Source organism: Alphaproteobacteria bacterium, assembly GCA_005883305.1.
Classification (GTDB): Bacteria; Pseudomonadota; Alphaproteobacteria; order Sphingomonadales; family Sphingomonadaceae; genus Allosphingosinicella.
In genome coordinates this window covers 55754-112161 of record VBAC01000001.1, presented here as the reverse complement: position 1 = coordinate 112161, position 56408 = coordinate 55754, and the positions used below count along the sequence as shown (strand labels likewise).

General features: G+C 67.2%; 49 protein-coding genes, 2 tRNA genes and 1 pseudogene (1 of these 52 cut by a window edge). 33 read left to right on the top strand and 19 right to left on the bottom strand.

All coding sequences use genetic code 11. From position 1 onward, the window contains the following. On the bottom strand, window positions 1–542 hold the 5' portion of the coding sequence (locus E6G92_00520; GenBank protein ID TMJ18377.1) for an FMN-dependent NADH-azoreductase. The gene continues 85 nt to the left of window position 1, outside the view; only the first 542 of its 627 coding nucleotides appear in the window; the start codon lies at window positions 540–542; its stop codon lies off the left edge, out of view. Between the two features lie 92 nt (window positions 543–634). On the opposite strand from E6G92_00520, the gene E6G92_00515 reads away from it, so the two are divergent. The 4 genes from E6G92_00515 to E6G92_00500 all read left to right on the top strand — a co-directional run bounded on the left by E6G92_00515 (window position 635) and on the right by E6G92_00500 (window position 6190). After that, entirely contained in the window at window positions 635–1570 is a 936-nt protein-coding gene (locus E6G92_00515; GenBank protein ID TMJ18376.1) for a LysR family transcriptional regulator, read from the top strand. Window positions 1571–1601: 31 nt separating this feature from the next. Continuing rightward, the gene (locus E6G92_00510; GenBank protein ID TMJ18375.1) at window positions 1602–1862 is read left to right on the top strand and encodes a DUF3297 family protein; all 261 of its coding nucleotides are present in this window, start codon (window positions 1602–1604) and stop codon (window positions 1860–1862) included. A 117-nt stretch (window positions 1863–1979) separates the two neighbouring features. Next, window positions 1980–3845, top strand: a complete 1866-nt coding sequence (locus tag E6G92_00505; GenBank protein ID TMJ18374.1) for a hypothetical protein — start codon at window positions 1980–1982, stop codon at window positions 3843–3845. Continuing rightward, window positions 3842–6190, top strand: coding sequence for a GMC family oxidoreductase (locus tag E6G92_00500; GenBank protein TMJ18373.1), 2349 nt, complete (start codon window positions 3842–3844; stop codon window positions 6188–6190). The genes E6G92_00505 and E6G92_00500 overlap by 4 nt, the downstream gene beginning before the upstream one ends. Window positions 6191–6400: 210 nt before the next feature. Here E6G92_00500 and E6G92_00495 read toward each other — a convergent pair. Further along, window positions 6401–7477 (bottom strand): annotated as a pseudogene (locus E6G92_00495) (alpha/beta hydrolase). A 173-nt stretch (window positions 7478–7650) separates the two neighbouring features. Here E6G92_00495 and xth point away from each other — a divergent pair. Both xth and E6G92_00485 read left to right on the top strand, forming a co-directional pair. Continuing rightward, window positions 7651–8427, top strand: coding sequence for an exodeoxyribonuclease III (xth, locus tag E6G92_00490; protein TMJ18372.1), 777 nt, complete (start codon window positions 7651–7653; stop codon window positions 8425–8427). Between the two features lie 21 nt (window positions 8428–8448). Then, complete coding sequence (locus E6G92_00485; GenBank protein ID TMJ18371.1) at window positions 8449–9930, top strand: hypothetical protein; 1482 nt, start codon at window positions 8449–8451, stop codon at window positions 9928–9930. Here E6G92_00485 and E6G92_00480 read toward each other — a convergent pair. Further along, a complete protein-coding gene (locus tag E6G92_00480) occupies window positions 9921–11492 on the bottom strand; it encodes a tetratricopeptide repeat protein (protein TMJ18370.1) in 1572 nt (523 codons plus the stop codon). The two genes, E6G92_00485 and E6G92_00480, sit on opposite strands and share 10 nt — an antisense overlap. 65 nt (window positions 11493–11557) lie before the next feature. Next, entirely contained in the window at window positions 11558–12142 is a 585-nt protein-coding gene (locus tag E6G92_00475; GenBank protein TMJ18369.1) for a peptidase S14, read from the bottom strand. A 46-nt stretch (window positions 12143–12188) separates the two neighbouring features. Here E6G92_00475 and E6G92_00470 point away from each other — a divergent pair, with 46 nt between their 5' ends. Further along, window positions 12189–12536, top strand: a complete 348-nt coding sequence (locus tag E6G92_00470; GenBank protein TMJ18368.1) for a hypothetical protein — start codon at window positions 12189–12191, stop codon at window positions 12534–12536. Window positions 12537–12703: 167 nt separating this feature from the next. On the opposite strand, the gene E6G92_00465 is transcribed toward E6G92_00470, so the two are convergent. Continuing rightward, a tRNA-Leu gene (locus E6G92_00465) sits at window positions 12704–12790 on the bottom strand. A gap of 114 nt (window positions 12791–12904) precedes the next feature. On the opposite strand from E6G92_00465, the gene E6G92_00460 reads away from it, so the two are divergent. From E6G92_00460 to E6G92_00445, 4 genes are all read left to right on the top strand, one after another. Then, window positions 12905–13846, top strand: coding sequence for a complex I NDUFA9 subunit family protein (locus E6G92_00460; GenBank protein ID TMJ18367.1), 942 nt, complete (start codon window positions 12905–12907; stop codon window positions 13844–13846). After that, window positions 13792–14670, top strand: a complete 879-nt coding sequence (locus tag E6G92_00455; protein ID TMJ18366.1) for an undecaprenyl-diphosphate phosphatase — start codon at window positions 13792–13794, stop codon at window positions 14668–14670. The genes E6G92_00460 and E6G92_00455 overlap by 55 nt, the downstream gene beginning before the upstream one ends. Window positions 14671–14740: 70 nt before the next feature. Further along, the gene (locus E6G92_00450; protein TMJ18365.1) at window positions 14741–15223 is read left to right on the top strand and encodes a hypothetical protein; all 483 of its coding nucleotides are present in this window, start codon (window positions 14741–14743) and stop codon (window positions 15221–15223) included. A 61-nt stretch (window positions 15224–15284) separates the two neighbouring features. Next, a complete protein-coding gene (locus E6G92_00445; protein TMJ18364.1) occupies window positions 15285–15956 on the top strand; it encodes a glutathione S-transferase family protein in 672 nt (223 codons plus the stop codon). On the opposite strand, the gene E6G92_00440 is transcribed toward E6G92_00445, so the two are convergent. After that, the gene (locus E6G92_00440; protein ID TMJ18363.1) at window positions 15953–16900 is read right to left on the bottom strand and encodes a TonB family protein; all 948 of its coding nucleotides are present in this window, start codon (window positions 16898–16900) and stop codon (window positions 15953–15955) included. The two genes, E6G92_00445 and E6G92_00440, sit on opposite strands and share 4 nt — an antisense overlap. A 3-nt stretch (window positions 16901–16903) precedes the next feature. Between E6G92_00440 and E6G92_00435 the strand changes: the two genes are divergently transcribed. From E6G92_00435 to miaB, 7 genes are all read left to right on the top strand, one after another. Continuing rightward, window positions 16904–17476, top strand: coding sequence for a NifU family protein (locus tag E6G92_00435; GenBank protein TMJ18362.1), 573 nt, complete (start codon window positions 16904–16906; stop codon window positions 17474–17476). Between the two features lie 112 nt (window positions 17477–17588). Beyond that, entirely contained in the window at window positions 17589–18191 is a 603-nt protein-coding gene (gene tsaB / locus E6G92_00430) for a tRNA (adenosine(37)-N6)-threonylcarbamoyltransferase complex dimerization subunit type 1 TsaB (GenBank protein TMJ18361.1), read from the top strand. Beyond that, the gene (rimI, locus tag E6G92_00425) at window positions 18188–18661 is read left to right on the top strand and encodes a ribosomal-protein-alanine N-acetyltransferase (protein ID TMJ18360.1); all 474 of its coding nucleotides are present in this window, start codon (window positions 18188–18190) and stop codon (window positions 18659–18661) included. Before tsaB ends, rimI begins: the two co-directional genes overlap by 4 nt. 106 nt (window positions 18662–18767) lie before the next feature. Beyond that, entirely contained in the window at window positions 18768–19187 is a 420-nt protein-coding gene (locus E6G92_00420; protein ID TMJ18359.1) for a transcriptional regulator, read from the top strand. A gap of 136 nt (window positions 19188–19323) precedes the next feature. Beyond that, window positions 19324–19746 carry a transcriptional repressor gene (locus E6G92_00415; GenBank protein TMJ18358.1) on the top strand — a complete coding sequence of 141 codons (423 nt, stop codon included), beginning with the start codon at window positions 19324–19326 and terminating at the stop codon, window positions 19744–19746. 16 nt (window positions 19747–19762) lie between these two features. Next, window positions 19763–20500, top strand: a complete 738-nt coding sequence (locus E6G92_00410; GenBank protein ID TMJ20633.1) for a 1-acyl-sn-glycerol-3-phosphate acyltransferase — start codon at window positions 19763–19765, stop codon at window positions 20498–20500. Window positions 20501–20508: 8 nt separating this feature from the next. Beyond that, on the top strand, window positions 20509–21825 hold the full coding sequence (gene miaB / locus E6G92_00405) for a tRNA (N6-isopentenyl adenosine(37)-C2)-methylthiotransferase MiaB (protein ID TMJ18357.1): 1317 nt from the start codon (window positions 20509–20511) through the stop codon (window positions 21823–21825). Between the two features lies 1 nt (window position 21826). On the opposite strand, the gene E6G92_00400 is transcribed toward miaB, so the two are convergent. Then, the gene (locus tag E6G92_00400) at window positions 21827–22009 is read right to left on the bottom strand and encodes a hypothetical protein (protein ID TMJ18356.1); all 183 of its coding nucleotides are present in this window, start codon (window positions 22007–22009) and stop codon (window positions 21827–21829) included. Between E6G92_00400 and E6G92_00395 the strand changes: the two genes are divergently transcribed. Genes E6G92_00395 through E6G92_00385 form a run of 3 tightly spaced genes read left to right on the top strand, consistent with a single transcriptional unit; the run spans window position 21935 to window position 24468 of the window. Beyond that, complete coding sequence (locus E6G92_00395) at window positions 21935–22933, top strand: PhoH family protein (protein TMJ18355.1); 999 nt, start codon at window positions 21935–21937, stop codon at window positions 22931–22933. The two genes, E6G92_00400 and E6G92_00395, sit on opposite strands and share 75 nt — an antisense overlap. Continuing rightward, window positions 22914–23573: an rRNA maturation RNase YbeY gene (ybeY, locus tag E6G92_00390; protein ID TMJ18354.1), complete on the top strand. Its 660-nt coding sequence runs from the start codon at window positions 22914–22916 to the stop codon at window positions 23571–23573. Before E6G92_00395 ends, ybeY begins: the two co-directional genes overlap by 20 nt. A 4-nt stretch (window positions 23574–23577) precedes the next feature. Continuing rightward, on the top strand, window positions 23578–24468 hold the full coding sequence (locus E6G92_00385) for an HlyC/CorC family transporter (GenBank protein TMJ18353.1): 891 nt from the start codon (window positions 23578–23580) through the stop codon (window positions 24466–24468). 70 nt (window positions 24469–24538) lie between these two features. Here E6G92_00385 and E6G92_00380 read toward each other — a convergent pair whose 3' ends face one another. Continuing rightward, window positions 24539–25618: a hypothetical protein gene (locus tag E6G92_00380; GenBank protein ID TMJ18352.1), complete on the bottom strand. Its 1080-nt coding sequence runs from the start codon at window positions 25616–25618 to the stop codon at window positions 24539–24541. A gap of 141 nt (window positions 25619–25759) precedes the next feature. On the opposite strand from E6G92_00380, the gene E6G92_00375 reads away from it, so the two are divergent. From E6G92_00375 to E6G92_00340, 8 genes are all read left to right on the top strand, one after another. After that, entirely contained in the window at window positions 25760–26539 is a 780-nt protein-coding gene (locus tag E6G92_00375; protein TMJ18351.1) for a 2-(1,2-epoxy-1,2-dihydrophenyl)acetyl-CoA isomerase, read from the top strand. A gap of 159 nt (window positions 26540–26698) precedes the next feature. After that, a complete protein-coding gene (locus E6G92_00370; GenBank protein TMJ18350.1) occupies window positions 26699–28225 on the top strand; it encodes an acyl-CoA carboxylase subunit beta in 1527 nt (508 codons plus the stop codon). Beyond that, window positions 28206–28454 (top strand): hypothetical protein, encoded by a 249-nt coding sequence (locus E6G92_00365; protein TMJ18349.1) that lies wholly within the window; start codon window positions 28206–28208, stop codon window positions 28452–28454. The genes E6G92_00370 and E6G92_00365 overlap by 20 nt, the downstream gene beginning before the upstream one ends. Beyond that, complete coding sequence (mce, locus tag E6G92_00360) at window positions 28451–28873, top strand: methylmalonyl-CoA epimerase (protein ID TMJ18348.1); 423 nt, start codon at window positions 28451–28453, stop codon at window positions 28871–28873. The genes E6G92_00365 and mce overlap by 4 nt, the downstream gene beginning before the upstream one ends. Before the next feature lie 98 nt (window positions 28874–28971). Beyond that, window positions 28972–31116, top strand: a complete 2145-nt coding sequence (scpA, locus tag E6G92_00355; protein ID TMJ18347.1) for a methylmalonyl-CoA mutase — start codon at window positions 28972–28974, stop codon at window positions 31114–31116. After that, window positions 31113–31505: a DUF1311 domain-containing protein gene (locus E6G92_00350; GenBank protein ID TMJ18346.1), complete on the top strand. Its 393-nt coding sequence runs from the start codon at window positions 31113–31115 to the stop codon at window positions 31503–31505. Before scpA ends, E6G92_00350 begins: the two co-directional genes overlap by 4 nt. A 5-nt stretch (window positions 31506–31510) precedes the next feature. Continuing rightward, window positions 31511–33661, top strand: a complete 2151-nt coding sequence (locus tag E6G92_00345; GenBank protein ID TMJ18345.1) for an acetyl/propionyl/methylcrotonyl-CoA carboxylase subunit alpha — start codon at window positions 31511–31513, stop codon at window positions 33659–33661. Between the two features lie 57 nt (window positions 33662–33718). Further along, complete coding sequence (locus E6G92_00340; GenBank protein TMJ18344.1) at window positions 33719–34522, top strand: MipA/OmpV family protein; 804 nt, start codon at window positions 33719–33721, stop codon at window positions 34520–34522. Here the strand turns inward: E6G92_00340 and E6G92_00335 are convergent. The 4 genes from E6G92_00335 to E6G92_00320 are packed head-to-tail and all read right to left on the bottom strand — an operon-like array spanning window position 34519 to window position 37163. Then, a complete protein-coding gene (locus E6G92_00335) occupies window positions 34519–35676 on the bottom strand; it encodes a metalloendopeptidase (protein TMJ18343.1) in 1158 nt (385 codons plus the stop codon). The two genes, E6G92_00340 and E6G92_00335, sit on opposite strands and share 4 nt — an antisense overlap. Before the next feature lie 2 nt (window positions 35677–35678). Next, the gene (locus tag E6G92_00330; GenBank protein ID TMJ18342.1) at window positions 35679–36104 is read right to left on the bottom strand and encodes a 23S rRNA (pseudouridine(1915)-N(3))-methyltransferase RlmH; all 426 of its coding nucleotides are present in this window, start codon (window positions 36102–36104) and stop codon (window positions 35679–35681) included. After that, a complete protein-coding gene (gene rsfS, locus E6G92_00325) occupies window positions 36105–36512 on the bottom strand; it encodes a ribosome silencing factor (protein TMJ18341.1) in 408 nt (135 codons plus the stop codon). Between the two features lie 9 nt (window positions 36513–36521). After that, window positions 36522–37163, bottom strand: coding sequence for a nicotinate-nucleotide adenylyltransferase (locus E6G92_00320; protein TMJ18340.1), 642 nt, complete (start codon window positions 37161–37163; stop codon window positions 36522–36524). Window positions 37164–37234: 71 nt separating this feature from the next. Here E6G92_00320 and E6G92_00315 point away from each other — a divergent pair, with 71 nt between their 5' ends. Beyond that, window positions 37235–38341, top strand: a complete 1107-nt coding sequence (locus tag E6G92_00315) for a DUF3667 domain-containing protein (GenBank protein ID TMJ18339.1) — start codon at window positions 37235–37237, stop codon at window positions 38339–38341. Here E6G92_00315 and E6G92_00310 read toward each other — a convergent pair. Both E6G92_00310 and E6G92_00305 read right to left on the bottom strand, forming a co-directional pair. Beyond that, window positions 38338–40293, bottom strand: coding sequence for an ATP-dependent metallopeptidase FtsH/Yme1/Tma family protein (locus tag E6G92_00310; protein TMJ18338.1), 1956 nt, complete (start codon window positions 40291–40293; stop codon window positions 38338–38340). The genes E6G92_00315 and E6G92_00310 overlap by 4 nt on opposite strands. Window positions 40294–40367: 74 nt before the next feature. Then, window positions 40368–40934, bottom strand: coding sequence for a hypothetical protein (locus E6G92_00305; GenBank protein ID TMJ18337.1), 567 nt, complete (start codon window positions 40932–40934; stop codon window positions 40368–40370). A gap of 36 nt (window positions 40935–40970) precedes the next feature. Between E6G92_00305 and E6G92_00300 the strand changes: the two genes are divergently transcribed. Further along, window positions 40971–41468 carry a DUF4255 domain-containing protein gene (locus E6G92_00300; protein ID TMJ18336.1) on the top strand — a complete coding sequence of 166 codons (498 nt, stop codon included), beginning with the start codon at window positions 40971–40973 and terminating at the stop codon, window positions 41466–41468. A 6-nt stretch (window positions 41469–41474) separates the two neighbouring features. On the opposite strand, the gene E6G92_00295 is transcribed toward E6G92_00300, so the two are convergent. Further along, window positions 41475–41726: a hypothetical protein gene (locus E6G92_00295; GenBank protein TMJ18335.1), complete on the bottom strand. Its 252-nt coding sequence runs from the start codon at window positions 41724–41726 to the stop codon at window positions 41475–41477. A gap of 135 nt (window positions 41727–41861) precedes the next feature. On the opposite strand from E6G92_00295, the gene E6G92_00290 reads away from it, so the two are divergent. Both E6G92_00290 and E6G92_00285 read left to right on the top strand, forming a co-directional pair. After that, window positions 41862–42116, top strand: coding sequence for a hypothetical protein (locus tag E6G92_00290; protein TMJ18334.1), 255 nt, complete (start codon window positions 41862–41864; stop codon window positions 42114–42116). Between the two features lie 97 nt (window positions 42117–42213). Further along, window positions 42214–42289 (top strand) — tRNA-Ala (locus E6G92_00285). Between the two features lie 134 nt (window positions 42290–42423). On the opposite strand, the gene E6G92_00280 is transcribed toward E6G92_00285, so the two are convergent. The 4 genes from E6G92_00280 to E6G92_00265 all read right to left on the bottom strand — a co-directional run bounded on the left by E6G92_00280 (window position 42424) and on the right by E6G92_00265 (window position 56290). Then, the gene (locus E6G92_00280) at window positions 42424–45564 is read right to left on the bottom strand and encodes a calcium-binding protein (protein TMJ18333.1); all 3141 of its coding nucleotides are present in this window, start codon (window positions 45562–45564) and stop codon (window positions 42424–42426) included. A gap of 203 nt (window positions 45565–45767) precedes the next feature. Further along, window positions 45768–52160 (bottom strand): hypothetical protein, encoded by a 6393-nt coding sequence (locus tag E6G92_00275; GenBank protein TMJ18332.1) that lies wholly within the window; start codon window positions 52158–52160, stop codon window positions 45768–45770. A gap of 204 nt (window positions 52161–52364) precedes the next feature. After that, window positions 52365–55283 (bottom strand): hypothetical protein, encoded by a 2919-nt coding sequence (locus E6G92_00270; protein ID TMJ18331.1) that lies wholly within the window; start codon window positions 55281–55283, stop codon window positions 52365–52367. A 248-nt stretch (window positions 55284–55531) separates the two neighbouring features. After that, on the bottom strand, window positions 55532–56290 hold the full coding sequence (locus tag E6G92_00265) for an arginyltransferase (GenBank protein TMJ18330.1): 759 nt from the start codon (window positions 56288–56290) through the stop codon (window positions 55532–55534). Window positions 56291–56408 lie beyond the last annotated feature (118 nt).

Genomic DNA, 56408 nt, shown 5'->3' with positions numbered 1-56408 from the left:
CCAAAGGCGAGCTTCTCGGCGCGGATGACGGTCACGTCGTCGATACCGATGAAGCCGAGCAGGTTGCGGATGTGCGGCTCCTGGCCGTCCATCGCCGCCCCGGGTCCCTCGCTGTAAAAGCCCGCGCGGCTCTCGATCAGCACCGCCTTCTTGCCCGTCATCAGCCCTTCCGGGCCCTCGGCGGTGTAGCGAAAGGTGACTCCGGCGCGAAGGACGTGGTCGAACCAGGCTTTGAGCGTCGAGCTCATGCCGAAATTGTACATCGGCGAGGCGATGACCAGGATGTCGGCCGCCGCCAGCTCCTCGACCAGCGAATCCGAAAGCGCCCGAGCGGCAAGCTCCGCCTCCGTCGCCGGCTCGCTTTTGATCGCGGCGACCGTGTCGGCGGTCAGGTGGGGCAGCGGATCGGAGCCGACGTCTCGCAGCAGGATGTGCGCGGACGGATCGGCTTCGCGAAGCCGCTCGGCGAGAGTCGCGGCGAGGCGGCTGGAGACCGAGGCTTCGCCGTTGGCGCTGCTGGTGACGATCAGGGCGGTGGTCATCTCATTTCCTTTCGGAGGAATTGCAGAGCCCGATCTAGGTGCCTATGTGCGTTGCCGATAGGCCGGTATCCGGTATTGCAGCGTTGCGAAATATGGAACACTCCTCGCCCGATCTGATCGACGTCCTCGCCTTCGTGCGGGTGGTCGAGACCGGCTCCTTCGCCCGCGCCGCCGAGCGGATGGGGCTTTCCAAGCCGGTCCTGTCGCGCCGGGTCGCGCGGCTGGAGGAGCGGCTCGGCGCCCGTCTGCTGACGAGGACCGCGCGCGGCGCGCAGCCGACCGATATCGGCCAGGCCTATTACGCCCGCGCCTCGGCCATCCTCGGCGACCTGGAAGCGGCCCAGGAGGTGGTGGCCGAGGCGGTGACCCAGATCGCAGGTCCGATCCGGCTCACCGCGCCGCTGTCGTTCGGAACCGTGCATCTCGCGCCCGCTCTGGCCGCGTTCGCGAACTCGCACCCGAAGGTCGAGCTCGACATCGAATTCGAGGACCGGACGGTCGACCTCGCCGGCGGCGGCTACGATCTGGCGGTGCGCATCGGCCGGCTGGCCGATTCGGCGCTGGTCGCGCGGCGGATCGCTCCGGTGCGCAAGTGCGTCGTCGCCAGCCCGGCCTATCTCGCGGCGCACGGGCGTCCGGGCCGTCCGGCCGACCTCGCCGACCACGTCATCCTCGCCTACGGCAACGAGCAGTGGCGCTTCGAGAGCGGCGGCCGCTGGGAGACGGTGCGGATCAGGCCGAGGATCCGAACCAACAATGGCGAGATGCTGCTCGCCGCCGCGCGCGCCGGAGTCGGCATCTGCATCCTGCCGAGCTTCATCGCCGCCCCGGCGATCGAGGACAAAGGAGTCGAGGTGATCCTTCGCGATTTCGCGCTCGAGGAAGGCGCGCTCCACGCGGTGATGCCGCCGGGCCGGGCGGTTACCGCCCGGGTGCGGGCTTTGGTCGATTTCCTGGTCCAGCGATTCGGACCCGAGCCGGGCTGGGATCCGTGCTGGATGGCTGGACGCGAGGATGTGACGCGCTAAGGAGCGCCAGGACCAATTCGAAGGATCGCCCATGGCCGACGATACGCCGCCCCCCGACCGCCTCTCCAACAACCCGAAGAGCCAGCATTTCGACATGGAGGCGCTGCGGCGCGGAGTCGGAATCCGGTTCAAGGGACGGGAGCGGGAAGACGTCGAGGAATATTGTGCGTCGGAAGGGTGGATCCGAGTGGCCGCGGGAAAGGCGGTCGACCGCCACGGAATGCCGGTGACCGTGAAGCTGAATGGCGATGTCGAGACCTGGTGGAGGGACGAAAGCGAAAGCGGCGAATAGAAAAGCGCCAGTGACGCCCTCGAATTCCCAGAGAAATGAATTCTATCCTTTTCGGCGCAATATCCTCGCACGACTCGAAGACTTGAGTTAGCCTTCTCCTTCAGTCGGGAGGGGAAGATGGCGAGCAACGCACGAGACCCGCAACCACCGGTGAAGATGGCGATGGCGGGATGGTATGATCCTCGCCTGCTGGCCAAGACCGGCGTCCGAGCGGCGATTTCCACATTGTTCGGCCATTTCGCGGACAAGCGCGAAGCGATCGCTGCGGCCAATGCGATCCAGGCCACGCCGAAGGACGGCGAATTCGACTATTCCGGGGCGCGCGACCCGCAGACGGGCGCGTTCTGGTTCGATTTCCTGGCGGATAGCGGAGACGGCTGGAAATCGACCTTCGCCATGGCCCGGCTCGCCGCCGAGCCGGCGCTGGTGGGCCACACGCTGCCGCGCGGCCGGCTGCTCATCCTGGGCGGCGACCAGGTCTACCCGACCGCCTCGCGCGAGGATTATCGGGACCGCTTCATCGGCCCGTTCGACGAAGCCTACGCGCCGGGCGGGAAACCCAAGTGGGAGGAGAGCGAGCAGCCGCACCTTTATGCCATTCCGGGCAATCACGATTGGTACGACGGGCTCAACTCCTTCTTCGGCCTGTTCTGCCGGCGCCGGCTGGCGCGGCCCGGGATCGACCTCGGCATCAGCCGCCAGGGCAAGGTGATCGGCGGCCGCCGGACCCAGCAGACGCGCAGCTACTTCGCGATCGAGCTTCCCGGCGACTGGTGGGTGTGGGGCACCGACAGCCAGCTGGAAGGCTATATCGACCAGCCCCAGATCGACTATTTCCAGCACGCCGCGGCCTATTGGATGAACCCGGGATCGAAGCTGATCCTGTGCGTCGCCGATCCGGCCTGGGCCTATGTCGACCCGAAAGATCCCGACAAGAAGTTCGAGAGCTTTTCCTATCTCGAGCGGCTCGCCGGCCTGGCGCAGATGCCCGAGGCGCGCGAAAACCGCGAGGCGGGCTGGCCCGAAAACGGGGCGCCGATGGGGCACAAGCTCAAGGTCGTGCTGACCGGCGACAGCCATCATTATTGCCGCTACGTCGAACATGACGACGATCCGGAACGCCCCGCCCGCCACTATATCGTGTGCGGCGGCGGCGGGGCTTTCCTCCATCCGACCCATCACCTGAAGGACAAGCTGTTCCGCTACCGCTTTCCCAAGCCGGGGGTGGAGCCGAGCGCCGGGGCGCAGGATCGCGCCTTCAGGATCGCGAACGACGGCAAGGCGGTTTTCCCCAGCGTCGCGGATTCTCGTGCCCTCGCCTGGGGCAACCTCAAATTCCCACTGCTCAACAAGCTGTTCGTGGCGACCTACATGGCGCTCTACGGAATCTTCAACTGGGTGCTCGATTTTCACGCCCGGGCCGCCGAGGCCGATTCGATGAGCGCGATTCTGCGCAAGGGCGATTTCCTCCATTCGATCCAGGCCTATTGGGAGCTGATCGGCTCATCGCCATGGTCGGCCCTGCTCGTGCTGGTGGCGTGGCTCGGCTACGTGAAGTTCGCGGAATCGCCTTATTCGCGGGGGCTTCAGGTCGCGATGGGCACCGCGCACGCGCTGGCGCAGGCGGCGGCGGTGACTCTGACGGTCTGCGCCATCGTCCATTACAGCGAAGGCCTGTTCCCCGGCGATTGGGCGCGCGGCGACAATATCGCGACCCTCGTCGTGGCGACGATCGTCTCCGCGATCGTCTCCGGCTTCGTCTTCGGCGCCTATCTGCTCGTCTGCCTGAACCTGCTCGGCCGCCACCCGAACGAAGGCTTTTCGTCGATGCGGATCGAGAACTTCAAGAGCTTCCTGCGGCTGCGCATCGACAAAGACGGCGGTCTCTCCATTTTTCCGATCGGCCTCAGATCCGTGCCCGACACGGACGACGGCACGCTCGCGGAAACGCTCATCGAACCCCCGATCGAGGTTGCGCCATGAAAAGGATTTCCAGGCCGCTCTCCGAAATGGAGACGCGCTACGACGCGATCGTCGTCGGCTCCGGCTACGGCGGCGGCGCGGCGGCGTCGCGGCTGGCGCGGATGGGCTACAAGGTGGCGCTGCTCGAGCGGGGCGAGGAGAGGCTGCCCGGCGAGTTTCCCGATACGCCGGCCGAGGCGACCCGGGAATCGCAGGTCAACGGCGCGAAGGGCCATCTCGGCCGAGCGACCGGCCTGTTCGACCTCCATGCCGGCAAGGACATCAACGTGCTGGTCGGCTGCGGGCTGGGCGGGACCTCGCTGATCAACGCCAACGTCTCGCTCAAGGCCGATCCCAGGCTGTTCGACGACCCGGCCTGGCCCGCCGGCGTCGGCGACGCCGATCTCGCGACCGGCTACGAGCGGGCGCTGACCATGCTGAAGCCGCGTGCCTATCCGGATGGCGGCGCCGACTATCCGAAGCTCAACAAGCTCGAGGCGATGAAGGCGGCGGCCGCCGCCTTCGGAGTGCCGCTCAGCCTTCCGCCGATCAACGTCAGCTTTTCCGCCGGCTACAACCCGGCCGGAATCTGGCAGCCCGCCTGCAATTTGTGCGGCGATTGCTGCTCGGGCTGCAACACCGGCGCGAAGAGCACCACCCAGATGAACTATTTGCCCGACGCGGCCGCGTTCGGCGCCGAGATCTTCTGCGGCGTCAAGGTCCGCTCGGTCAGCGCCCGCGAGGGCGGCGGCTGGTGCGTCCATTATGCGCCGCTGTCGCTCGGCCGCGAAGGCTTCGAGGCGGAGGAGCCGACCGTCTGTGCCGACATCGTCGTTCTCGCCGGCGGCACCCTGGGCTCCACCGAAATCCTGTTCCGCTCGCGCGAGCGCGGCCTGCCGATCTCGGACCGGATCGGCCAGGGCTTCAGCGGCAATGGCGACGTGCTCGCCTTCGGCTACAACAACGATCGGCCGATCGACGGCATCGGCTTCGGCCAGGATTCGCCGAGCTACGATTACCGCACCGACGGCCGCCGCCCGGTCGGCCCCTGCATCTCCGGCCTGATCGACCTTCGCGCCGCAAGGGACGGCGCCGACGACGTCGAACGGGGGATGGTGATCGAGGAGGGCTCGATTCCCGGCGGCATCGGCCCCTTCCTGCCCGGAGTGATGGCCGCCTGCGCGTCGGCGCTCGGCACCGACACCGACACGGGCGATTATTTCACCGAGAAAGCGCGCGAGATCGAGAGCCTGGTGCGCGGCCCCTATCACGGCGCCGTCAATCACACCCAGACCTTCCTCGTCATGTCGCACGACGGCGCCGGCGGGGTGATGGAGTTCGCCGACGATCGGCTTGGAGTCGTCTGGCCGGGGGTCGGCGAGATGGACGGCTTCAAGCGCGTCGCCGCCAATCTCGAGAAAGCGGTGGCCGCGACCGGGGGCACCTATGTGCCCAACCCGATCTGGACCGACCTGCTCGATCACAATCTGGTCACCGTCCACCCGCTTGGAGGCTGCCGGATGGCGGACGACGCGGCCGAGGGCGTCGTCGACGGCCGCTGCCGGGTCTTTTCCGGGGCGAGCGGCGCGGCCGTGCACGAGGGCCTCTACGTCTGCGACGGCTCGATCATGCCGCGCTCGCTGGGCGTCAATCCGCTGCTCACCATCACCGCCTTCACCGAGCGGGCGATGATGAAGCTCGCCGCGGACAGAGGCCGGACGATCGACATGACGCCCGCCGCCCAGCAGGCGCCGGACGAGGGGGCGGCGACGGTCGGCATCCGCTTCACGGAGAAGATGGCCGGAACCGTCGTGCCCGCGGGCGGCGGAGTCCCATCCGACTGCCATTTCGTGGTGACGGTGATCGCCGAGGATGCCGACCGGCTGCTGCGCGAGGCCGCGCACGAGGCGGACCTGATCGGGACTCTCCATCTGCCCGCCGTCTCGCCCGACCCGCTGACCATCGAGAAGGGCCGGTTCAACCTCTTCACCGAGGCGCCCGACAAGGCGGCGACCCGGCTGATGGAATATCGAATGCCGCTCGCCACGGCGGAGGGAACGGCCTTCTACTTCTACGGCCGCAAGCTGATCCACGACGATCGCGGCCTGGACCTGTGGGGCGACACGACGACTCTCTTCGTCAAGATCTACTGCGGCAGGGACGACCAGTCGCCGCTGGCTTTCGAAGGCACGCTCAAGATCGATCCGATGGATTTCGCCCACCAGCTGACGACGATGACCGTGACCAACGCGCCGAGCCTGCTTTCCCGGCTCAACACGATCCGCAAGTTCAGCATGTTCTTCGCCGGCCAGCTGTTCGACACCTACAAGGGGATGGCGCCGAAGCCCTCGCACGACGGGACGTGAGGCTGTGCCGACCCGCTACTCCAGCTCGTCATTGCGAGCGTAGCGAAGCAATCCAGTTCTGATTCGGAGGCCCGCTGGATTGCTTCGTCGCTGCGCTCCTTGCAATGACGATGCGAAAGGAAGCCCTCAGCTCCCCTCGATCGGAGTCGCGATCAGCTGGGGCATGGCGGCGGGGCCGGTACCCAGCGCGCTCCCGCCGGCGTGCTTCTCGATGAACTGGAGCATCCGGGGGAAGACCTCCTTCGCCGCGTCCTTGCCCATGAACACGTCCTGGTGGCCGTAGCCGTCGAAGACGGCCAGCTCGTGAAGGCCGGGAGCGATCTTCTCGAGCCGGCCGTGGCAGTGGATGTTGGAATCGGTGAACACCTTGTTGTCGATGCCGGTGGTGAAGAGGACCGGAGTGGTCACCTCGCCCGCGCGCTCGAAATAGTCGTCCGGGAGCGGAGCGAGCGCCGGATCCTTCGGGTACATCTTCACCGCCCCTCCGGCCTTCACCATCATGTTGACGTGGCGGTGATAGTTGACCGCGGTCGCGCCATAGAGGTCGCCGCCGCGCCGGTGGGTGACCGGGAGGAGATTGTCGTGGCTGTAGAGGGCCGGAAAGCCGGTGCCCCACATGAAGCTCAGCATGTGGCAGGCGCTCTCGTCGCATTCGCGGTGGGCGAGACCGAGCGCCTTGGCGACGACCTTGCCGGTGGTGAGGCCGGGCTCGGACCCCCAATTGGGCGAGACGTAAGGCTGCTGAAGCACATATTCGACGAGGAACGGGGCGAGCGCGAGCTTCACCCGCGACCAGCCCGGGACCCGCGGTGTGAGCGCGACGCTGTTGGCGATCAGGCTCTGCACCTTCACCACCCCTGCGAACAGGCTCATCGTGAACGAGGCCGAGCCGAGGCAATGGGCGATGACGTGGATTCGCACGTCGCCTCCGGCCGCGGCGCGGATCGCCTCCAGCGCCGGAGGGAAATCGAACAACGCGACATGATCCATCGAATAGCGGTGGCGCAGCAGATTGTAGGGATGGCGGTTGCTCATCCGGTAATCGAGGGTCCAGACGTCGGTGAGGCCGTGGGCATGGAGGAAACGCACCAGATTCTCGTGCTCGGGCATGATGAACATGTCGCACGAGGTGGTGAGGCCGTGGCAGATCATTACGACGTCGCGGCACGGCGCCTTGTTGAAGCGAAGCAGCGAGAGGCCCAGGCCGTCGCCGGTGGAGAACGGGTGAGTGCTGGTCTCGCAATCCGGGACGCCGGCCAGAGTGTAGAGGGGAATTTCCCGAGCCATTTCGTGCCTCCTCGCCGCGCGGAGCTTGCGCGCAACCTTTGGACCGGCTGAGTCGCCGCTGCCCCGCCTGTTGAAATCTATCGCACTTTTCGGCCTCCCGCATCCGCTATTTCGGCGAATCCGGCGCGCGACGGCGGGGGAACGATCGGGCGCCCTTCGTGCGTTGGAGGCCGATGCGGATCGCGACCTTCAACGTCAACGGGATCAACGCGCGTCTGGGCGGACTGCTCGAGTGGCTCGCGGAGGATTCGCCCGACGTCGCCTGCCTGCAGGAATTGAAGGCGCCCGACGAGCGCTTTCCGGAGGCGGCGATCGAAAAGGCGGGCTACGGCGCGATCTGGCACGGCCAGAAGAGCTGGAACGGCGTCGCCATCCTCGCCAAAGGCTGCGAGCCGGTGGAGACGCGCCGCGGCCTGCCGGGCGATCCGGACGACCTCCACTCGCGCTACATCGAGGCAGCCGTGGGCGGCGTGCTGATCGGCTGCCTCTATCTGCCGAACGGCAATCCGGTCGGCACCGAAAAGTTCGCCTACAAGCTCAGGTGGATGGAGCGTTTCATGGCCCGCGCGGCCGAGCTCAAGGGGCTCGATTGCCCGGTGGTGCTCGCGGGGGATTATAACGTCATCCCGACCGACGCCGACGTCTACAAGCCCGAGCGCTGGCAGGACGACGCCTTGTTCCAGCCGGAGCCGCGCGCGCAATATGCGCGACTTCTGAAACAGGGCTGGACCGACGCCCTGAGGCACCTTCACCCGAAGGAGCGGATTTTCACCTTCTGGGATTATTGGCGCAACGCCTTCGCGCGCGACGCGGGCATTCGCATCGATCATCTGCTGCTGAACAAGCAGGCCAAGAAGCGGCTCAGCGCCGCGGGCGTCGATCGCCATGTCCGCGCGAGAGAGAAAGCGAGCGATCACGCGCCGGTCTGGATCGCGCTTGATCCCGACTGAGGGGCGGATAGAAGAAGAAGGGTGACCGCCTCCGCAGCGCAGCGCCTGATCCTCAGAGGAGGCCGCTCCGCCGCGCTCGGCTTCCTGATCCGCTTCGGCGCGCGATTGTTCTTCATCTTCGTCGCGGGCCGACTGTTCGGCGCCACCCTGTTCGGCGCCTTCGCCGTCGCGGTGGCGGTGGTCGAGCTTGCGGTGACGATCGGCGGCGCCGGCCTCAAGCGCCAGATCTTCAAGCTGCTCGACGAAGGGAGCGCCGAGCGGCCGCCGCCGCACATCCTGCTCGATTCCGTCGTCCTCGTCATCCTCGCCGGCCTCGCCTGCGCGGCGCCGATCATGCTCGTAATCACCCTTTTCCCCGGCTTGGCCGCCGCCAACACCGAAACGGCCCTCTTCCTGCTCGCGCCGATGATCGTCGGGCAGGCGCTGCTCGATCTGCTGCTCGCCGCGACGCGCTGGACTCACCGGATGCGGTGGCAGGTCTGGGGCCGGTCGGTGATCGAGCCCTATGTCGGGGTCGTCGCAGCAGCCGCCGCCTGGGCGTTCGGCTGGCGCGAGACCGGGCTGATCGTCGGCTATTGGGCCGGCACGCTTGCCGCCCTCCTCTTCGCGCTTGTCGGCGCCCGACGCTGCCTCGGGCCATTCCGGCTCGGAGCCTGGCGACTCAAGCCAAAGCGGCTGCTCGACATCTCCCGTCACACCGCTTGGCCGACTCTCAGCGACTTCGTCGGAGCGCTTGCCGGCCGGCTCGACCTCTATCTCGTCGGCCTTCTGCTCGGCGAGGCGCCGGCCGGCATTTACGGAATGGCGCAGCAGATGCGCACTCCGATCCGCCAGGTGCGCCAGAGCTTCGACGGCCTGCTGACCCCGATCGTCTCGCGCACCCTGGTCCATGGCGGCGCGGCGCGGACGGGCCGGGCGACCGCCTCGGCCTCGCGGCTGATCCTCGCCATCCAGCTTCCGGCCCTGGCGGCGCTGGCGATCGTCGGCGCGCCGCTGCTCGCCCTGATCGGCGCCGAGTTCGTCGCCGGCTATTGGGCGATGCTTCTGCTCGCCGCGGCCGAGACGGTGCAAGGCGCGTTCGGAGTCAGCGACCTCATCCTGCTCTTCCGCCGCGCCCAGCGGGTGATCCTCGTCACGCTGACCAGCGTCGCCGTCACGCTGGCCTGCGGGCCTTTGCTGATCGGCTGGCTCGGCCTCGCCGGCGGAGCGCTCGCGGCGCTGCTGGCGACGACGGGCGCGGCGATCGTGCGCCGGGCGATCCTTCGCCGCGAGTTCGGGGTCGAGGTGCCGTTGTTCTACGCCGCGGTCGCCCTGCCGGCCGCCGCCGCCGATCTCGGTGTGGCGATGATCGTGATGGGGCTGCCGATCGAGAGCCTGGCGCTGCGCGTGGCGATCGCCGCCTCGTCAGGCCTCGCCGCCTATCTGGTCCTGCTCAAGCTCATCCTGCGCTCGCGGCGCGAGAGCCTCTCGCTGACCCATTTCGTGGTCGAGCCTCAGACGTAGCGATCGAGGATCGGAAGCACGCCCGCCATCTCCCCGGCATAGTCCCGCCACTTGCCGATCTCGAGAGCGCCCGCCGGACCGGCTGTTTCCGCCTGCGGCAGATCGAGCATTGCCCAGACCGCGCGCATCTCGCCCTTCGGATCCGCGGCGAGCTTCTGGATCGAACAGGCCTGAAGGAACAGGCCGAACGCCTTTTCGGTCGCCTCCACCATCTCCATCGTCGCCGCGTAGAGCGCAGCGGCGCCTTCCAGCGTCAGCAGCTGATAGGCGGGCGCGCTCATCTCGAAACGATGGCGGAACGCGCCGAGCACCGCGTCGCGCGGATCGCGGCGCGCGACCAGCACGTGCGCCTCGGGGAACAGCCGGGCGATCAGGGGCAGCTTGAAGACGTTCAGCTCGTGCGCGTCGACGAACGCCCGGCCGACGGGATCGGCGCCCGCCTCCGCGACTCGGCGCCAGTAAGCCGCCCTCCATGGGTCGAGTGCGCTATCCTCGGCCTCGCAGAGCCGCGCGATGTCGTCCGCGTCGCCGAGGAACTGGCGCGCGGAATCGATCAGGGCGTCGCGCTCGCCGGTGGTTACGACCCCGCTCTGGCCGGCAAGAATATCCGCTATCAGGCTCGCGCCGGATCCGGGAAATCCGACGAGGAAGACGTGGCGCCGGGCCGGCCCGCCATGATCGCGCCCCCATGAGGCGGCTACTCGCCTGCCGGCGATGGCGCCGGTCAGTTCCCGGACCAGATCGAGCGCGCCTCGGCCCTCGCGATAATGCATGGCGTAATGATCGCGAAGGATGCCATTGCCTTCATCCCAGGCCTGGAACGCCCCGGTGAAGCGCTGCTGCGCGTCGAGCGCATCGCCGAGCAGGCCGAGCGCGAGGGCTCGCTCGGGCGGCTGCAACCTCTGGTCGCGGAGCAGGAGGCGAAGCCTCGCCTCCCCCTTGCCTGCCTCGCCCTCGATAATATCGGCGCCCGCGAGAGTCGCCAGGGCCTCCGGATATTCGACCTGGCGCGCGATGACCTGCTTCGCCAGCCGCCGCGCTTCGGCGCCGTCGCCGCGGCGCAGCGCCAGCGCGGCGAGGCCGTTGAGAGCGATGAGGTTCGCGGGATCGCGCGCAAGCGCCGCCTCGAAGCTGGCTCGCGCTTCGAGCGGGCGGGCGAGCGCCACGAGGGCGGTACCACGATTGGCCAGCGCCGGCGCGAAATCCGGATCGGCGGCCAAAGCCGCCCCGAACTCCGCGATCGCCTCCTCGTGCCGGCCGAGCCACATCAGGTTGAGGCCGATCGCGTTCATTATGCCGGCCGCCTCCGGGGCGGACGCTTTGGCGCGCACAAGCAGCTCGAGCGCGTCCGCGAACCGGCCTTCCACCTCGCGCCGTCCGGCGACGAAGCTCAGCACCATCGGATGATCGATGCCGTCGGCGAGCGCGTCCTCGGCCATCTTTCCGGCCGCCTCGATGTCGCCGGCCGTCAGCGCGGCGTGGATCGCCCGCAGCCGCGCCTTGTCCGTTTCGGGATCGCGGACCGTGGCGGCGGCGCCGTTGCCGCCATTGTCTGAACTCATCCGGGGAGGCCTTCCGCTCCAGGAGAAAGCGGCGCCCTAGGTGTGAAATCCGGCCGAGTTCAACCCTAATTGCGATAGATGCCGGCGATCAGCCCGCGCGACAGCGCTTCGTCGGCCTCCAAATACCAATTGTAGAGGGCCTTCTCCCAAATCTCGTCCTCGCTGACGTCGCTGCCCTCGATCAGCCGGCGGAACGGTTCCTCCTCGCTTGCGATCCCGACCTGGAGCTGGGCGAGCAGGGCTTCGACCAGCGGCACGCTCGAGCGGATCGGCCCGGAGAGCTCGACGGTCTTTTCCAGCTTGCGGCAATGAATCATCACCTTCGCATCGGGAGCGAGCCAGCGATCCTTCTTTGGAAAGGCCGACATGATCGTGGCTCCGGCGGAGTAGACCACCGTCTTGCCGAGAAAGACGAAGCGTCCGGGAATTCGCGCCCGGGCGCGATCGATCTCGAGCACGATCCTGCGCGCCATCTCCGGATCGCCGCCGAGGGTGGTGATTTCCAGGGCGACGTCGCCGCCGGCCTGCTCGGCCTTGCGCAGCTGGTCGAGGAAGCGCCCGACCGTGACCTCGCCGATGTCGCCGATCAACGAGATCTGGGGGTTGGCCAGGACCGGGGGGGCTATGGTTTCGGCGTCGGAGCGGGCCATGATCTTCTCCTCATGGAAGCGGCCGCCCCCGCGAGAGAGCGGCCGCATGTATCAGGTGGGAAGCGGACTATTCGCGCTCGCGCTCCCTTTCGCGCTCACGCTCGCGCTCGCGCTCGTCCTGCTGCTGCTGCTGGCCGCCACCCTGGCTGCCGCCGCCCATCTGGCCGCCGCCCTGGCCGCCCTGCTGCTGACCGCCCTGACCGCCGCCGCTCTGGCCGCCCTGCTGGCCGCCGCCCATCTGGCCGCCGCCGGACTGGCCGCCCTGATCCTGCTGGCCCTGGCCGCCACCGAGACCGCCTTGCTGACCCTGATTGTTGTTCTCGGCCATCTTGCCTTCTCCTTGCTTAATTCGGGTCGCCCCGATGGGCGCTCCGCCAAGATGAACGTCACCTGACAGGTGGCGTTCCCCGATAAGCCGTTGATTTAACCCACATCAGCCTGTTTGTTGGGCGCCGCGTGCGGAGGCCCCGGCAATGCTCCGGGCAAGCCGCAGCGCGCGCGCCGCTAAGAGCCCGAGTCAACGGGGTCTTCAAAATCCGGGCTCCAGCCAATGGGGGTAAATGGTGCCCAGAAGAGGACTCGAACCTCCACGCCCTTGCGAGCGCCAGCACCTGAAGCTGGTGCGTCTACCAATTCCGCCATCTGGGCACGGGGTAGGCGGGGCGAGGTAGGGGCCGGCCCCTGCCCTGTCAAGCAAGCGCCCGCTTGCCAAGCGCGGGACGCGCGGGCAAGGAAGCGCCGCGCTGCGAAAAGGCCCCTCGAATGACGGTAAAGACCGACCGGCTCATCACCCTGTTCGGCGGCGGCGGGTTTGTCGGCCGCTATGTCGCCCAGGCCCTGTTCAAGGCCGGCGCCCGGGTGCGGATCGCCGAGCGCGAGCCGCGCCGGGCCTATTTCCTTAAGCCCCTGTGCGGCCTTGGCCAGATCCAGTTCGTCCGCGCCGACATCGCCAAGCCGGCCGAGGCGGAAGCGGCTGCGCACGGTGCGGACGCGGTGGTCAACCTCGTCGGCGTGCTCGGCGGACATTTGGAGGCCGTCCACGTCGCCGGCGCGCGCAACGTCGCGCAAGCGGCCGCGCGCCAAAACGTGCCGGCCCTGATCCACGTCTCGGCGATCGGCGCGGATCCGGAGAGCGCGAGCGATTATGGCCGCTCCAAGGGCGAGGGCGAAGCGGCAGTGCGCGCGGCATTTCCCGACGCGACCGTCATTCGCCCCTCGATCGTATTCGGCCGCGAAGACGATTTCGTAAACCGCCTTGCCCGGCTGGGGCAGCTGATGCCCGTGCTCCCGGTCATTCGCGGCGACTGGAAGATTCAGCCCGTCTATGCAGCCGATCTCGGCAAGGCGATCGCGGTCGCCGCGCTCGATCCCGCGCCTTATGCCGGCAAGACGTTCGAGCTCGGCGGGCCGCAGGTGCTGACGATGCGCGAGCTGGGCGAGTGGGTCTGCCGCACGACCGGGCGCAATCGCCCGATCGCGCAGATACCGGATGCGATCGGCAGGCTCATGGCCCGGCTGACCGGCTGGCTGCCGGGCGCTCCGGTCAGCTGGGACCAATGGCTGATGATGAGCCGCGACAATGTCGCAAACGGTCCCGGCTTCGAGGCGTTCGGAATCCGCCCGACGCCGCTCGCCGCGGTCGCCGAGGAATGGCTGACCCTCTACCGCCGCCACGGCCGCTTCGCGAAACCCTCGCCTTACTGATCGACAGACCCCACGTGGACCCCATCCTGACCGCCATCCTCCTCGGCATCGTCGAGGGCCTCACCGAATTCCTTCCGGTGTCCTCGACCGGGCATTTGATCCTCGCCTCGGAGCTGCTGGGCTACGACGCCGAGACCTGGGCGGTCTTCAACGTCGTCATCCAGCTCGGCGCGATCCTCGCCGTCGTCGTTCTTTACTGGCGGACTTTCTGGGTCGTCCTGACCGGAATGTTCAGGCGGGATGCGATGGCGTGGCGCTTTGCCCGAAACGTCCTCGCCGGCTTCCTTCCCTCGGCGGCGCTCGGCCTCCTGCTCATCGACCAGATCGAGTCCCTTTTGGAGAACGCGCAGGTGGTCGCCGTCGCGCTCATTCTCGGCGGGATCGCGATCCTCGCCGTCGAGCGCCTGGTAAAACCTGCCGACACGGAACCGGGAGTCGCCTCGCTTCCGCTCGGGACGGCGCTCGGCATCGGCCTCATCCAGTGCATCTCGATGATCCCCGGAGTCAGCCGGTCGGGAGCGACGATCATGGGCGCCCTCACGCTTGGCGTGGAGCGGCGGACGGCGGCCGAATTCAGCTTCTTCCTCGCCGTGCCGACGATGGTGGGAGCGAGCGGATTGTCGATCCTCAAGCACCGCCACGAGCTGGCTTCGGGCGCCGTCGATTGGCAGCTCGTCGCGATCGGCTTCGTCGTCTCGTTCCTCGTCGCCCTGTTCGTGATCCGCTGGTTCATCGGCCTCGTCTCGCGCCGCGGCTTCGCTCCATTCGCCTGGTATCGCATTATTGCCGGATCCTTGGCCCTCGCATGGCTGTTATATCGTTGATATATTCAGCTTTCGCTCATCCTGCCTTGGGCAGGAGAGCGCGACTCGCATGATCGGGAGGAGTGTTCTCATGCGCCTGATGCTGCTGCTCGCCGCGGCCGGGGCCGCGTTGCTCGCCGGACCGGCGGCCGCGCAGAATCGCCATGCCGCCGAGGCCGCCGAGGCCATCGACCGCACCGCGCCGGCGATCGACCGGACCACCCAGGCCCTGCTCAACCTGGACATCGGCCCGATCCTCGACGCCGCCGATCCCACCCGTCCGCACCACCACCGCACCGTGCGCGACATGGCGCGGCGCGACGATCCCGATTTCGAGCGCCACATGCGCGCGTCGATCTACGGCAACGCCGCGCGTCTGCGCCAGATGAGCGCGGCCATCGCGGCGACCGAGCCCGCGCTGCGCCAGACGCTCGCGCAGTTCCAGGCAAGCATCGCCGCGGCGATCGAAGGGCCCGGGATGGAGGCGCCGCCGCCGCCTCCGGGGGATGTCGACGACGATTGGGACCGCGACCAGGACGACGATCCGCCCCCGCCCGAGCCCTACGAGGAATAAGCCGAGCCGCCGCGAATTCGGCGGTGGACTGGCCCAGCCCTGCCGTTAAGAAACGGCGGGCATGTGGCAGCTTCATCAATTCCCGCTTTGTCCCTTTTCGCGCAAGGTGCGCCTCGCGCTCGCCGAGAAGGCGATCCCGCTCGAGCTCGTCCGAGTCTCCCCCTGGCTCCAGGAAGACGAGTTCATGGACCTCAACCCCGCGGGCCAGACTCCGGTGCTGGTCGAGCCGGACAAGAATATCGTGCTGATCGATTCCGGGGCGATTTGCGAATATTTCGAAGAGACCGTCGACCGAACCCCGCTGATCCCGGGCACCGCGGCCAACCGCGCGGAGATCCGCCGCCTCGTGACCTGGTTCGACGAAAAGCTCTACCGCGACGTCGTCTCCCCTTTGATGGACGAGCGGATGACCAAGCGGCTGGTCAGCCGCGATCCGCCCGATACGGGCACGCTCAGGCGGGCGATGACCTCGGCCAACGCCCATCTCGACTATATCGATTATCTGCTCGATCACCGGCGCTGGCTGGCGGGGCCGGTGCTGACCATGGCCGATCTTGCCGCCGCCGCCCATCTTTCGGTCGCCGACTATCTCGGCGGGATCGACTGGCGCGGCCATAAGCAGACGGTCGATTGGTACGCGGTGATGAAATCCCGCCCGAGCTTCCGATCCCTGCTGACAGAGCGGATGGAGGTGATCATGCCTCCCGCCCACTACGACAAGCCGGATTTTTAGGGGATTCCGCGCAGATAAATTCTGATGGCGACCTCGGCACCGCGCGGCGCGGTGCCCGGCGCGGCTTTGAAGCGAGCCGCCTGGGCCGGGCAGGGGGACGGCAGGCTTAGAACTCCCGGCAGGACCCGGATCGTGCGCGGACCCGCGCCCCGGCACCCCGCGACCGTTCCGTCGGGCGTCACGACGAGATGTGCAGAATCCTCGTAGATGAGCTCGCCGTCCGGTTGGCCGGCGCTCGCCACCGGGGTTGCGCCCTCGGGCGTCAGCACATAGTCAGCGACCAACGCTCCCGGCGTGCCGAAGCGGCGCAAAGCGTCGGCGGCGCCGGACCCCGAAAGGAACCCGCACTCCTCTCCGGCGCGGAGGATCGAATCGCCGCCGTTGATGCGGATCGAGCAGCCGATATTGCCCGCAACGTCGCGGACGACCGCAGTCGTCACGCGTATCGCCGCGAAGGGCATCGTCTCGTCCGTGGCTGGGAGGACCCAGCGTATCCGGTCGGAGACGGAGCCGGCCACAGCCCGCCCACGCCCGTCGTGCGCCGGCTCGAAACGGGCCCGCTCCATGAAAATGTCGCAGGTTCGCTGGTCGAGCTCCCGATCGGCCCGGCCGGTGACGGTGCAGCGCGTCGGAACGCCGGCGGCGTCGATGTCGAGGGTGAAGGCGACGGTCCCGGACGCACCCCGCCGGATCGCTCCGGCCGGATAATCCGCATCGGATACCCAAGCGGCCAGCGGATGAAGCGGTCGCGGATCGCGCGGCGCTTCCGGCGCTGCCGCCGCGACAAGCGCCAAGATGATCATAGCCGTCACTGCCTTCGCTTCCCCCGCACCCGTCGGCGCACATCGGATAATTGCGTATCGGCTTGCAGGAAATTCGCCGGCTGGCAAGACGGCGCGCAGGGCCGCGCCCTTGATCGCGCCCGGCCAATGGCCCACATCCATCCCATGCTGATCCAGACCGAAACCACGCCCAATCCGGCGACTCTGAAGTTCCTGCCCGGCCGCAAGGTGATGGAGGCGGGGACGCGGGATTTCGCGACCCCCGAGGATTCCGAAGCCTCGCCGCTCGCCGAGGCGATCTTCTCGACCGGCGAGGTCCAGGGCGTGTTCTTCGGCCGCGATTTCGTCTCGGTCACCGCTGCGCCCGGAGTCGAATGGCCGCGGCTGAAGCCTCAGGTGCTCGAAATATTGCTCGACCATTTCGCGAGCGACGCGCCGTTGTTCCGCGCCGCCACCGCCGGCGGCATCCATGTCGCGCCCGACGCGGAGATCGACGACGATCCGGCGGACGCGGAGGTGATCGCCCAGATCCGCGAGCTGATCGAGACCCGGGTGCGCCCGGCGGTCGCGCAGGACGGCGGCGACATCGTCTATCGCGGCTTCAGCGGTGGGACGGTCTATCTCGCCCTCCACGGCGCCTGCTCGGGCTGCCCCTCCTCGACGATGACCCTCAAGAACGGGATCGAGGGCCTGCTCAAACATTATGTGCCCGAGGTCGAAGCGGTCGAAGCGGTTTGACCCACAACCGTCATTCCCGCGCATGCCGGCATCCAGCCTTTTCCCGTTCGCCTGCGTCTGAAGCTGGACTCCCGCTTTCGCGGGAGTGACGATAACGGAAGGGCTCTTCCTCATGCTCTTGGTAATCGACAGCGCGACCGCGGCTTGCTCGGCGGCTCTGATCGGCGCGGACGGCGCTCTCGTCGACGAGCGGCACGAACTGGTCGGCCGCGGCCATGCAGAGCGGCTCGTGCCGATGATCGAGGAGCTGTTGGCCGGCCGCGTTCCTCGCGCCATCTCGGTCGATTGCGGGCCGGGCAGCTTCACCGGTGTCCGCGTTGGCCTCGCCGCCGCGCACGGCCTCGCGATCGGATGGAAGATCCCCGTTTCTGGCTATTCCTCGATGGCCGCTCTGGCGGCAACCTGCGGCGAATCCGAGGTTGGGGTCGCGCTGGTGGGGGGACATGGCGAACTTTTCGTGCAAAACTGGCGCCATGATCCGCTCGAACCGCTCGACGATCTCAGCTCGCTGGCGCCCGAACGGGCGGCTGCGGCGGTCCGCGCGGAGCTGGTCGTCGGTTCCGGAGCGCAAGCGTTGATCGCCGCGCGCGGCCATGGTCGGGCGCTGGACATCCTGCCCAGAGCCGCGCACATTCGCTTTTTGCCCGCGCAACTTAAGAGCCTGCCGGCGCGACCGATCTATGGCCGCGCGCCGGACGCGAGACCGATGGCATGAGCGAAGCCGAGGTCGAAATTTGCGAGGGCAGCGTTGCCGATCTCGATGCGGTGATGAGGGTCATGGACGACAGCTTCGATCCACGCTTCGGCGAAGCGTGGACCGCTTCTCAATGTGCGGGGCTGCTTCCCCTGCCCGGCGTGTGGCTGACTTTGGCGCGCGACGCCGTGGGCGTTGCCGGCTTCGCCCTGGCCCGAACGGTCGCCGACGAAGCGGAGCTGCTGCTTCTCGCCGTAAGGCGGCAGAGTCAGGGGCGGGGCGTAGGCAAGACGTTGCTCGATCATTTCATCGAACAGGCCCGACAACGCGGTGCGGCGCGAGTGCATCTCGAAGTCCGGGAAGGAAATCAGGCCCTTAGCTTGTACCGCCAGGCAAGCTTCACTTTGGTCGGCCGGCGGCGTAACTACTATAGCGGTCAGACCGGACAGACCTATGACGCACTGACTTTGGCGAAGAGTGTGCATCGTTAGTCACCGAAAATTCGTTTCGGTCTTGTCAGGGCCGCCAAAACGGATCATCCCGCACTTGGCGACAGTCAGGCCAATGACTGTCCCATCCTCTGAACGAAGGTTAGACATGGACACACAGGATAATTTCGGTGAGACTTTGATCACGCTCACCGCCGACATCGTTTCGGCACATGTAAGCAACAACAGCGTGGCGGTTTCCGACCTGCCGCTGCTCATCAGCAACGTGCATAACGCGCTTGCCGGGCTCGGTAACACACCGGAAGCGCCGGCGCCACGGCCGGAACCAGCGGTTTCGATCCGTTCTTCGATCAAGCCCGATTACGTGGTCTGTCTGGAGGATGGGAAGAAGTTGAAGATGTTGAAGAGGCATCTGATGACCCATTACAACCTCACTCCCGACCAGTACCGGCAGAAGTGGGGTCTCGGCGCCGACTATCCCATGGTCGCGCCGAACTATGCGGAGCAGCGCCGGACGCTGGCCAAGAAGATCGGCCTGGGGACGACCCGCAAGCGCACCAAGAAGTAAGCCGCCACGCGGAACGACTCGCAAGCGCACCCAAGAATCGGGGCGCGACGCAGCAAAATGAGAAAGCGCCATCCCCGCGCGGGGGTGGCGCTTTCCTTTTGCCCCGGCGCCGCCTTCTGATCTAAGACCGAGGGGCATGACCCGTAGCATCGATATCGAGGCGCTGTGCGCCGAGAAGGGCCTCAGGATCACCGAGCAACGCAAGGTCATTGCGCGCGTGCTCGGCGACTCCGAGGATCACCCCGACGTCGAGGCGCTCCACGCCCGGGCGTCCGCGGTCGATCCGGGAATCTCGATCGCAACCGTCTACCGCACCGTCCGCCTGTTCGAGGAAGCGGGGATCCTCGAGCGCCACGATTTCGGCGACGGCCGCGCTCGCTACGAAGCGGCGGCGGAGACCCACCACGACCATCTGATCGACGTGGAGACCGGCAAGGTCATCGAGTTCGTCGACGAGGAGCTGGAGCAGCTCCAGCGCCGAATCGCCGAGAAGCTCGGCTTCCGCCTGGTCGACCACCGAATGGAGCTTTACGGCGTCGCACTCGGCCGGGAACGATAGGGCCTTGCGCTTCTGGCTGCGCCTGGCGGCGATCGCCGCGGGCCTGATATTCTGCGTGCCCTTCCATTTCCTGTGGAAGCTTTTCGGAGCCCGCTCGATCTGGCCGCAAATCTTCCTCGCTTATGCCGGCCGCTGCACCGGAATGCGCGTGCGAATCGATGGGGCGCCGCTGCGCTCGCACGTCCTGTTCGCCGCGAATCACGTGTCCTGGCTCGACATCCTCGCGCTCGGGGGCGCTGCGCCCGCGGCGTTCGTCGCGCGCCACGACGTCGAGGAATGGCCGCTGGTCGGCTGGATCGCGGGGCTCAACGACACAATCTACGTCGCCCGCCACGCCCGAAGCGAGGTCCAGGAGCAGGCCGACCAGCTTCGCCGCGCCCTCGCCGCGGGCCGCGCGCTGGTCCTGTTCGCCGAGGGGACGACCAATGGCGGCCCCGAGTTGCTCCCCTTCCGGCCCAGCCTGTTCGCCTCACTCTATCCACCGCTTGAGGGCGTGCGCGTTCAGCCGGTGGCGATCGATTACGGGCCGCTCGCGAAAGGCATCGCCTGGGCCGGCGAGGAGGGAATCGGTGCGAACGCGCGCAAGGTGATGTCGCGCAAGGGCTCGTTCGTCGCCACCTTGCGCTTCCTCGACCCGATCGACCCCGCCGAGCCGGGCGACCGCAAGCGGCTCGCCGGGCGGGCGCGCGAAGCGGTCGGCGCGGCGCTCGGCCGCCGGGACTCCGCTTTCGCGGCGCCCGGCGATCCCCTATAGGCCGGTCGATGAAGTCCCCCGATCCGCGTACTTTCGAGGTCAAGTCCTTCGGCTGCCAGATGAACGTCTATGACGGCGAGCGCATGGCCGAGCTGCTCGAGGCCGAGGGCTTCAGCGCGGCTGCCGCCGGCGAGCAGGCGGACCTCGTCGTTCTCAACACCTGCCACATCCGCGAGAAAGCGGCGGAGAAGGTCTATTCCGACATCGGCCGGCTGATGAAGCGCGAACAAGCCCCGATGATCGCCGTCGCCGGCTGCGTCGCCCAGGCGGAAGGAGCGGAGATTCCGCGCCGCGCGCCGGGCGTCGACATCGTCGTCGGCCCGCAGGCGTATCACAATCTGCCCGCGCTGGTGCGCCAGGCGGCGCGCGGCGAACGCGCGCTCGACACGGAAATGCCGCCGCTGTCCAAGTTCGGCGCCCTCCCCGCCCGCCGCAGGCAGGGGCCGAGCGCCTTCCTCACCGTCCAGGAGGGCTGCGACAAGTTCTGCACCTATTGCGTCGTGCCCTATACGCGCGGCGCGGAGGTCTCGCGGCCGTTCGCGGCGGTGATCGACGAAGCGCGGGCGCTGGTCGATGCGGGGGCCCGCGAGATCATTCTGCTCGGCCAGAACGTCAACGCCTGGCGGGACGAGGACGGGCGCGGGCTCGACGCCCTGATCCGGGCGCTCGATTCGCTGCCGGGCCTCGCGCGAATTCGCTACACGACCAGCCATCCGAACGACATGACCGAAGGCCTGATCCGCGCCCATGCCGAGGTGGAAAAGCTGATGCCCTATCTGCACCTGCCGGTGCAATCGGGCAGCGACCGCGTGCTCAAGGCCATGAACCGCAGCCACAGCGCCGAGTCTTACCTGCGAATCCTCGATCGAGTCCGCGCCGCGCGGCCGGACATCGCTCTTTCGGGCGATTTCATCGTCGGCTTTCCGGGCGAGACCGAAGCGGAGTTCGAGGAGACTTTGAAGCTGGTCGACGCCGTTGGGTACGCCCAGGCGTTCTCGTTCAAATATTCCCCGCGGCCGGGCACGCCCGCCGCCACGATGGAGGACCGAATCGCTAGCGAAGTGATGGACGAGCGCCTGCAACGGCTCCAGGCCTCGCTCGGGCGGCATCAGCTGGCCTTCAACCAGGCGGGCGTCGGCAAGCGCACCGAGGTGCTGCTCGAACGGCCCGGGCGCAAGCCCGGCCAGCTGATCGGCAAGTCGCCCTGGCTGCAATCGGTGCATCTGGAGACGGACGCCGCGATTGGCGATCTGGTCGAGGTCGAGCTCCTGTCTGCCGGGCCGAACAGCCTCGCGGGCGCACAATTGATGAAGGTCGCGGCATGATTCACTCCTTTTTCGTCATCCCCGCGAAAGCGGGGATCCAGCTGCCTTTTGCCAGCGCCGAAGGAAGAAGCTGGATTCCCGCTTTCGCGGGAATGACGAGGGAAGGCTGATGGCACAGAACAAGAAAACCGACGCCGCAGCCGGCCCCCGCGCTCGGGTGGAGATCGAGTTCGAGCAGCCGCATCTGCTCGGGCCTCTGTTCGGCGAGTTCGATCGAAACCTGGTGGCGATCGAGGACCGGCTCGGCGTCTATATCGCCGCGCGCGGCGCCAAGGTTCAGATCGAGGGCGATCCCGAGGCCGCGACTCGCGCCCGCGAGGTGCTGCTCGGGCTCTACAACCGGCTCGACGAGGGTCACGACATCGACGCCGAGCTGGTCAACGCGATCATCGCCATGTCGGGGCAGCCGACGTTCGACGGGATCATCGCCCCGGAAGTGGTCGAGCCGCCCAAGGTGATGATCCGCACGCGCAAGAAGACGATCGTCCCGCGCTCCAAGCAGCAGGCCGTCTACATGGAGGCGCTGAACCGGGACGACATGATCTTCGCGCTCGGCCCGGCGGGCACGGGAAAGACCTATCTCGCCGTCGCCCAGGCGGTTCAGCAATTGATCGGCGGAAGCGTCGACCGGCTGATCCTGTCGCGCCCCGCGGTCGAGGCCGGCGAGCGGCTCGGCTTCCTTCCCGGCGACATGAAGGAGAAGGTCGATCCCTATCTCCGGCCGCTCTACGATGCGCTCTACGACATGCTCCCGACCGAGCAGGTCGAGCGGCGGATCGCGTCCGGCGAGATCGAGATCGCGCCGATCGCCTTCATGCGCGGCCGAACGCTGAGCGATGCCTTCATCATCCTCGACGAGGCGCAGAACACCACGCCGCAGCAGATGAAGATGTTCCTGACCCGATTCGGAATGCGCAGCCGGATGGTGATCTGCGGCGATCCCAACCAGACCGACCTTCCCAATGGGGTGACGTCGGGCCTCAACGATGCGGTGGGCAAGCTGGAGGGGATCGAGAAGATCGCGATGGTCCGCTTCGGGGCCGGCGACGTGGTGCGGCATCCGCTCGTCGGGAGGATCGTCGAGGCCTATGAGGGGCCCGGGGGATGAGCTGCGGTTTCTCCGGTCGCGCACAGAACCCCTCCCCCTTGTGGGGAGGGGCAGCGGTGGGGGTGCGCAGCGAAGCTGCGCGCCGTCCTTCGGACGGCACCCCCCACCCTACCCTCCCCCACAAGGGGGGAGGGAAAGCGCCTCTGCTGTGATCGGCGTGGAAACCGACGTCTCGGACGAATGGGACGGCCGCACCGACTGGGCCGCCCTCGCCCGCCGCGCGGTCCATGCCGCGGTTGCCAACAGCCGACATCCGGGCCTTTCCGACAGCGAGGTCTCGATCCTGTTCACCTCCGACGAGGAGGTACGGACGCTCAATTCCGCCTGGCGCGGCAAGGATAAGGCGACCAACGTCCTTTCCTTCCCAATGGCTGATGAAGGCGGCCTGGCCAGCGCCCAGTTGCTCGGCGACATCGCGCTTGCTTACGGCGTCTGCGCCCGCGAGGCCGCGGAGAAGGACGTGCCGATCGAGACCCATGCCGCGCATCTGGTGGTGCACGGCACGCTTCATCTGCTAGGTTACGACCATGAAACGAGCGAGGCGGACGCCGAGGCGATGGAAGAGGTCGAGCGCCGGGCGCTCGCTTCCATCGGCATCGCCGATCCCTATCCAGTCAGCGAGAGCGAGGTAAATTCCTAACCCCATGGAAGACGACAGTCCCGGCGCGCAGAACGGCCGGACATTCTGGAGCGGGCTTCGCGCCCTGATCTTCGGCGACAATGGCGAAGCCACCTTGCGCGACCAGATCGAGGAGGCGATCGAGAGCCGCGAGGGCGAGGTTCCGAGCGTCGGCGATCTCAGCCACGTCGAGCGGCAGATGCTGCTCAACATCCTCCACTTCGGCGAGAAGACCGCCGGCGACGTCGCCGTGCCGCGCGGCGACATCTACGCGGTGCCCGCCTCGACCGGATTCGAGGCGCTGATCGCCGCTTTCTCCGATGCCGGCCACAGCCGAATGCCGGTGTTCGAGGAGAGCCTCGATACCGTGATCGGCATGATCCACGTCAAGGACGTGTTCGCGGTGCAGACCGGCGGCGCCCCGGCGCCCGACGACATCCGAACGCTGATGCGCACCCCGCTCTACGTGCCCGAATCGATGGGCGTCCTCGACCTGCTCGCGCGGATGCGCGCCGAGCGGGTCCACCTCGCCATCGTCGTCGACGAATTCGGCGGAACCGAGGGGCTAATCACCATCGAGGACGTGGTCGAGGAGATCGTCGGCGACATCGAGGACGAGCATGACGACGAGGTGACCGACCTTCTGGTCCCGACCGGCGGCGGCCTGTGGGACGCGGACGCGCGGGCCGAGCTGGAGGACGTCGCCAAGGCGATCGACGCCCGGCTCGGGACGGTCGAGGAGGATGTCGACACGCTCGGCGGGCTGGCCTTCGTGCTCGCGGGCTGCGTTCCGAAGACCGGCGAGATGCTTGAACATCCCAGCGGCTGGCGACTGGAGGTGGTCGACAGCGACACCCGCCGCGTACGCCGCCTCCGCCTGCACCCGCCCGAGGAGGAGCGCGAGGCGGCCGACTGAGGGTCAAGAGGCTGTTGCGGACCGCGCTCCTTGCCTCGCTGTGTTGCAGGCGACCCGGGCGGGCAGCCTGCTAGCCGCCAAACTTCAGAAACTCGCTGAACAGCCCGACGATCGCCGGCGCGAAGATCGTGAGAGCGACCTTGAGGGGAGCAAAAGGGTCCGGTGCTGTCCCCTTGTCACTGGCGGTCGGAACGGGCCGCGCGGATTCCGCCGACTCCGTCTCATCCGGACGGATCGCCGCCAGCCATGTGGCTACGGGTAGATAATAAGCCGCGATGATCAACGAGTTCGTGATTCCGCCGTGCATCGCGATGCTGCTGATATAGTTGCGGAAGGGGCCGATATCATCCGGATGGACCGAGTAGATCACCCAGTTCAGCCTCGCATTCGTGAACAGCAACCCACTGATCATGAAGACGGCAGCGAGATAGAGAAAGTTGGACAGCCTGCGAGTTTGGCGCGTCCAGGCGCGGAACCGATCGTCGGGGGAATCCTTCTCCGGCATGGCAAGGCAGGAGATGGCGCCGAAGATGACCGCCGGCATGGCAAAGAGCAAAAGGACGCCTACGATCTGAATCATCGCCTGCTGCAAATAGAATTGGGGCGCGGTGCAGCCGGGGGCCCATCCCACGTCGGGTTCCCGGAAGCGTGCCGAAGAGGCCTCGTTGGGCGTCGGATTGCCGCTCGATTCTAGCCCTGCATATGCCGGTCGGGCAGAGTCCGGTGCAACCGGAGCGGTCGGTGCCCGCTCGAGACGGCTGAAGGAAGCGCAGGCGAAAGTTTGATCCAGATAGGCCGCCCCTTTGAAAGCGCCGCTCACAAGAACCATCGCTGTGCCGGCCGCGACCGTCAGGAAATAAGCGATCAGTATTCGCTTCCGCGCGACCAAGCTCAGCAATCGCAGTGAACTCGCCGACGCGACGAGAACGACGATTTCCAGACTCGCACACAACAAGAATGCCGCAACCGTCTTTGACCGCCCCGCCGCTTCGGCAACAGCGTTCTGCAGCGACGGCTGGGCGAAATAACCGGCGGGCGTCCGGAGCCACATATCGGCGACGCCGTTCAACATGAAAACAAGCAGCGGGATCGCGATGAGGAGGGTCGATCCTCGGGGCATCGCCCAATCCCGACGCTCGACAGTAAACATGGGCCCCTCGCAAGTTTATTTCGCCTACTCAGGCTGTATCGACGGACTGTCGTGGTCAAGGGCTTCCCGAGACGATCGATAGATTCGGAACAGCGATTCCCTCGCGCTAGCCAGGCCGTGCCGGGCGCGTTACGAATGCCCATGGCGTTCGAAACCATCCGCTACGCTCTGACCCCGGCCACGGTCGGCGTGATCACGCTCGATCGCCCCGAGACCCTCAACGCGCTCAACGCCCCGATGGTCGACGAGCTTCGCGCGGCGGTCGAGGCCGCGCCCGGATCGGGCGCGCGCTGCCTGCTGCTGGCCGGGGAAGGACGGGGCTTCTCCAGCGGGGCGGACCTCGCCTCGGGCGGGGGGCTTCCCTCGGACGCGGGCATGGCGCTGGAGAAGCATTTCAATCCTTTGGTCGAAGCGCTCTTCGCGCTGCCGATCCCGGTGGTCGCTGCGGTGAACGGCCCCTGCGCGGGTGCGGGCTGCAGCCTGGCGCTCGCCGCCGACATCGTGATCGCCGGCCAATCGGCCTATTTCCTCCAGGCCTTCGTCAATATCGGCCTCATCCCGGACGCCGGAGCGACCTGGCTGCTGCCGCGCCTCGTCGGGCGGGCGCGGGCGATGGAGATGATGATGCTCGGCGAGCGGATCCCCGCGGCGCAGGCGGCGGAATGGGGGATGATCGCCCGGGTGGTCGAGGACGAGGCGCTGGCCTCCGAGGCGCTCGCCCTCGCGGCGCGCCTCGCGCAGGGACCGACGATCGCCTACGGCCTGATCCGACGGCTGGCGCGCGAGTCCGGCCAATGCTCCCTCGGCGAGGCGCTCGCCGCCGAGCGCGTCGCGCAGCGCGAGGCGGGGGAGACGGAGGATTTCAAGGCGGCGGTCGTCGCCTTCCTCCAGAAGCGCCAGCCAAGCTTCGTGGGGCGCTAATTCCTCCCCGGAACGGGGAGGGGGACCGCGGCGCGAAGCGTCGTGGTGGTGGGGCCGTTACGGAGTCCGTCGACCCTCCACCATGCTTCGCATGGTCCCCCTCCCCGTTCCGGGGAGGATTTGTTGCCTCCCCGCTTTCCGGCGCATAAGACCCGCCCCATGGGCACGACGATCGAAGAGCTGGAGCGGCGCCGCGAGCAGGCGCGCCTTGGGGGCGGCGAGAAGAGGATCGCGGCTCAGCACGCCAAGGGCCGCCTGACCGCGCGCGAGCGGCTGACCGTGCTGCTCGATCCTGGAAGCCTCGAAGAATATGACATGTACGTCGAGCATAATTGCGTCGACTTCGGCATGGAGAAGCAGAAGATCCCGGGCGACGGCGTGGTCACGGGGTCGGGCACGATAAACGGCCGGCTGGTGTTCGTCTTCGCCCAGGATTTTACCGTGTTCGGCGGCTCCCTGAGCGAGCGCCACGCGCAGAAGATATGCAAGGTCATGGACATGGCGATGAAGGTCGGCGCTCCGGTGATCGGCCTCAACGACAGCGGCGGCGCGCGAATCCAGGAGGGCGTCGCCAGCCTCGCCGGCTATGCCGAGGTGTTCCAGCGCAATGTGCTGGCTTCCGGCGTGATCCCGCAGATCAGCCTGATCATGGGCCCCTGCGCCGGTGGCGCGGTCTATTCGCCCGCGATGACCGACTTCATCTTCATGGTGAAGGATTCGAGCTATATGTTCGTCACCGGCCCGGACGTGGTGAAGACCGTCACCAACGAGGTGGTGACGCAGGAGGAGTTGGGCGGCGCGGTCACCCACACGACCAAGTCGGGCGTGGCCGACGTGGCGTTCGAGAACGACATCGACGCATTGCTCGCGACCCGCGACTTCTTCGATTTCCTGCCGCTCTCAAACCGCCACGATCTGCCCGAGCGGCCCTGCCACGACCCCTGGGACCGGACCGACGACAGCCTCGACACCTTGATCCCGGACAGCGCCGCCAAGCCCTACGACATGCACGAGCTGATCCGCAAAACCGTCGACGACGGCGACTTCTTCGAGATCCAGCCGGCGCACGCCGCGAACATCATCACCGGCTTCGCCCGCGTGGAGGGGCGAACGATCGGAATCGTCGCCAACCAGCCGGTGGTGCTCGCCGGGGTGCTCGACATCAAATCGTCGAAGAAGGCCGCGCGCTTCGTGCGCTTCTGCGACGCGTTCGACATTCCGATCATCACCTTCGTCGACGTGCCCGGCTTCCTTCCGGGCGTCGCGCAGGAGCATGAAGGGATCATCAAGAACGGCGCCAAATTGCTGTTCGCCTATGCCGAGGCGACCGTGCCGAAGATCACCGTGATCACGCGCAAGGCCTATGGCGGCGCCTACGACGTGATGGCGAGCAAGCATTTGCGCGGCGACTTGAACTACGCCTGGCCGACGGCGGAAATCGCGGTGATGGGCGCCAAGGGCGCGGTGGAGATCATCTTCCGCGGAAAGACGCCCGAGGAGATCGCCGAGCGCACCGCCGAATATGAAGCCCGCTTCGCCAATCCGTTCGTCGCGGCGAGCAAGGGCTTCATCGACGAGGTGATCATGCCGCACTCCACGCGGCGGAGGATCGCGCTGGGCCTCAGGAAACTGCGCGACAAGCGGCTCGAGAACCCGTGGAAGAAGCATGACAATATCCCCCTATGACGATCTGCTCGTCGGTCTCGTCGCGCTTGCTTTGGTGCCGCTGATCGGCTGGCGGGTCCTGCGCGGTTTCAGAGAGGGACGGCTGCCGCTGTACCGTACCTATCTCAACCGCGCGGACAACGGATCGCGGTTCGGAGTGCTGATGGCCCTGCACATGCTCAGCCTGATCGCCGTCGGTCTTGTCGCGGCCGACTTGCTCTTCAACCTTGGACTTCGGGATTCGATATGAAGCTCGGCCGCCTCAACCATGTCGGGGTCGCCACCCCCTCGATCGTCGCCTCGATCGCCTTCTATCGCGACGTGATGGGGGCGGAGGTGATCCGCGAGCCGTTCGACCTGCCCGCGCAGGGCGTGAAAGTCTGCTTCGTCGATACGCCCAACAGCCAGATCGAGCTGATCGAGCCGCTTGGGCCGGACTCGCCGATCCACGGCTTCCTTGCCAAGAACCCGGCGGGCGGGCAGCATCACATCTGCTACGAGGTGCCCGACATCCACGAGGCCAAGGCGTGGTTCGAAAGCAAGGGCGCCAAGGTTCTCGGCGAGCCGCGCATCGGCGCGCATGGGACTCCGATCTTCTTCCTCCACCCCAGGGACATGGGCGGCGTTCTGACCGAGATCATGGAGAGTCCGAAGGGTGAGGGCCATTGACCTTTCTCAGTTCCCCGGCGAAGGCCGGGGCCCAGGCGGCGCTCCCGCGCCGTTCTCTGTTTAGGACTGGACCCCGGCCTTCGCCGGGGAACGAGTGAATGACCGACCGTAAACCCAGCAAGGCCGATTGGGACGCCGCCGCCCGCAAGGAGGTGAAGGGCAAGGACCTCATCACCCCCACGCCCGAGGGGATCGACGTGCGCCCCGTCTACACCGCCGAGGACGTCGAGGGGCTGGACCCGGGCCTCCCCGGCTTCGCGCCGTTCACGCGCGGGCCCTATGCCTCGATGTATACCGGCCGCCCGTGGACGATCCGCCAATATGCCGGCTTCTCGACCGCTGAAGACAGCAACGCCTTCTACCGCCGCAACCTCGCCGCCGGGCAGAAGGGCCTCTCGGTCGCCTTCGATCTCGCCACCCATCGCGGCTATGACAGCGACCATCCGCGCGTTGTCGGCGACGTCGGCAAGGCGGGGGTGGCGATCGACACGCTCGAGGACATGAAGATTCTGTTCGACGGCATCCCGCTCGGCGAGATGAGCGTGTCGATGACGATGAACGGCGCGGTGCTTCCGGTGATGGCCTTCTACATCGTCGCCGCGGAGGAGCAGGGCGTGGCGCGAGGCCAGCTCACCGGCACGATCCAGAACGACATCCTCAAGGAGTTCGCGGTCCGCAACACCTATATCTATCCGCCCGGGCCATCGATGCGGATCGTCGCGGACATCATCCAATATTGCTCGGCCGAGATGCCGAAGTTCAACTCGATCTCGATCAGCGGCTATCACATGCACGAGGCCGGGGCGACGGCGGTGCAGGAGCTGGCCTTCACGCTGGCCGACGGCATGGATTATGTCCGCGCCGCGCGGGCCAAGGGGCTCGACGTCGACGCCTTCGCGCCGCGGCTGAGCTTCTTTTTCGGCATCGGCATGAACTTCTTCATGGAGGTGGCGAAGCTGCGCGCGGCGCGGCTTCTGTGGCACCGGATCATGGACGGGTTCGGGGCAAGGAACGACAAATCGAAGATGCTTCGCACCCATTGCCAGACGTCGGGTGTGTCGCTGACCGAGCAGGACCCGTACAACAATGTCATCCGCACCACGCTGGAGGCACTGGCGGCGGTGCTTGGGGGCACTCAGAGCCTTCACACCAACAGCCTCGACGAGGCGGTGGCGCTGCCGACCGATTTCTCCGCCCGCATCGCCCGCAATACGCAATTGGTGATTGCCGAGGAAAGCGGCATCCCCAACGTCGCCGATCCCTTGGGCGGCTCTTATTATGTCGAAGCGCTCACCGCCGAGCTCGCCGGCAAGGCCTGGGCGCTGATCGAGGAGGTCGAGGCGCTGGGCGGAATGACCCATGCGGTCGCGCAAGGAATGCCCAAGCGCCGGATCGAGGAGGCGGCGGCGGCGCGCGCCGCTCGGGCCGATCGCGGCGAGACGGTGATCGTCGGAGTCAACCGCTACCGCAAGGACGAGGAGGATCATCTCGACATCCTCGACATCGACAACGACAAGGTCCGCGCCGGCCAGATCGCCCGGATCGAGAAGACCCGCGCCGGCCGCGATGCGCAGGCCGCCCAGGCCGCGCTCGATGCGTTGCGCGAAGCCGCGAAGGGCGATGGCAATTTGCTCGCGCTATCGGTCGAAGCCGCCCGCGCGCGCTGCACGCTGGGCGAAATCTCCGCCGCGCTCGAAGACGTGTTCGGCCGCTACGGCACGGTGCCGACTCCGGTCGAGGGTATTTACGGCGCCGCCTGGGCCGACGATCCCGCCTGGGAGCGCGCGGAAGAGGGTGTCGGCGCGGTCCGCACCAGGCTCGGGCGCAAGCCGAGAATGCTGGTCGCCAAGATGGGCCAGGACGGCCACGACCGCGGCGCCAACCTCGTCTCCTCGGCCTTCGCCGACCTGGGCTTCGAGATCGTCCCCGGCCCGCTGTTCCAGACGCCCGAGGAGAGCGCGCGCCTCGCGGTAGAGAAGCAGGTTGACGTGGTCGGCGCCTCCAGCCTCGCCGCCGGGCACAAGACTCTCGTCCCCGAGCTGATCGGCCACCTCAGGGACTTGGGGCGGCCGGACATCAAGGTCGTCGTCGGCGGAGTCATCCCGCCGCAGGATTACGACATGCTGCGCGAGGCCGGAGTCCAGGCGATCTTCGGCCCCGGCACCAACCTGGTCGAGGCCGCGGGCGAGGTGCTTCGGCTGCTGGGCCACAACATGCCGCCGCTCGAGGAGGCGGCGGAATGATCGTGCTCGCGCTCGCGCTGGTCGCGCAGCCGCTGACCGCCGAGGATTGCCGCGACCCGCAAACGCAGGTGGAGATGAACGCCTGCGCCGCGCGCGATTTCGAGATTGCGGACCGCGAACTCAACATCGCCTATCGCGAGGCGATCGCCGGAGCCCGCGCCGACGACGCCGAGCTCGACCGCCAGGCCGATACCCGCCCGACCAGCGAGGCGGTGCTGCGCGAAGCCCAGCGCGCCTGGGTGACCTTCCGCGACGCCCATTGCACGCTCCAGGGCTATCAGGAGGCTCGCGGCGGAAGCATGGAGCCCATGTCCTACAATAGCTGCCGCGCCGGGCTCACGCGGGCGCGCACGGCGCAGTTGCGCGGCGACGCGTCAGCGGCTCAATAGGGCGCATGTTCAAGAAAATCCTGATCGCGAACCGGGGCGAGATCGCCTGCCGGGTCATCAAGACGGCGAAGCGGATGGGGATCGCCACTGTCGCGGTCTATTCCGACGCCGACGCGCGCGCCCCGCACGTGAAGATGGCCGACGAGAGCGTCCGGCTCGGCCCGCCGCCGGCGTCCGAATCCTACTTGAACGCCGAGCTGATCATCGACGCCTGCAAGACGACCGGCGCGGAGGCGGTCCATCCGGGCTACGGCTTCCTTTCGGAGCGGGCCAGCTTCGTCGAGGCGCTCGAGGCGGCCGGGATCGCCTTCATCGGCCCGCCGGCGAACGCGATCGCCGCTATGGGCGACAAGATCGAATCCAAGAAGCTGGCCAAACAGGCCGGCGTCAACGTCGTCCCCGGCTATCTCGGCGAGATCGCCGATACCGACGAGGCGGTTCGGATCGCCGGCGAGATCGGCTATCCGGTAATGATGAAGGCCTCGGCCGGCGGCGGCGGCAAGGGCATGCGCCTCGCTTATTCCGAGAAGGATGTGCGCGAAGGCTTCGAGGCGACGAAGCGCGAGGGCCTGGCAAGCTTCGGCGACGACCGCGTGTTCATCGAGAAGTTCATCGAAGAGCCGCGCCACATCGAGATCCAGGTACTCGGCGACCAGCACGGCAACATCGTCTATCTGGGCGAGCGCGAATGCTCGGTCCAGCGCCGCCACCAGAAGGTGGTCGAGGAGGCGCCCTCCCCCTTCGTCACGCCGAAGATGCGCGAACGCATGGGCGAGCAGGCGGTCGCCCTGGCGCGGGCCGTCGGCTATTTCAGCGCCGGCACGGTCGAGCTGATCGTCTCCGGCGCCGACGAGACCGGAGAGGGCTTCTACTTCCTCGAGATGAACACCCGGCTCCAGGTCGAGCATCCGGTGACCGAGGAGGTGGCCGGGCTGGACCTTGTCGAGCAGATGATCCGGGTGGCGGCCGGCGAGAAGCTCTCCTTCGCCCAGAAGGACGTGAAGCTGGACGGCTGGTCGGTCGAGACGCGGGTCTATGCCGAGGACCCCTATCGCGGATTCCTTCCGAGCACCGGGCGGCTGGTGCGCTACCAAGCGCCCGCGGAGAGTGAGGACGTTCGCGCCCGTTACTCCGTTCGTGTCGAGCGAAGTCGAGACACCCAGTCGAGCGAAGCCGAGACCTTAAGGGAAGAAGCCTCGGCTTCGCTCGGCAGCCCCCCTCGACTTCGCTCGGGGCGAACGGGTGAAGAGGCTGCGAATAGCCCCCTCACCCGCGTCGACGACGGGGTCTATGAGGGCGGCGAGGTCAGCATGTTCTACGACCCGATGATCGCCAAGCTCGTCACCTGGGCACCGAGCCGGGAGGAGGCGATCGACCGGCAAATAGAGGCGCTCGACGCGTTCCAGATCGAGGGCATCGGTCACAATGTCGATTTTCTCTCCGCGCTGATGCAGCACCCGCGCTTCCGCTCAGGCCAGCTCACCACCGGCTTCATCGCCGAGGAATATCCCAAAGGCTTCCACGGCGCGCCCGCCGACGACGCGCTTCTGGAGGACCTGGCGGTGGTCGCCGCCCTGATCGCGACGGAGAGAGATTTTCAGTCCTGCGCGACGAGCGGCCAGTTGAGCGGCACTGCCATGCCGCCCGAAGTTCGCATCGTCAGTCTAGGCGGGCGAGACTTTCCGATCCGGTTCGACGGCTTCGAGGGCGGGCTTATCGCCTATGTCGGGGACGGCGAGGGGCGCGAGCTAATCGGCCACTGGAGGCCTGGGCAGCACCTCTTCAAGGGCACGATCGACGGGCGGGCGCGCACGGTCCAGATCGCACGCAAGGGGCGCCAGTGGCGGCTGACGACGCGCGGCGCCGCGCACCTCGCCGACGTCCTTCCTGAGCATGTCGCCTTGCTCTCGCGGCACATGATCGAGAAGGTGCCGCCCGACCTTTCCAGATATCTGATCTGCCCAATGCCGGGCCTGCTCACCGCGCTCAATGTCGGCGAGGGCGACCGGGTCGAAGCCGGCCAGCCGCTCGCCGTGGTCGAGGCGATGAAGATGGAGAACATCCTTCGCGCGGAGAAAGCAGGAACGGTGAAATCGGTCAACGCGAAGCCCGGAGACAGCCTTGCGGTCGATGCGGTAATCCTTGAATTCGCCTAGAAAATCGTTTTTTGTGCTGGAGGCGCAACGAAATCGACAGCAGGGGGTTCTCCGGTCATGAACGCTGCACTCATCCCTTTCCGCGGGGCCGCGCTGCTCGGCGCGGCTGCTCTCTCCCTCCTCCCCGCTCCCGCCGCCGCGCAGGATAGCGGCCGCGGCACGACGGTCATGGCCGGCGTCGGCGCGCAGGCCTATCCCAAGTTCGTCGGCGCCGACGATTACGGCATCTTCCCCTATTTCATCGGCAGCTTTCGCCGCGAAGGATCGCCGCTGAACTTCTCGGCGCCGGGCGACGGCCTGGGCATCACCCTGCTTTCGCGCGACAACGCGTTCAACTTCGGCCCCTCCGTCGAGTTCGTGGCCGAGCGCGAGGAAGACGATGTCGGCGCGCCGGTGGGCAATGTCGGCTTCACCGTCGAAGCCGGCGGCTTCGTCGAGCTGTTCCCGACGCAGAATTTCCGCCTCAGGGCCGAGGTTCGCAAAGGTATCGGCGGCCACGAAGGTTTGGTGAGCGACCTCAGCGCCGATTTCGTCGTGCGCGACCGGGATACCTATGTCTTTTCGATCGGCCCGCGGGCGCGGTGGGCGGACGACAATTATCACGACGCCTATTTCGGCGTGACTCCCGCGGTGGCGGTCGCCTCGGGCCTGCCCGCCTACAATCCGAGCAGCGGCTTCTACTCCGTCGGCGCCGCGGCGGGGCTCACCTACAAGCTCGGTCGCAATTGGGGCATGCAGGGCTATCTCGGTTACGACCGGCTGGTCGGCGACGCCGCCGATTCGCCGATCGTGCGCAACCTGGGCTCGCGCGACCAATTCTCAGGCGGCGCGGGTCTCTTCTTCGAATTCACCATCCGCTAGCCGCCGATCATCTGCGCGAAGGGGATCGGGCGCCCGTCATGGCGCAGCTCGACCGTGACCCGCGGGGTTCCCGGCCCGGCGCGGCCGATCGGGGCGCCGCGAGCGACGACCTGGCCCCTGCGAACGCCGGTACTGCCGAGATCGGTGAGCACGGTCATCCAGCCGCGGCCATGATCGATGATGACGACCTTGCCGTAGCGCCGGAAAGGCGCGGCATAGACGATGCGCCCGGCCGCCGGGGCGATCACCTCCGCCTCCGCCCGAGTCTGCAATGTGACGCCGCGGGAATGGACTCCGCCGTCGGAAATCTCTCCCACCCCCGTGACCACCCGCCCCTCGACAGGCAGCGAATAAGGCAGCCGCTCCGCCTCGGCCCCCGCCTCCGGCGGCCCGGGGCGGGCGATCGGACCGCGCAGGGCGCCCAGGCTCGCCGCGAGCGCCGCCTCGCGCTCGCCCGAGCCGATGCTGTGCTGCAGCGCCTGCGCCTCCTCGCCGTAGACGAGCGCACGGTCCTCCTGGCTCAGCGCCAAGCCGCTGAGCCGGCGCGAGCGGACCCGCTCGGCGGATTCGAAGGCGGCCAGCGCCGCCCGCCTCTGCCCGAGCGCGGCCCGGCTGGCGTCGAGCTCGCTTCGGGCCAGCTCCGAACGGCGGCGCAGAAGCGCGCTGTCGTGGACCTCGCTGCGCAGGGCGGCGGTTCGGCGCCGGATTTCCGGCAGGGCGGCCCCGAGCAGCGAGCGGACATGGACCGCGTCGCGGATCGAGCCGGGCTGGACCAGAGCGAGCGCGGCGGGGCGGCGCGTCATCGTCTGCAGCGCGGCGGTCAACCTTACGATCGGCCCCTGCCGCTCCGCGAGCCGGGCGCGCTGCACCGCCTGCTGCGCGTCGATCAGGGCGATTCGGCGCTCGGCGGCGGTGAGATCGGCCTCGGCCGCCTCGATCCGCGCGGCGAGCGCTTCGCCGGCGGCCCGGGCGCGCTCGGCCTCGCTGGTCGCGCGCCGCGCCTGCGCATCGAGCGCCTGGAAACGCTGCGTGGCTTCGGCGGCCTCCTGCCGGGCCTGCTCGAGCGCCTTGCGATCCGCCTCGCCCTGGCCCCGCGCGGCGCCGGCCGCCGCCACGAGCACTGCGATGACGGCCAGGGATACATGCGCGCGCATGCCTAACCTTCGCGATGATAGGGATGGTTGGCAAGGATGCTCGTCGCCCGGAACAATTGCTCGGCGAGCATCGCCCGGGCGAGGAGGTGCGGCCAGGTCGCCTTGCCGAACGACAGCAATAGATCCGCTTCGGCCCGCTCCGCCTCGCCGAAGCCGTCTGCGCCGCCGATCAGGAAGCGGGCCTCGCGCCGCCCCTCGTCGCGCCAGCGCTCCAGCCTGCGGGCGAAGTCGGTCGATCCGAGAGCCTCGCCTTTTTCATCGAGCAGGATGGTGACCGTGCCCGGTCCGGGCGGGGGCGGCGCCTTGCCGCCGCTTTCGGGCAGCTCGGTGACCTTCACCGGCCAAGTGATGCGCCCCAGATAGCGCTCGACCAGCTCGGCCTCCGCCCCGCGGCCGATCTTCCCCCGGGCGATCAGGTGGAGCAGCAATCAGCTGCCGGCGGTCGCCGCCGCCCGTTCTTCCGGGGCGCGCTCCTCGAACGCCCACATCCGCTCGAGATTGTAGAAGCTCCTGACCTCGGGCCGGAACAGGTGGACGATTACGTCGTCGGCGTCGATCAGCACCCAGTCGGCGACCGGCAGGCCCTCCACGCGCACGCTTCGGCCGAGCTCGCGCTTGATCCGCTCGGAGAGCTTCTGCGCCATCGACGCCACCTGTCGGGTCGAGCGCCCGCTGGCGATGACCATGTAATCGGCGATGTTCGATTTGCCGTTCAAGGGAATGGAGACGACTTCCACGGCCTTGTCGTCGTCGAGCGAACGAAGAACGAGGTCATGAAGCGCCTCGGACCGTTCATTGGCTCCGTCGCTGACCGGAGCGGGGGCTGTTTGGGGCAAAATACCTCCTTACGTAATCGGCCTGCGCGTTACGCCGTCGCGCATGGGCCTGGGGTGAAACGATTTCCTTGCGGTTTCGTGCCAATCGGGATCGGCGGCGCGGATGGCGGTAGCGGATGTCGGATCGGGCGGCAGATCAAGCAGCACGAGCGCCGGCGGTCTCCACGTCGTCCAGTTCCGCGCCATGGCGGCGGGCCGGACGAAGCGCCGCAACCAGCCCCAGGCCGGTGCCTTTAGGGCGGTCGCATCATAGCCCGGACGGCCCGCAACCGCAATCGGCACGAGCGAGGCGATTTTCCGCCAGTCGCGCCAGAGGTGGAACTGGGCGAGATTGTCGGCGCCCATCAGCCAGACGAAGCGCCGCCCGGGGTAGCGGCGGACCAGCGCCGCCAGCGTGTCCGCCGTGTAGACGGTGCCCAGCTCGCGCTCGATCGCGGTGACCCGGATCGGCGCGCCGCGCGCTTGCCGCCGCGCCGACGACAGCCGCGCCGGCAAGGGCGCCATGCCCGCTTTTGGCTTCAGTGGGTTGCCGGGCGAGACCAGCCACCACACCTCGTCCAGCCCCAGCGCTTCGATCGCGCCGAGGCTGATGTGACGGTGCCCGCCATGCGCGGGGTTGAAGGAGCCGCCGAGAAGGCCGGTGAGGATCATGGGCACGCGTTAGCACGGTATCTCGACGCTGGGCCACGCTTGCGCCATGATGAGCTGGAGAAGGGGGGCGCATGGTCTCGGGCATCGAAGGGGTCGGCGAGGCGATTACCGGCGGAGTCATCGCCCGCGCGGTCGAGCCGCAGGCGGGAGAGGCGACGCACGACGAGGGTGGGAACTGCCTGAATTGCGGCGCCGAGCTTGCCGGACCTTATTGCCATCGGTGCGGGCAACAGGGCCACGTCCACCGTACGCTCGGCGCCTTCTTCCACGATTTGCTTCACGGCGTGCTCCATTTCGAAGGCAAGATCTGGCGCACCCTGCCCCTGCTCGCCTGGCGCCCCGGCGAGCTCACCCGCCGCTACATTCACGGCGAGCGCGCCCGCTTCGTCTCGCCGATCGCCCTGTTCCTGTTCTCGGTCTTTCTGATGTTCGCGGTCTTCTCGGTTCTCGGCGGGCCGTTCGGAGCGCCCTCCCGGCCCGAGGCGAGCCCCGAGGCCGCGGCGGAAATCGCCCGCGAGACACGGCAGCTGGACCAGAGCATCGCGAGCCTTCAGCAGCGGCGCGAGACCCTCGCGGCCCGCCACCAATCGACCGTGGCGATCGACGCCCAGCTGCGAGTGCTGCGCCAGCAGCGGCAGGCGATTGGAGCGGCCGAATCCTTCGTGCTCGTGCCCTCGGCGGCTCCGGAGCGCACCAGCCGGACGATCGATCTCAGCGACGCGGAGATCGACACCGGCTTCGCTTGGCTCGATCACGCGATCGGCAAGGCGCGGGACAATCCCTCGCTGCTGCTCTACAAGCTGGAGACCAACGCCTATAAATTCTCCTGGGCGCTGATCCCGATCTCGGTGCCCTTCGTGTGGCTGCTGTTCCTTCACCGGCGGCGCTACCGGGCCTACCGCGCTTACGATCACGTGGTGTTCGTGACCTATTCGATCGCGTTCATGAGCCTGTTCCTGGTCACGCTGAGCCTGCTTCGCGCGCTGTGGGTCCCCGAGGCGGTGATAGGGCTGGCCTTCACCTTCGTGCCGCCGATCCACATCTACCGCGATCTGCGCGGCGCCTATCAGCTCGGCCGGTTCAGCGCCCTGTGGCGAACGGCGGCATTGCTCGCCATCGCCTTCCTCGCGGCGATGATCTTCTTCGTCCTGCTGCTCGCGCTCGGCGCTCTGGGCTAGGCTCCGGCGGGGGCCGGGCCGCCGATGCCGCTTTTGGGCCGGCGGGTCTTCGGAATCGAGGCGCCGCCCGTCGGGAGCGAAGGCTGCGAAGCATCGCCGCCGCGGTCGATCGGCTCGCCGGCCAGCACCTTCTTGATCTCCTCGCCCGAGAGCGTCTCGAACTCGAGCAGCGACTTGGCGAGCGCGTGGAGCTCGTCGACATGCTCGGTCAGCAAATGCTTGGCGCGGGCATAGCCTTCCTCGACGATCCGGCGGATCTCCTTGTCGATCGCCTGGGCCGTCTCGTTCGACATGTTGCGCTGCCGGTTGACCGAATAGCCGAGGAACACCTCCTCGTCGGCGTCGGCATATTGGAGCGGCCCCATCTCGTCGGACATGCCCCAGCGGGTGACCATGTCGCGCGCCAGGCCGGTCGCATACTGGATGTCCGAGGAGGCCCCCGAGGAGACCTTGTCGTAGCCGAAGATCACCTCCTCGGCCACTCGCCCGCCCATCGCGACGGCGAGGTTCGCGTACATCTTGTCGCGGTGATAGGAATAATTGTCCCGCTCCGGCAGGCGCATCACCATGCCGAGCGCCCGGCCGCGGGGGATGATCGTCGCCTTGTGGATCGGATCGGACGCGGCCTCGTGGACGGCGACGATCGCGTGGCCCGCCTCGTGATAGGCGGTCATCTTCTTCTCGTCCTCGGTCATGACCATCGAGCGGCGCTCGGTGCCCATCATCACCTTGTCCTTGGCAAGCTCGAACTCGTTCATCGCCACCAGGCGCTTGCCCATGCGCGCGGCGAGCAAGGCGGCCTCGTTGACCAAATTGGCGAGATCGGCGCCCGAGAAGCCGGGCGTGCCGCGGGCGATGGTGCGCGCGCTGACGTCGGGCGCGAGCGGCACCTTCTTCATGTGGACGAGCAGGATCTTCTCGCGCCCGTCGATGTCGGGGCGCGGCACCACCACCTGCCGGTCGAAGCGGCCCGGCCGAAGCAGCGCCGGATCGAGCACGTCGGGGCGGTTGGTGGCGGCGATGATGATGATGCCCTCATTGGCCTCGAAGCCGTCCATCTCCACCAGCAGCTGGTTCAGCGTCTGCTCGCGCTCGTCATTGCCGTTGCCGAGGCCGGCGCCGCGATGGCGGCCGACCGCGTCGATCTCATCGATGAAGACGATGCAGGGCGCGTTCTTCTTGGCCTGCTCGAACATGTCGCGCACCCGGCTCGCGCCGACTCCGACGAACATCTCGACGAAGTCGGAGCCGGAGATGGTGAAGAAGGGCACGTTCGCCTCGCCGGCGATGGCGCGGGCGAGCAGGGTCTTGCCGGTGCCGGGCGAGCCGACCAGCAGAGCGCCCTTCGGAATCTTGCCGCCGAGGCGGGCGAATTTGGTCGGATCCTTGAGGAACTCGACGATCTCCTGGAGCTCCTCGCGCGCCTCGTCGATTCCGGCGACGTCGTCGAAGGTGACCCGGCCGTGCTTTTCGGTCAGCAATTTGGCCTTGGAGCGGCCGAAGCCCATCGCGCCCGAGCCCGCGTTCTTCTGCATCTGGCGCATCACGAAGAAGGCGATTCCGAGGATGAGCAGGAAGGGAAGCGACTGCATCAGGACGTACATCCAGATGCTGGTGGTCGGCTCCGGCTGGCCGTCGAAGCGCACGCCCTTCTGGGTGAGGCGCTGGGTCAGCGTCGGATCCGGGACGATGTTGGTGCGGAAGGTCGTGTTGTCGTTGAGCCGGCCGGTGATCGTCTCCTTGCCGATGGAAACGCTTCGCACCGTCCCTTCGTCGACCTTGGTGAGGAAATCGGAATAGGGCATCGCCCCCGCGGTCGCGCTCGCGCCGCCACCGACGACCTGGACGACCAGCACCAGCGCCAGGACGATCCCCGCCCAGATCAGCAGGCTCTTCATCCAGTTGTTGCCCGAAGGCTCCTTGTCGCCGCCAGGGCGGTTGTCGTCGCTCATCGATATTCCCTTCCGCGCCTAAAATAGGATTTCAGACGCGAAGCGCAATGTAGCCGGGCGCGGTGAACGAGCGCTTACGCAGAAAGGGCGCGTGCGCCCGTCCGTTCATCGATCGACACCGCAGCCGCGGGCTCGGAAGTTTCTGAAGTTTCCGCTTCCATGGGGAAGAAAAAACGTGACCATCCGCAAAATAAATTGAGGAAGTTGAGGATTGCCAAGAGGTGGTCCGCGATCCGCTTTCCGGCGCCCCGCGCGCGGCCGCGAATGGTCCGAATGTTCGCACTGGCCATGAGGAAGAAAACCGAGCTTTGCGCGAAGGGTGCGGCGCGGGCGCGCGCCATGCGGCAACGAAGTTCACGACCTGGCGCGCTTTCGGGCGAATTCCGGAAGGCGGGCGGCGTGTAACCGGGGTTCGCGAAAGTCTCGAACAGGCGCGGGAAGACATTGGCGACGCTCCATGTCCGCAGTCGGAGCGAATCATTTATCGCATGGACGGGGCTGTAGGAAAGCAAAAAGTTCTGATTTTGTTCACAAGCTTCTAATCGACCAAGCCGGAACCGGGCTCGACGGGCGTGCAGGCCGGTGGCCGCCGATGGAGCCCGGCAACCGTCCCGGTGGAGCGGCTTGCGTAAGACGGCCATGCCGGGCACCCTGCAAATTCTATCAGGGGAGCGCATATGGCGGGGCTCGAGGACTGGGTGAGCCTGCTCGCCGACCGGCTTGACGAGGCGCTTCGGCTGCGATTTGCGGGCAGCCATGGGCGCTGGGCCGCGCCGGGGGCAATGGGCAATGACGAGGGCGCGGAGGAGCGGATCACGCTGAGCTTGCTCACGTTCGCACCCGCCCAGGCGGCGCGCACCCTGCCGCCGCGCCGTGGCGCCCCCCTGCCCGCGCCATCGTTGATCGTCGACGGCGAGTTACTGGTGATGCCGCGCCGCACGCGGACGTCGAACTATGGGGAATGCCTGCGCGCTCTATCGGCCGCGATCGAATGGCTCCACGCCAATCCGCGGCTGACCGGGACCGGCCAAGCCGGCTTTGCGGCCGGAGACACGGTCGCGATCGATCAGGCCGAACTCACACTCGACCAGGTGGCCGCATTCATCCAGGCCTGCCCGATGCAGGGCATGCCCTTCGCGATCTACCGGCTGCGCGGAATGACGATCGGCGCCTGAAGCGGCTCAGCCGCCCTTCTTCTTGCCGCCGCCGCTCTTGCCGCTTCCGCCGCCCGAGGAGGACCGCCGTCCGCGGACCAGCGGGATCGCCGCGGCGGCGGCGACGCCCGCGGCGACGGCGGCGCCGGCGGCGATCGCCGTTCTGGGATTTTCGCGGACGAGATCGGTGGCGCGCTGGACGAGGGTCGGGCCCTCGGCTTGTTCGGTTTCGGCGCTGGGGCCGGCGTGGGGCATGGCGCTGGAGGGGATGCTGGACATGAACTTGCTCCGTCTTGGCGAGGTGAACGAGTCTCAAGAACGATGGTCCGCGCCGGCGGGTTCCCGCGAGCGAAAACCTTGTCTTTGTTCGCATTTGGGGAGATAATCGCGCCTCGCCCGAGGAGGCTTGAGGCCATGAAGACGCTCTTTCTCTTTGCCGCGCTGGCCTTGCCGCCGGGTGCCGCCTTCGCCCAGGCGCCGGCCGCCGGCTCCGCCGCGGCGAGCGGCAATCAGGATCCGAACGAGATGATCTGCCGCCGGGTGAACGAATCCGGCTCGCGGCTGAATGCCGCCCGGATCTGCATGACCCGGCAGCAATGGGTGGATTATCAGCGCCAGATGCGGGCCGACACGGAGCAGTCGCAGAACCGCCGGGCAGCGCCGCGCTAGCAGCGAGCCCGGGCGTCCCGCCGCAGCCGGGAAAAGCGCCCGATCGCCGGTTGCATCGCCGCAATCCCGTCGCTATCTCGGCGGTCCCAAGAGGCACGGGGCCGTAGCTCAGCTGGGAGAGCGCTGCAATCGCACTGCAGAGGTCAGGGGTTCGATCCCCCTCGGCTCCACCAGCCTTCGCCCTGACGGGCTATGGCTGGCAAGCCAGCTTTGGTCCGGAAGGGCGAAGGCTGCCCGCCATAGCCTTGGCGAAGGTGGGCAATGAACGGCCGACGGGGACGGGCGCGAGCCGGTCCCCGTCGCCGCATCAGATCACGATGAAGTCGTTGGCGGTGAGCTGAGTGTTTTGCAGCACGGAGGCGAACGCCACCGCCGCGCCGGCGCCGTTGCCGTCGGCGTCGTAGAGGAGAATGCCGCTGCCCTGGTTGAAAATGATGCGGTCGTCGGCGTCCTGCGGGTTGCCGGTGACGAACGCGCCGGCGCTGAGCGTGCCCAGGGCGAGCCCGGCGAAGACCGCATGGTCAAGCACGATCTTGTCCACGCCCATTTCGAAGTCGGCGATGTTGTCCAGATTTCCATTCCCCAGCGCGCTGGTGAAGGCGAAGCTGTCCGCGCCGGCATAGCCGACGAGAAAGTCGGCGCCCGCCCCGCCGTCCAGCGTATCCGCCCCGCCATAGCCGAACAGATAGTCGCTCCCCGCCCCGCCGTTCAGCACGTTGGCGCCTTCATTGCCGTAGAGCTCGTTGCCGAATTCGTTGCCGGTGAGGTCGAGCGCGGCCGTCGCGCCCTGCGACTGGGCCGAGAGCACCTCGATCTGCTGGCCGGCGCCGAGCGCGTAGCTCGAACGGGCGTAGACCACGTCGTGGTTCCCCTCGCCGGCGCCCTCGATCACCACGTCGCCCTGAGTCTCGACGACATAATTGTCGTTGCCGCCGAAGCCTTGCAGATAATCGGCCCCGCCGCCGCCATCGAGGAAGTTGGATTCGGTGTTGCCGTAAAGCTCCTGGCCGAGCTCGTTGCCGGTGAGATCGATGATCGTCCCGCCGCCCTGCGAGATCACCGACAGCACCTCGACTTCGGCCCCGGCATTGAGCGTGTAGCTGGCCCGGGCATAGACCACGTCGCGCCCGCCGCCCGCGCTCTCGGCGATCACGTCGCCACCCTGGTCGACGACATAGATGTCGCTGCCGCCGAAGCCGGCCATGTAGTCCGCTCCGCCGCCGCCATCGAGGAAGTTGGACTCGGTGTTGCCGTAAAGCTCCTGGCCGAGCTCGTTGCCGGTGAGATCGATTACCGTGCCGGCGCCCTGCGAGATCACCGACAGCACCTCGATCTCGGCGCCGGCGTTCAGCGTGTAGCTCGCGCGGGCATAGACCACGTCGCGACCGCCGCCGGCCGCTTCGACGACCACATCGCCGCCATTGTCGACGATGTAGATGTCGTTGCCGCCGAAGCCCTGCATCCGGTCCGCGCCGCTTCCGCCGTCGATGAAGTTGGCCACGCTGGAGCCGATGATGACGTCGTCGAACGCGGTGCCGACGACGTTCTCGACCCGCACCATGTCGCGGAAGGCGCCGTCGATCTCGCTGCGGCCGAACCGCAGGTCGACGGTGATCGCCTGGGCGAGGCCCGCATAGCTCACCGTGTCGCTGCCGGCGCCGCCCTCGAACAGGTCGTAGCCGGTCGAAGCGACAAAGAGGTCGTCGCCGCCGCCGCCGACGAAATATTCGTAGGCTTCGGTGCTGACGAAAGTGTCGGCCCCGCCGGTGCCGCCGATCTGGGTGCGGATCACGCCCGTCGTCCCGGCGCTCTCGAGATAGTCGTCGGAAACGGTCTGGACGGTGAACGTATAGGCGCCGTTGGCCCCGCCGGCCTCGACGAAATAGGTGCCGGAAGACGAAGGCGTGAAGCTGATGTCGTACGCATAGGGCTCGCTAACCAGCTTCCCCTCCGCGTCGCGCACCGCAAGCCCGACATTGGCGGCCCCCTGGACCAATTTGTAGGTCAGCCCGGCTGTGAGCTCGATGGAGAACCAGTCCGTGTCGGCGACGTTTTCCGACACTCCGGAGGCGGCCGCGCCGTTGGCAACCAGATGGCCCGTCGTGGCGGTGTTGTTGGCGAAATCGTCGGCGACGGGGGCGACGGAGATCGTGTAGCTTCCCGCCTGCTTTCCGACCAGCGCGGAGATGAAATAGCTGCCCGTCGCGAGGGCCGTATGGGCGAGTCGAGTCCCGCTCGGCGAGGGCGAGAAGCCGTTGACGACGTTTAGCTCGTTGCCCTGGTCGTCGAACAGCGTGAGGCCGACGCCGTCCCAGTTCGGGGTCGACAGATCGAACAGGTAGGTCTGTCCGGCGACGAGCTCGACCTCCAGCCAGTCGCGGTCGCCCTGGGTCTCCCAGATGCCCGCCGTCGGCGCCGCGCCGACCGTCAGCGCGCCCGTGGTGAGCGGATTGTCGGTGAGGTCGCCAGCGACCGTCACGGCGTTCAGCGTATAATCCCAGCCGGCAAGGTAGGTATTGGGATTATCCGGGTGGGTGGCGATCGAGTTGAGGCCGGCGATCACATAATAAGTGCCGTCGCTGGCGGGCGAGAAGATCGTCGCCGCGGCCGACGGCTGACCGTAGCTGGTCCAGACCTGATTGCCGGCTTCGTCGAGGATCCGGATATAATCGGAGAAACTGACCGCCCCGACACTGCTGACAGAGAAGTTGTAACTGGCGCCGGCAGCGAGCGTAATCGCGTAGGCGTCGTCGTCGCCGCCGCTTTCCCACCGCCCGTTGACCGCGGCGCCGACCGCGAGGCTGCCGGCGCCCGCGGGCGTGTCACCATGATCGTCGGCGACCGCCAGCAGCGTGAGCTTGTAGGTGGAGCCGCTGCTATGCTGCGCGCCGGCATAATAGCGGCCGGTCTCGGTGGCGGTGAAATGCGCCTGCTGACCCCCGCTCCCGAAGCCCTCGATGGCGACGACCGCGCCGCCGGCATCGGCGACGTAGACCTTGCCGGCGATGCTCTCGGTGGAGAGCACATAGGATTGGCCGGCGACGAGGTCGATCGCGAACCAGTCGTTGTTGAAGGACGGGAAGGAAAAATTGCTGACCACGGTCCGGGTTTCCCCGACCGCAAGGGCGGCCGAAGTCCCGGTCCAAGCCGGGAACGCGTCGGCGTAATCCTCGACGGTGATGCTGTAGAGGACCGGGTCGAGACTGCCCCCGACCCGGTGACCGGCAACGAAAAAGTCGCCGGTCACCGGGGCGACGAAATCGGCGAGGTTCCCAAATGCGATGGGGAAATGCATTTCCTGTCCGTCAGGCTGCATGACCTTCATCATGACGCCCTGATAGGAACTCGAAATGTTCATCTGGTAGGATTGGCCGGCGACGAGGTGGACCCGGAACCAGTCGGTATCGCCCGAATTTTCGAATAGTGCAGTGACCGTCTGAACCGGCATCGATCGTCCCTCCGGCGCGAGAAGGTGCGCGCACGCTCACCGGTGCCTGTTTCGCAATCGGGTCCGGGAAGCGGTCGAGTCTCGCCGAGCGGGGCGCCGCACCGCGCGGCGTCCCCACATTCGGCGATTCCTATCTCCCCCCGGCCTCAAAGGCCCGCCGCCCAAGTGGCAGGATTTGGCGGCGGGGCCAAGCGCCAAAGGCCTCAGATCACCGTGAAATCGCTTGCGGATATCGGCGGATTGCCCAGCAGCGTGGCGAACTGGACCGCCGCGCCGGCGCCATTGCCGTCGGCGTCGAACCAGAGCGCGCCGGTCGACTGATCGTAGACGATCCGGTCGTCCGCATCCTGCGCCGCCGCGCCCACGACGAACGCATTGGCATTGAGCGGCCCCGTGGCGAGACCGGCGAACACCGCGTCGTCGAGGGCGATCAAATCGGTGCCCGACAGGAAATCGGCGATCGCATCGACATTGCCGCCGCCCAGGGCCGTGGTGAACGCGAATGTGTCCGAGCCGGCATAGCCGACCAGATAATCCGCCCCCGCCCCACCGTTCAGCACATTGGCGCCGTCATTGCCGAAGATTTCGTTGGCGATGTCGTTGCCGGTGAGATCGAGTGCATTGGTCGCCGACTGCGACACGGCCGAGAGGACTTCCACGCTTTCGCTGCCGCTCAGAGCATAGCTGGCCCGGGCGAAGACGACATCCCGCCCGCCCCCTGCGCTTTCGGCGACATAGTCGTCCGCGCTGTCGACGACATAGAGGTCGTCGCCGCCGAGGCCGATGAGGGTGTCAGCGCCGCCGTTGCCCTCGATGAAGTTGGCCCCGGCATTGCCGAAGATGATCTGATCGAAGCCGTTGCCGATCAATGCGGTGGTCGCTGTCCCGCTCTGGCTGACGGTCGACATGATCTCGACCTCCGCGCCCGCGCTCAGCGTGTAGCTGTCGCGCGCGAAGACGACATCCGTCCCGCCGCCGACAGCCTCGACGATCACGTCGTCATTGCCCTCGACGACATAGACGTCGTTCCCGCCCAGCCCGATCAGATAGTCGACCCCACCGGCGCCCTCGAGGAAGTTGGCGCCCTCATTGCCGTAAATCTCCTGGCCGAGCGCGTTGCCGAGCAACACCAGTCCCGCGGTTCCGGACTGCGCGAAGGCCGAGAGAATCTCGACCTCCGAGCCGGCGGCGAGCTGGTAGGAAACGAGCGAATAGACGACGTCGCGCCCCTCGCCCGCGGCTTCGTTCACCACGTCCGCCGCATTGTCGACGCCGTAAGAATCGTCGCCGGTTCCCCCGAACATATTGTCCGTACCGACGCCGCCGACCAGCAGGTCGTTGCCCCCCAGGCCGCGGATCGTGTCGTCGCCGCCGAAGCCGTCGATCAGGTCGGCGCCCGCGCTTCCCGTAAGGATCTCCGAAAAGTCCCGGAAATTGAACGAGGAGAGGCCCGGATCGTGATCGGAGAGTGGCGTGGGATCGCCCGAGTTGAAGCCGGTGTTGAGGTGGACGACGTCGTAGCTGGCGACCGCGGTCAACGTGCCGTTGACGATGATATGGTCGATCGCCTGGCTTCGCCCGTCGAAATTGTAGGTGTAACGCTCGGCCTCCGGAAGGGTCAGCGTGAGGTTGTCGAAGCGGGCGCCGCCGACGCGCGCGGTGCCGTCGGCCATCGTGTAGCCGGTGACGGTGGTGAGCGGCCGGTAGAAGTAGAAATCGTTATAGTCGCCGCCCGAGACGATGCCCGATCCCGGCGCGTTCGTCTCGATCAGGTCGAGCATCGAATAGACGTCCTGGGCGACCGCGTTGCGCGAGGTCCAGCCGGCGTTGGTCGGCTCACCGGCCGCGGGGTTCTGGTTGAACTGCCAGAATTCGTCCGAGCCGCCCTTGGCCGGGAAATGGTTGGCGGTGACGAAGACGGTGTTGCCGTTGAAGGTGAACTGGCCGAGCAGCGAGCGGCGGGTCCCCGACCAGTCGGCGGTCTGGATCTCGCTCCCGAGCATGTCGTCGGAGAAGGCGATCAGGTCGCCGGCATCGCGCACGCCGTCGCCGATCCGGTCGGTATATTGGCGCCGCTCGGTGAGCGTGGCGTCGGCGGCGAGGTCGCCGAGCTGGACCCGGTCGGTATTGTAGAGGAAGCCGACCCGGATGTTGCCGCCCGGCTCGCCGCCCTCGGCATTGTTGACCGGCGCCTGATCGACCCACTGGTAATGCGCGCCGGTGAGCGTGTTGAGGGCGTCGACGAGCATCTGCCAGGTCGTCGAAGCGTCGGTGGTGCCGTCGTTCGTCGCGCCGTTATTGTCCTGCATCTCCTCGATCGAGATGATGTCGGGGCTGTTGAGGTTGTTGGCGATGGCCGAGGCGAGCGCGGCGAAGCGCGCCGCGCCGTCGCCCGGATCGAGATTCTCGACGTTGAAGGTGGCGACGGTGAGGCTTCGGCCGTCATCGCCGAGCAAAGTCGTCTCCTGGCCGGTCGTATGATCGACGAACGTGCCGGAATCGATGTCGGTGACGAACAATTTGCGGTCGGTGAAGTCGAAATCGACGATTCCGGTAACGTCGCCCAGATAGTCGCCCATGGAGGCGTTGTTGGTGAGGCCGGCGGGCGCGTCGATCGCGAAGCCCGAGAAATCGACCTCGATGATGTCCGGATTGACGTCGCCGTCGGACAGGTGGCGGCCGCCGGAGATCGTGTCGTCATTGGGATCGAGCGTGTCGGGCGGGCCGACCGGCGGATCGCCGGCGATGGTGTAGCCGCCGCGGCTGTTGATCTGGTCGGCGTCCGCATGCTGCTGCGAATAGGCCTGGAAGATCGGCTGGCCGCCCGAGGTGGAGACGAAGCCGTCGGCGACGACCATGTCCGGGATCGTGACTAGCATCCCCTCGACCGTCTCCCAGAAGGAGAGCGCGTAGAGCGAGGCGTCGAACGTGTCGCCGGCGCCGTCCGAAGAATCGGTATAATCCGGCTGGACCAGAGTCATGATCGCCGTCGGCATCGGGTGCCCCGCGTCGAGCACCAGCGCCGGCAAGCCGTTGCCCGAGCTTTCGACGACGATCGAGCTCGGGCTGGTCAGCGCCGTTATCGGCATGTTGTTGGCGAAGCCCTGATATTCCATCACGTGGGCGGTGACGGTGACGAGATCGCCGACCGCCACTCCGGCGGCCTGGGTGCCGACGCCGGCGTCGTTGCGGGTCATCACGAAGATGCCCTCGGAGGTGAAGTTGTTGCCGTCCCAGTCGGTGATTTCCTCCTGGATGTAGAAGCCCTGGCGGGTGCCGTCGTTATCGACCGCGGTGACGATCGCCCGGACGATCACCGTTCCGGCCGACTGAATGTTGAAGCCGGTGATTCCCTCACCGGCCAGGATCGGGCTGAAATAGGCCGTGCCCTGGATGTCGTGGATGAAGATCGGGTCGTCGCCGGCGATCGTGCCGATTCCGGTGCCGTCGGTGATCAGCGCGAAATCGGTCGCGTTGGAAAGGACGAGTTGAAGAGTCTCGGCGAGCTCGGCGTCGGTATCGCCGTTGATCGTGACGCTGACCTGCTGCGACATCTGGCCGTCGGCGAAATGGAGCGTTCCGGAGTCGGCGACATAATCCTCGCCGGCAATCGCGGTGCCGTCGGCGGTGTGCCAGTCGACGTCGAACGCGCCGGTGCCTCCCGTGCGGGTGACCGTGAAGGTCATCAGGCTGGTGCCGCTGTCGCCCTCCGCGATGGTGACGTCGTCGATCGTCACCAGCGGCGGCGGGCCGTCGTCGTTGACGATGGTGCCGGTGGCGCTGCCGTCGCCGATCGCGGCGCCCGCGCTCGGGTTGGAGAGGAGCACGGTGAAATTCTCGTCGCCCTCCGGCCCGACGTCGCCGTCGATGCTGAGGGTGATCGTAGCCGTCGTCTCGCCGTCGGCGAAGCTGACCTGGCCCGACAGCGGAGTCGCCGGGGTGAAGTCGCTTGCATCGGCGTCGAACGGCCCGCCGCCGAAGGAGACCGAATAATCGGCGGTGACCGCGCCGCTGCTGTCGCCGGCGCGGGTGACCGTGAACGTGATCAGGGTCGGGCCGGCATCACCCTCGATCGCCGCCGCGTTGGCGATCGACAGGCTTGGGCCGCTGACCTGGCTCGAGACGACGATGTCGTCGATCCCGACCCATTCGTCATTGCCCGCCGCATTTGTGGTCAGGATCCGGATTTCCAGAGTCGCCGCGTTGTTCGCGTCGGCCGGAAGGGTGACGTCGAGCGCCGTGACCTGGGTGGCGCTGCCGCCGGTGGTGACGTCGGCGAAATAGCCGCCCGGGACGTTGGTCCAGGCGCCTCCCGGGCTGGTCCGGTACTGGACGTTCACCTGCTGGGCGGAATCGTCCGCGGTGGTGTCGATGTCGCGAAGATTGGCCTGGAGACGGACGCCGCTGCGGCCGGTCGCATCCATGTAAAGGACGATCGACGGCGCGTCGGCGGTGCCCGAGCCCTGCAGGCCGATCGTCGGATCGGCGATCTGGAACTCGCCGACGCCGCCCGACGTGCTGGTCGTCGCGCTCAAATTGGCGATGACGTCGATCGCGCCGAGATTGGCGTCGGTCCGCAGACGCGGATCGACGTTGGTTGTGCTTCCGGCGTCGATGTCGCCGAGATAGCCGATGATGTAGGGAACGCCGCTCCAATTGTCGTTGGCGGTGATCTGGTTCGTGTCGGTCCAGTTCTGGCTGAACGAGCCGCTCGCGAGCGAATAATAAGCCGAGCCGTCGTCGTTGGTGATCGTGCCGGTCGCGGCGCCGTCGCCGATCGAGCCGCCGACGGGGTTGGAGAGCGTGACCGTGAGAGTCTCGTTATTCTCGGGCGAATCGTCGCCGATAATGGGCACGCTGATCGTCTGCGAGGTTTCGCCGGGAGCGAAGCTGATCTGCCCGGCGACGGCGACATAGTCGCTCCCCGCGAGCGCGGTGCCGTTCGAAGTGGCGTAATCGTAGGTGACCGCCCCGTTCGATGCGTGGTCGAGAGTAACGGTGAAGACGAGATAGGTGACCCCGTCGTCGCCCTCCGCCAGGGCGGCGTCGCCGATCGTTGCGACGGGCGGCGAATCGTCGTTGGTGATCGTGCCGGCGCCGGTGTCGTCGGTGATCGTCGCTCCGCCGGTGGGGCTCGACAGGGTGACGGTGAATCCTTCGTCAGGCTCGACCAGGGCGTCGCCCTGGACCTGGACGGTGATCGTCTTGCTCGTCTCGCCGTCCGCGAAGCTGACGCTTCCGCTGAGCGGCTGGGCGCCGGCGAAATCGCCGGCGTCGGCATTGGCGCCGCCCGGCAGGTTGAGCGTCCAGGTCGCGCCGACCGCGCCCTCGCTGCCGCCGCTGCGGGTGACGGTGAAGGTGAAATCGGTGGTCCCCGAATTGCCCTCGGCGAGGGTCACGTCGTCGATCGCCAGCGTTCCCGGCGTGTCGTCGTTGGTGATCGTGCCCTGGCCCTGGCCGTCGCCGACGGTCGCTCCGGTGACGTTGGTGACGTTGACGAAGAAGGTCTCGTTGGCCTCGGGCGCGTTGTCGCCGTTGACGGTGACCTGGAACGAATAGGTCGAGCTGCCCGCGGGGATGGTCTGGCCGGTCAGCGAGATGCCGACATAGTCGTTGTCCTCGGCGGCCGGATTGTCGTCCTGAGCGGTGCCGTCGGCGGTGGCGATGTCGAAGGTGACCCCGCCCGGGCCGGCCGGCGCGCTGAGGCTGACGGTGAAGGTGTAGGTCACAGTCCCCGAATCGCCCTCGGACTGGGTGACGTCGTTGACCGTAAGCGTCGGAAGCCCGCCCGAGCTGGTCGGCGTGATCGAGAAATTGTCGATCGCCAGGCCGTCGTCCGATCCCGTGGCGTCCTGATCGACCCAGCGGATCCAGAAGGTCGCGCCGTTGGCGATCGTCAGGCTGGAGATGGTCGTGGCGATGCCCGCGACCCGGTTGGCCGCGAGGTTGCCGTCGAGCGAGGTTGCCGAGCCGGCGACGACGGGCGGCGAGAAATCGAGCGCGTTGACGTCGATCCAGGTGCCGGTGGTCAGGCTGGTCGCGTCGAAGCTGATCTGGAAATCCAGCTTCTCGGGAACGGTGGTGTGGACTCCGCCGAAGCGCCACTGCTCGCCGTCATAGCTGATCGCCAGCGCGGTGATGGTGCCGCCGGTGGTGTTCGTGAACGCCGCGCCGATGGTCGAGATCAGGGTGCCGCTGCGAAGCTGGCCGAATGCACGCTCGCTGCTCGCCTGGCTGCCGTAGCTGTAGGTGTCGCCGGTCGTGCTTCCGCCGCCGACCGTGGGATCGACCGCATATTGCTCGTTGTCGCGCGCGCCTCCGCCGGTTTCGTTGAAGGTCCAGCCGTCCGGCGTCGTAGTGTTGTTGCTGGTGTTGGCCGTGTTGGCGAGGCTGTCGAAATCCTGGCTGTAGGTGGCGCCGGAGAGGTTCAGGGCGATCGTCGGCGGGACGGCGTTCTGCGGAACGGGGCCCGCCGCGCTCTGCGGCGCGGGCGTGGTGGAGAAGCTTCCGCCGATCCAATTGTCCGGGTTCAGCGAAACGCGGAAATCGGACTCGTTCTGATTGGCAAGGCTGGAGGCGAGCAGCTTCGACTTCATCGGAAATCCCCCTTGAGGTGGCACGCGCGCAGGCCGACGGGCCGCGCGACTCCATTTGGCATAAGGCGGAGGATGTCAGCCGATCATGACGGCGGCAAGACGCTAAGTTCGGAATTTAGGGTTATTTTTCCGCGCGGGGCGCATTCGGCCCGGCGGCACGGAAGGTAGGCGAGGCCCCGGCATGAAGGGCCTCGCCTATCACTGTCAGATCATTGTGAAGTCGCCGGCGGCGATCGGCGGATGGCCCAGCAAGGTAGCGAACTGCACCGCCGCGCCCGCGCCGTTGCCGTCGGCGTCGAAATAAAGCGCGCCGGTCGCGCTGTCGTAGACGATGCGGTCGTCGGCATCCTGCGCCGCCGTGCCGGTGACGAACGCATTGGCGTTGAGGGCCCCGGGGGTGAGCCCGGTGAACACCGCGTCGTCGAGCTGGATCGTGTCGGTGCCCGAGAGGAAATCGGCGATCTGATCGACATTGCCGCCGCCCAGAGCGGTGGTGAAGGCGAAGGCGTCCGCCCCGCCATAGCCGACCAGATAGTCGCCCCCCGCGCCGCCGTTCAGCACGTTGGCGCCTTCATTGCCGTAGAGCTCGTTGCCGAATTCGTTGCCGGTGAGGTCGAGCGCGCCGGTCGCGCCCTGCGACTGGGCCGAGAGCACCTCGATCTGCTGGCCGGCGCCGAGCGCGTAGCTCGAACGGGCGTAGACTACGTCGTGGTTCCCCTCGCCGGCGCCCTCGATCACCACGTCGCCCTGAGTCTCGACGACATAATTGTCGTTGCCGCCGAAGCCCTGCAGATAATCGGCCCCGCCGCCGCCATCGAGGAAGTTGGATTCGGTGTTGCCGTAAAGCTCCTGGCCGAGCTCGTTGCCGGTCAGATCGATGATCGTCCCGCCGCCCTGCGAGATCACCGACAGCACCTCGACCTCGGCCCCGGCATTGAGCGTGTAGCTGGCCCGGGCATAGACTACGTCGCGCCCGCCGCCGGTTCCCTCGACGACCCGGTCGCCGGCATTGTCGACGATATAGACGTCGTTGCCGCCGAAACCGACCAGATAGTCCGCGCCGCCGCCGCCATCGAGGAAATTGCCCCCCGCATTGGCATAGATTTCGTTGGCGAAGCCGTTGCCGGTCAGCTGGAGCGCCGTCGCCGCGGCCTGCGACTGGGCGGAGAGCACCTCGATCTCCATTCCGGCGGTCAGCGTGTAATTCGCCAGCGCGATGACGGTGTCGCGGCCGGCGCCCAGGCCTTCGACCGTCACGTCGTTGCCGTTATCGACGACATAGGTATCGTTGCCGGAGAAGCCGACCAGATAATCGGCCCCCGCCCCGCCGTCGATGAAATTGGCGCCCTCATTGGCGTAGATTTCGTTGGCGAAGCCGTTGCCGGTCAGCTGAAGCGCGGAGGTTCCGGCCTGCGAGAGCGCCGAGAGGACCTCCACCTCGGAGCCGGCGGCCAGCGAAAGGCTGGATCCGGCATAGACGACGTCGCGGCCGCCGCCCACGGCCTCCATCACCACGTCGCCCTCATTCTCGGCGATATAGACGTCGTTGCCGCCATAGCCGGCGAGATAGTCCGGCCCGGCGCCGCCATCGATGTAATTGGCGCCGTCATTGCCGTAAATCTCGTTGGTGAAGGCGTTGCCGACGAGCTGGAGCGGCGCCGTCCCCGCTCGTGAGGAGGCGGCCAGCACCTCGATCTCCTGCCCCTCGGCAAGCACGTAATCCGCCTGCGTATAGACCACGTCGCGGCCCTGGGCAGTGAGCTCGAACACCCGATCGTCGCTGCGGTCGACGAGGAAGATGTCGTCGCCGCGCCCGCCGCTCATCGTATCCCGCCCGGCGCCGCCGTCCAGCACGTCGTTGCCGGCAAGGCCGGCCAGCTGGTTGTCCGCCGCGTTGCCGATGATCTGGTTGTCGAGGGCGTTGCCGGCTCCGTTCAGCGCCGTTCCGGCGAGGATCAGATTTTCGACATAATCGGGAAGCGTGTAGTCGATCGAGGCCAGCGCCGTGTCGTTGCCGTCATATTTCAGCTCGGTGATCGTGTCGCCCGCGTGATTGACGACATAGACGTCGTCGCCCTTGCCGCCGGCAAAGGCGTCGGCGGCGCCGGTCCCTTCGAAGCGTTCGTCGCGAACGGTAAGATCGATCAGCTGGAGCTTGCCGGTGGAATTGTCGTGGATGAGCAGGGTCTTGCCGTCGGCGCTCTGTACGATCTGGTCGCCCGATCCGGGATTGTTGTGCCAGTCGGTGGTGCCGACGGCAAAGCTGTCGACGACGAGGCCGGTGGCCACCTCGATCTTGTTGAGCTGGCCGGAGTCGAGGCGGGCGTAGAGGAACTTGCCGGTGGGATCGAAGGCGAGGCCGTCGACGGGGCCATCGATCGTCATGCCGCGAATGAAATGCAGGTTGAGATCGTAGAGGTTGATCGTGCTGTGGTAGATGAACTGCGCGACGAGGCCGCCCGCCTCGCTGATCGCCTGATGGCCGTAGTTGAAGCCGACACTTCCGCCGTTTGGACCGCCCGTCTGATAGTCATCGCCGTGGGCGACGACCGTTCCGGTGCGGTCGTCGTAAATGGCGAGCGGCCCATTCGAGATGCCCGACTCGGCGAAGAGGGTGAGATGCCTGTCCTCGACCATCACCGAGCTGTTGCTGTAGTAGACGCCGCCCGGCAGCGTCGAATAGGTTTGGTTCACAAGGTCGAAAACCGTGACCTGCTGCTGTCCGCCGGTGAGGATCGCCTTCTGGCCGTCGACGATTTCGATGTCGAGATAGGCATTGCCGGCGCGGGTGAAGGTTGTGACGGCGCCGGAGCCCGTGTCGATGCGATAGAAGGTCGAGCTCTGGGACGCGGGAGGGGGCGTATAGCCGCCGCCGGGCGTGGAGGGCGGCCCGAAGCGCTCCACCGCGAGCAAAAAGCCCCCGTCTTCCGAAAGCGTAAGCGCTCCGAGCGACGTCCCTACGTTCCAGGTGGCGAGCTTGGCATGGCTGGCCGCATCGAAGACGTCGACCTTCCCGTCATATTTCGACACGTAGATGCGCGTTTGATCGGCGCTGAACGCAACCGAGGCCGCGCCGCTCGTCTCGAGCGTGAAAATTCCGTAGGCAGAGCCGGTTCCAGGCATTCTATCCCCCAAAGCTGATGGACCTTGAAGTGCCAATCAAGGCTTCTTCGGTCAAGATTTGTTTGAAACTCAAACGGTTGAACGGATGAAGGGGACCGGCGCGAACCTATCCCCTTTCCGCTTCAAGGTTAGACCTTCGGGCCAAGGGACATTTTTGCAATGCGCGACACCGATTTGTCCGTTGGCGACAGCCGCGCCAGCACAACCGAATCCCAGAGCATGCGATATTATCGCGGTAAAACGGTGCGTTAGGCGAGCGGCAGCTCGCGCTGCTCGGGATCGAAACGGTGCCAGCCGCCGGGCCCGAGCTTCTCGAGCGGGCGGAAGCGGGACTTGTAGGCCATGCGCTTCGAATCCTCGACCCAATAACCGAGATAGACGTAAGGAAGGCCGGCGCGGCCGGCGCGGAGAATGTGATCGAGGATGATGTAGGTGCCGAGGCCCGAGCGGTGCCCGTCGTCAGGCTCGAAGAAGCTGTAGATCATGCTCAGCCCGTCCGACTGCTGGTCGGTCAGGCAGGCGCCGACCAGGCGCCCGGGCCGGCCTCCGACGGAAGGCTCGCGATATTCGACGATGTAGGTCTTGACCGGGCTCTGCTCGACCATGTCCGAGAAATCGTGCTCGTCCATCTCGACCATCCCGCCTTCGGGGTGGCGGACGCGCAGATAGCGGCGAAGCAGCTCATATTGTTCCTCGGTCGCCCACGGCTTGCAGGCGGTGACCTCGAGGTCCGCGTTGCGGCGGATGACCTTGCGCTGGGTCCCGTTGGGCTGGAACTCGCCGGCGACGACCCGGACCGAGATGCACGCGGCGCAATCGAGGCAGGAGGGGCGGTAGGCGACGTTCTGGCTGCGGCGAAAGCCGATCCGGCCGAGCGCGTCGTTCAGATCGCCCGCATGGGGCCCGTTCAGCTCCGTGAACACCTTCCGCTCCGTCTTGCCCAGCAGATAGGGGCACGGCGAGGGCGTCGTGACGAAGAAACGGGGAAATCTGAAGGGTGCGCTCAAGGCGACTCCGCATCGGTGTTTTGGCCCGCGCCTTTATGATCCCGGCGCGCCTCGTTGGAAAGCGGTTACGGGCTCGACAACCAAGGATCGGGGCCGCCGTTCCACGATGGCACGGCCG

Excerpts from the sequence above, each read along its gene's own strand:
- E6G92_00515 (TMJ18376.1), top strand. The coding sequence starts at position 635 with ATGGAACACTCCTCGCCCGATCTGATCGACGTCCTCGCCTTCGTGCGG.
- E6G92_00510 (TMJ18375.1), top strand. The coding sequence starts at position 1,602 with ATGGCCGACGATACGCCGCCCCCCGACCGCCTCTCCAACAACCCGAAG.
- E6G92_00505 (TMJ18374.1), top strand. The coding sequence starts at position 1,980 with ATGGCGAGCAACGCACGAGACCCGCAACCACCGGTGAAGATGGCGATG.
- E6G92_00500 (TMJ18373.1), top strand. The coding sequence starts at position 3,842 with ATGAAAAGGATTTCCAGGCCGCTCTCCGAAATGGAGACGCGCTACGAC.
- xth (TMJ18372.1), top strand. The coding sequence starts at position 7,651 with ATGCGGATCGCGACCTTCAACGTCAACGGGATCAACGCGCGTCTGGGC.
- E6G92_00480 (TMJ18370.1), bottom strand. The coding sequence starts at position 11,492 with ATGAGTTCAGACAATGGCGGCAACGGCGCCGCCGCCACGGTCCGCGAT.
- E6G92_00475 (TMJ18369.1), bottom strand. The coding sequence starts at position 12,142 with ATGGCCCGCTCCGACGCCGAAACCATAGCCCCCCCGGTCCTGGCCAAC.
- E6G92_00470 (TMJ18368.1), top strand. The coding sequence starts at position 12,189 with ATGTATCAGGTGGGAAGCGGACTATTCGCGCTCGCGCTCCCTTTCGCG.
- E6G92_00460 (TMJ18367.1), top strand. The coding sequence starts at position 12,905 with ATGACGGTAAAGACCGACCGGCTCATCACCCTGTTCGGCGGCGGCGGG.
- E6G92_00455 (TMJ18366.1), top strand. The coding sequence starts at position 13,792 with ATGGCTGACCCTCTACCGCCGCCACGGCCGCTTCGCGAAACCCTCGCC.
- E6G92_00450 (TMJ18365.1), top strand. The coding sequence starts at position 14,741 with ATGCGCCTGATGCTGCTGCTCGCCGCGGCCGGGGCCGCGTTGCTCGCC.
- E6G92_00445 (TMJ18364.1), top strand. The coding sequence starts at position 15,285 with ATGTGGCAGCTTCATCAATTCCCGCTTTGTCCCTTTTCGCGCAAGGTG.
- E6G92_00440 (TMJ18363.1), bottom strand. The coding sequence starts at position 16,900 with ATGGATGTGGGCCATTGGCCGGGCGCGATCAAGGGCGCGGCCCTGCGC.
- E6G92_00435 (TMJ18362.1), top strand. The coding sequence starts at position 16,904 with ATGCTGATCCAGACCGAAACCACGCCCAATCCGGCGACTCTGAAGTTC.
- tsaB (TMJ18361.1), top strand. The coding sequence starts at position 17,589 with ATGCTCTTGGTAATCGACAGCGCGACCGCGGCTTGCTCGGCGGCTCTG.
- rimI (TMJ18360.1), top strand. The coding sequence starts at position 18,188 with ATGAGCGAAGCCGAGGTCGAAATTTGCGAGGGCAGCGTTGCCGATCTC.
- E6G92_00420 (TMJ18359.1), top strand. The coding sequence starts at position 18,768 with ATGGACACACAGGATAATTTCGGTGAGACTTTGATCACGCTCACCGCC.
- E6G92_00415 (TMJ18358.1), top strand. The coding sequence starts at position 19,324 with ATGACCCGTAGCATCGATATCGAGGCGCTGTGCGCCGAGAAGGGCCTC.
- miaB (TMJ18357.1), top strand. The coding sequence starts at position 20,509 with ATGAAGTCCCCCGATCCGCGTACTTTCGAGGTCAAGTCCTTCGGCTGC.
- E6G92_00395 (TMJ18355.1), top strand. The coding sequence starts at position 21,935 with ATGGCACAGAACAAGAAAACCGACGCCGCAGCCGGCCCCCGCGCTCGG.
- E6G92_00400 (TMJ18356.1), bottom strand. The coding sequence starts at position 22,009 with ATGCGGCTGCTCGAACTCGATCTCCACCCGAGCGCGGGGGCCGGCTGC.
- ybeY (TMJ18354.1), top strand. The coding sequence starts at position 22,914 with ATGAGGGGCCCGGGGGATGAGCTGCGGTTTCTCCGGTCGCGCACAGAA.
- E6G92_00385 (TMJ18353.1), top strand. The coding sequence starts at position 23,578 with ATGGAAGACGACAGTCCCGGCGCGCAGAACGGCCGGACATTCTGGAGC.
- E6G92_00380 (TMJ18352.1), bottom strand. The coding sequence starts at position 25,618 with ATGTTTACTGTCGAGCGTCGGGATTGGGCGATGCCCCGAGGATCGACC.
- E6G92_00375 (TMJ18351.1), top strand. The coding sequence starts at position 25,760 with ATGGCGTTCGAAACCATCCGCTACGCTCTGACCCCGGCCACGGTCGGC.
- E6G92_00370 (TMJ18350.1), top strand. The coding sequence starts at position 26,699 with ATGGGCACGACGATCGAAGAGCTGGAGCGGCGCCGCGAGCAGGCGCGC.
- E6G92_00365 (TMJ18349.1), top strand. The coding sequence starts at position 28,206 with ATGACAATATCCCCCTATGACGATCTGCTCGTCGGTCTCGTCGCGCTT.
- mce (TMJ18348.1), top strand. The coding sequence starts at position 28,451 with ATGAAGCTCGGCCGCCTCAACCATGTCGGGGTCGCCACCCCCTCGATC.
- scpA (TMJ18347.1), top strand. The coding sequence starts at position 28,972 with ATGACCGACCGTAAACCCAGCAAGGCCGATTGGGACGCCGCCGCCCGC.
- E6G92_00350 (TMJ18346.1), top strand. The coding sequence starts at position 31,113 with ATGATCGTGCTCGCGCTCGCGCTGGTCGCGCAGCCGCTGACCGCCGAG.
- E6G92_00345 (TMJ18345.1), top strand. The coding sequence starts at position 31,511 with ATGTTCAAGAAAATCCTGATCGCGAACCGGGGCGAGATCGCCTGCCGG.
- E6G92_00340 (TMJ18344.1), top strand. The coding sequence starts at position 33,719 with ATGAACGCTGCACTCATCCCTTTCCGCGGGGCCGCGCTGCTCGGCGCG.
- E6G92_00335 (TMJ18343.1), bottom strand. The coding sequence starts at position 35,676 with ATGCGCGCGCATGTATCCCTGGCCGTCATCGCAGTGCTCGTGGCGGCG.
- E6G92_00320 (TMJ18340.1), bottom strand. The coding sequence starts at position 37,163 with ATGATCCTCACCGGCCTTCTCGGCGGCTCCTTCAACCCCGCGCATGGC.
- E6G92_00315 (TMJ18339.1), top strand. The coding sequence starts at position 37,235 with ATGGTCTCGGGCATCGAAGGGGTCGGCGAGGCGATTACCGGCGGAGTC.
- E6G92_00310 (TMJ18338.1), bottom strand. The coding sequence starts at position 40,293 with ATGAGCGACGACAACCGCCCTGGCGGCGACAAGGAGCCTTCGGGCAAC.
- E6G92_00305 (TMJ18337.1), bottom strand. The coding sequence starts at position 40,934 with ATGGCCGTCTTACGCAAGCCGCTCCACCGGGACGGTTGCCGGGCTCCA.
- E6G92_00300 (TMJ18336.1), top strand. The coding sequence starts at position 40,971 with ATGGCGGGGCTCGAGGACTGGGTGAGCCTGCTCGCCGACCGGCTTGAC.
- E6G92_00295 (TMJ18335.1), bottom strand. The coding sequence starts at position 41,726 with ATGTCCAGCATCCCCTCCAGCGCCATGCCCCACGCCGGCCCCAGCGCC.
- E6G92_00290 (TMJ18334.1), top strand. The coding sequence starts at position 41,862 with ATGAAGACGCTCTTTCTCTTTGCCGCGCTGGCCTTGCCGCCGGGTGCC.
- E6G92_00280 (TMJ18333.1), bottom strand. The coding sequence starts at position 45,564 with ATGCCGGTTCAGACGGTCACTGCACTATTCGAAAATTCGGGCGATACC.
- E6G92_00275 (TMJ18332.1), bottom strand. The coding sequence starts at position 52,160 with ATGAAGTCGAAGCTGCTCGCCTCCAGCCTTGCCAATCAGAACGAGTCC.
- E6G92_00270 (TMJ18331.1), bottom strand. The coding sequence starts at position 55,283 with ATGCCTGGAACCGGCTCTGCCTACGGAATTTTCACGCTCGAGACGAGC.